Below are 55,749 nucleotides of genomic sequence, written 5' to 3' on the forward strand. Positions count from 1 at the left end.
GGCGATCGGATGTCGTTGCTGACGGTGTGGCCGGACTCGGATCCGTCCACTGTGGAGCTCAAGACGGAGGATCCGCGGGAGATCACCGACGTGCTCAAGCAGTTCGGGGTGCGGTTCTCGCGGTGGGAGCTGCGGGAGCTGCCCGAGCGGCCGTCGTCGGAGGAGGTGCTGGCGGCCTACCGGGCCGAGGTCGACGAGGTCATCGACCGCGAGGGCTACATCAAGGTGGACGCGGCGGTGATGGCGCCGTCGGCGGACCCGGAGTGGCCGGCCAAGGCCAAGGCGGCGCGGGAGAAGTTCCTGTCCGAGCACACCCACGACGATGACGAGGACCGGTTCTTCGCGCGGGGTGCCGGGGTGTTCTACCTGCACATCGGCGACCGGGTGTACGCGATGCTGTGCGAGGCGGGGGATCTGCTGAGCGTGCCCGCCAACACCACGCACTGGTTCGACATGGGCGTGGAGCCGGACTTCGTGGCGATCCGGTTCTTCCACGACGACGACGGCTGGGTGGGCGAGTTCCTCAACACCGACACGGCGGAGAAGTTCCCGTCGTTCGACGAGCTGGTCGCGTCGCGGTAGTCCGCGGCGTGCGCGGGGCGGGTGCCGGTGGGCGCCCGCCCCGCTTTTTCATGCCTGCCGCAGCTGGCGGTGGGCGTCGCTCCAGATCCCGGCGGGGTCGGCGGTGGCGTGTTCCCAGCGGGTCGAGCGGGTCCGGCCGCGAGGGTGGTAGTGGCGCATGATCGCGACGTGGTCGGGCAGGCCGACGAACCGTCGCAGCGCCTCGGTGCCGGTCCACACGGCCACTGATCCGGCGCGCCGCTGCCGGGGGATCGTCCACAGCCACACGCCGACGGCGCCGTCGAGGGCGGGCCAGGCGCGGCGCAGCCGCAGGCCGGCGCGCACGATGCCGGGCAGGTCGCGGTGGGTGTTGCTGGTGTAGTCGGTGATGGTCACCAGCACGGGCTGGTCGGTGCCGGCGTCCGGGCCGGGTGACCACCGGGTTCGCAGGAGGAGCACCACCGCACGGTACGAGCGCGCAGCGGCCTCGTTCCAGATCCGATTCCGGGTGTTTCGGCTGGGCCAATTCAGGGGTTGGTGAGGAACGCGAGCTCGGCGGCTTCCTGCGGTGGGATGAAGTGACCGACGCCGGGCAGCACCTGCACGGTCGCGTGCGGTGCGGTGGTGCGGAGCCGCTGCCGGGCGTGGCGGGAGTCGACCATGACGTCGCGTTCGCCGAGCAGCACGTGCAGGGGCATGGTCAGCCGCCGCAGGGCGGTGTCGTCGAAGACGGGCAGTTTTTCCATCCGGTACCGGTAGTTGCGGCTGACCAGCCGCACCTGGTCGACGACCGGTCCGGCGAGTTCCGGGGGCAGGGCCGACAGGCCGGGGCCGAGCGTGGTGGTCACCGAGCGGCGTCTGCCCCGTTCGCCGAGCAGGCCGAGCAGTGCGGTGGTGAGCAGGAAGCCGGTTTTCTGCCTGCCGATCCCGAGGGGGCAGGTCAGCGCGAGGCGCCGCACCCGGCCGGGGCGGCGGGTGGCGTAGTCCAGGGCGATCCAGCCGCCGAGGGAGATTCCCATGATCGGGGTCTGCTGGATGCCGAGGGCGTCCAGGACGGCGTCGAGCCACCGGGCGTGCCGGTCGGAGGCCAGCGGCGGCCGGGCCGGTGCGCTGAGGCCGGGTTCGCCGATGAGGTCGACGGCGTGGACGCGGAAGTGCTCGGCCAGGCTGCTGATCCGGTCGCTCCACTGGGTGGTGTTGGCGCCGGAGCCGTGCAGCAGGACCAGGGGTGGCGCTGTCGCCGGGCCGGAGGTGACGACGAACGTCTCGCCTTCGGGGGTCGGGATGCGGTGGTGCTGGTTGTCGACCGGCCAGTGCTGCAGCGCGTGCTGGTATTGCTCGCGCAGCAGCCTGGCTCCGGTCTCGGATCGATAGATCCCGCGCATGTGCCCGCTTCCTCATCGCTGCTCGATCAGGGACACAACGGAACCTATCACTCCTCAAACTTCCCTATCGATTGATTATGGGTACTGTTTCGTCACTTGAACCAGCCGGCGCGGAAGACCGGGGCCTCCCCGGCGACCGCGCGCCGGCACCAGTCGGCGACCGCGGCCCCCGCCTGCTCGGGGGTGAGCCGCGAGGTGTCGAGGACCGTCATCGCCCACTCCGGCCCTGGCGTGCGGCCGACCCACCGCTCCCAGCGCATCTCCTCCCAGGAATCGGTGGTGACCGCCTCCGGGACGTGCCCGGGGTCGGTGGCGTGCGCCCGCAGCCAGGCCGCGAATCCCCGGTGGAGCGGGATCAGCTCCTCGGGTTCCGCTCGCCGCGCGAGCCGGGCGAGGTGGGTTTCCTCGTCGGCGTCGAGCAGGCACGCGGCGATGTCGATCCGGTCGGCGCTCGGCGCGGCCAGCGCCTCACCGACCGGCACCGGGTCGCCGGCGAACAGCAGGTGCCTGCCTTCGGCTTCGAGGGCGATCGCGCGCCGCACCGCGGTTTCGACCTGTTGCTGGCGCCAGGCGATGGTCGGCACGGCCGGGATCGGGCCGAGCGTGAACAGCTCGGCGGTCTCGTAGGTGCTGTCGAGCTGACGGCGCTCGAACAGGTGGCGCGCGTGCAGGCGCGCGGTGGTCTTGCCGACGCCGGACGCGCCGGAGACGAGCAGCAGCATGGGTTCTCCTTCAGGTATGACTCGACAGGCGCCGAGCGCGGGGCGCGGCGCCGGGACTCGGGGGCGAGTCAGCTGAGGCGGAAGAAGAACTGCTGCATCACGCCGGGAAGGCTACGGCGCAGGCGGCCGGGACCTCCACCGATTTTCCGGTCACCCCGGCCCGATCCGCACGCGGTCGCTGTCCTGATCGGACAGAAACGACGCCACCTGCCCGCCCTGCTCGCCGACCTCGGCGCGCTCGGCGCGAGACATGCGGCGCAGCGGGGTGACGATCACCGTGCCGTCCTCGACGGTCCAGGTCGCCGAGACCCGGCCGTCGACCAGCACGACCCGGGCTCCGGCGACCGACAGGCCGCGGTGGTCGTCGTCGACGATCCGGCTGCGGTCGTGGTAGCCGAGCAGCGCGTTGTCGAACGCGGGCAGGAACCGCACCGGCGCGGGCGTGTCCGGCTCGGGGCGTGGTGCGACGGGCAGGTCGAGCAGTTCCCGGCCGCGTTCGTCGCGGAAGGAGACCAGTTCGCCGCGCAGGGCGGCGACCGCGGCGGGCAGTCCGGCCAGCCCGCACCAGGCGCGCAGGTCGGCCGAGGCGGCGGGGCCGAAGGCGGCCAGGTAGCGGCGCACCAGCGCCTGGCCGACGGGGTCGCCGCCGTCGGGGGCGGGCGGGTCGATGTCGCGGCCCAGCCACGCGGCGAGCGGGAGGTTGCGCACGCCCGCTTTGGTGCGCCACAGGCCGCGCGGCGGCAGCTGCGCCATCGGGATGAGCGCGGCGACCAGCATCTCCCCCAGCGCCCGCGGCCCGGGTTCGGGCCACCGGTCGGCGAGAGTCCGCGCGAGTTCGCTCATCGAGCGCGGTTGGCCGTCGGCCATCACCTCCCGGCCCGCGGCGGCGAGCGCGTCGAGGTCGGTTCCGGCTAGCTCCTGGCGGTAGGTGCCGAGCACGCGCTGGCGCAGCATGGGGTCGTGGCGGGCGCGCCAGGCCACGGCGTCGTCGGCGGTGACGAGGTGGACGGTGCGGCGCATCAGGTGGGTGCGCACGACGTGCCGCCCGGTCAGCAGGTCCGACAGCGCGGCCGGGGTGAATCCGCGCAGCCGCGACCACAGAGCGACGAACGGTTCCTGGGGTTCCTGCGCCTGCAGGCCGCACAGGTGCGCGACGGCGTCGAGGGCGGGCATGTCGGCGCGGTCGAGCAGCAGTTGCCGGGCCAGCGTCGCGCGGTTGAGCGTCCGGGTGTCCAGAACGGTCATCGGGCGGGGCTGGTCCTTTCCGCGTCGAGCGTCTCGCGCAGGATGTCGGCGTGCCCGGCGTGCTGCGCGGTTTCGGCGATGACGTGCGCCAGCACCCGCCGCGCGCTGTAGACCGCTCCGGGCTCGTTCCAGGGCGCTTCGGGCAGCGGCTGGGTGGCCGACAGGTCGGGCACGGCGGTGATGATCTCTTCGCTGCGGACCGCGATGCGCTCGTAGCGCTCCAGGATCGGGGCCAGGGTGTCTCCGGGCCGCATCAGGAAGTCGTTTTGGTAGTCCTGCGCCCACTGCGGGATCTCGCGGGCGGTGCCTGCTCCGAGGTCGGCCCAGGTGACGCCGTCGGGCAGGTCGTAGAGCATCGCCGAGGGGCCTTCGGCGACGAACCGCAGCCAGGTGTCCTCCATGGACGCGACGTGTTTGATCAGCCCGCCCAGGCACAGCGCGCTGACCGTGGGGCGCAGGCCGGCCTGCTCGTCGGTGAGCCCGCGGACGCTGCCGGTCAGGGCGGCGCGCGCGTCGGCGAGCTGGGCGAGCAGGTCGGCGTGCTCGGGCGAGGGTGGTGTGGTCATGGTCTCCGGTCCCTTCCGGTCGTCGTCGGGTGCGGACGCACGATCGCAGGGCAGGAGGTCAGGGCATGTCCTCGTTGCGGGGTGGGATTCGGACCGGGATCGGCCAGCGCCACGGCTCCCGGGAGTCCTGGCCCTTTTCCCGTGGTGTGCGGGTGATCCGGGCCCGCGCACCACGGGTGTGGTCAGGCGAGGTAGTTCTCCAGGGCGTCGGCGCCGGCGGGTGCCCCGCCGCAGCGGCGCAGTTCGGCCTTCATGTCGGCCAGGCGGGCGCGGATGCCCTCGTCGTGGGCGACCTCGTCGACGGCGCTGCGCAGCAGCTCGGCGGTGACCTCCTCGGTGACCAGCTTGCGGCCCAGCCCGAGTTCCTCGAGGCGGCCCGCATTGAGGGCCTGTTCGGGCATCTGCGGCACGGCCACCACGGGCACCCCGAAGTAGAGCGCTTCCATCGTGGAGTTCATGCCGGTGTGCGACAGGAACGCGTCGGCCCGGCGCAGCACGGCAGGCTGCGGGAAGGACTCGCGCACGTCGAAGTTCGCCGGGATCGGGCCGAGGTCGGCGACGTCGACGTGGCGGCCGATGGACATCGCCACGTGCCAGGGGCTGTCGGCGAAGGCCCGCAGGCACATCCGGTAGAAGTCCGCGCGGTGGTTGAACGCGGTGCCCAGCGAGATGAACAGCAGCGGCTTGCCGGGGTCGCGGGGCTGCCAGGTCTGCTCGGCGCGGCGGCCCAGCAGCGGGCCGAGGAACCGGAACCGGTCGTCGAAGGTCTCGCCCGCGAGCTGGAAGGAGCGCGACACGAACGACAGGTTCAGGTCGGCCGCGACACCGTTGACCACCTCGGGTGTGGTGGTGGATCCGTATTCGGCGGCCAGCTCCGCGAATTGCTCGTTGAAGCCGGCGAACACGGACATGTCGATATCGGCGGGCGCGGCCTGGGCCTGCAGCGAGAACTCGTCGTTGGAGGCGAAGCTCGGGTGCAGCGCGACCTGCGGGAGGTCGAGGTGTTCGGCCGCGATCCGGCCCATCAGCGACATGAAGTCATAGCAGACGGCGTCGGGTGTCTCGCGGCGGAAATGCTCGGTCAGAATCGGCAGGGCGCGGCGGGTGCTGTCGAGCATGAACTCGAACATCGTGCGGATCGCCTCGGTCGACATCGAGCCGCTGGCGGGCGGCACCGGAATGTCGTCGAAAGGCAGGTCGAGGATTTCGGCGCCGCTGTCGGCGAGATCGCCCAGGTCCTTGGCGCGGCTGGCGTAGGTGACCCGGTGTCCGCGCCGCAGCAGTTCCTCGACGAGCGGCAGGGTCGGATTGATGTGCCCGGTGGCGGGGATGCAGACGAATGCGAAGTGCTTTTTCATGGTTCCTCACGTGCGGCCGAGAACGCGTCGGTGCGTCTTCTGGTTCCGATTGTCCTGATGATCGGCCGCCGCCGACATGTGTCGAAAACAACGTGGATTTCCGCGGCGGAATAGTGACCGTGGCGGAATGTCGCAAATGACTGTCGGCACTCGGTTGCCGGGGATTGCGCGAAACGGAGCAATCACGGCCGGGTGAGCACGACCGGCCCGTTGCCGGTGATGGCCACGGTGTGTTCGACGTGCGCGGCCCGGCCGCCGTCGGCGGTGCGCACGGTCCAGCCGTCGTCGGCGTCGGCGACCGCGTCGCCTCCGGCGAGCAGCATCGGTTCGAGAGCCAGGACCATGCCCGGCCGCAGCGGGGTGCCGCGTCCGGCACGGCCTTCGTTGGGCACGAACGGCGCTTCGTGCATCTCGCGCCCGATGCCGTGACCGCCCAAGGAGGCGGGCATGCCGTAGCCGGCGCTGCGGCCCACCAGCCCGATGGCGTGGGAGATGTCACCGAGCCTGCCGCCTGGGCGCGCGGCGGCGATGCCGTCATCGAGGGCCTGCTGGGTGGTGCGGATCAGGTCGAGGTCGCCGGGGCGGGCGGTGCCGACGGTGAAGGTGATCGCGGCGTCGGCGCACCAGCCGTCGACGCGGGCGCCGCAGTCGATGCTGACGAGGTCGCCGTCGGCGAGGCGGCCGGGGCCGGGGATGCCGTGCACGACGGCGTCGTTGACCGACGCGCAGACCACGCCGGGAAACGGGGTCGGCGCCCAGTTCGGGCGGTAGCCGAGGAACAGCGGCTCCGCGCCCGCCTCGCCGATGACCGTCCGCGCGAGGTCGTCGAGCTCGCGAAGGCTGGTGCCGACCGCGGCGTGCTCGCGCGTGGCGGCCAGCGCGGCGGCCACGACGCGCCCGGCCTGGCGTATGGCGTCGAGTTCGGCGGCGGTCTTGAGTTCGATCACGGTCGCTCCCGACGTTCCGAATACTTATACCGGTATTAGTATCACGAGCATGGTGCGTGTTCCGTTGAGCCAGCACGAGCGGGAACGAGGCGAACAGCTCGGCCGGATCCTGCGCGAGGCCCGCGGCCCGCGCAGCATGGTCGAGGTCGCCGGCCGCTCGGGCCTGTCGGTGGAGACCCTGCGCAAGATCGAGAAGGGCCGGATCCCCACCCCGGCGTTCTTCACCGTCGCCGCCATCGCCGAGGCCGTCGGCCTGTCCCTGGACGACCTGCGCGCCCAGGTCGACACCACCGAGCCCCAACCGGACCAGCCACCGCTGTCGGCCTGACCCTCACCGGCGCGCCCAGGCGAGCATCCCGCGCTTGGTGACCGCCAGCGGCGTGGCGAACCGCGCCGCCGCAGCGCGGGCCGCCTGCTCGGGCAGGCCGCGGCCACGCAGGAACAACGCGACCGCGTCCCGGTCGGGCAACCGCACCAGCGGCCCGTCCCACCGCAGCACTTCGACATCGCCGAACACGCGCCGCAGCCCGGGCCGGTTCGCCGCGAACCAGCGGGCGACGGCCCGGTTCGGGTGACCGGCGATGTCCACGGGATCGTGGCGCGGCGGTTCGCCGCGGCCGGGCTGCGGCGGGTGCTCGACATCGGCGGGGGTGACGGGACGCTGGCCGGCAGCAGGGTGCGGGCGGTGGTGGTCGACCGGGCGGGACATCTGGTGCGGGCGCCGCGGCTGGCGATGCGCGGGCGCTGGCGTTCGCCGACGGTACAGCGGCGTTGTGGATGCTCTACCACCTGCCGGATCCGGTGGTGGCGCTGGCCGCACGGTCAGCCCTTCACGCAGACCACCTGCTTGAGGTGGGCGACCACCTCCACCAGATCGGACTGGGCCTCGATCACCGCGTTGATGTCCTTGTAGGCGGCCGGGATCTCGTCGACGACCCCGGCGTCCTTGCGGCACTCCACGCCCTCGGTCTGGGCGGCCAGGTCCCGCTCGGTGAACGCCTTGCGCGCCTTGGTCCGCGACATCCGCCGCCCCGCCCCGTGCGAGGCCGAGGTGAACGACTCGGCGTTGCCCAGCCCACGCACGATGTAGGACCCGGTGCCCATGCTGCCCGGGATGATGCCCAGCTCCCCGCTGCCCGCGCGGATCGCGCCCTTGCGGGTCACCAGCACGTCGACACCGTCGTAGGTCTCCTCGCTGACGTAGTTGTGGTGGCACGAGATCGGCTCGTCGAACCGCGTGCCCGGCACCGTGTCGGCCAGCGCCTTCTGCACCAGCGACACCATCACCGCCCGGTTGCGGCGCGCGTACTCCTGGGCCCAGAACAGGTCCCGCCGGTAGTGCCGCATCTGCGGGGTGTCCGCGACGAACACCGCCAGCTCCCGGTCCGGCAGGTCGGCGTTGTGCGGCAGCTTCTTGGCGATCTCGATGTGCCGCTCGGCCAGCTCCTTGCCGATGTTGCGCGACCCCGAGTGCAGCATCAGCCACACCCGCCCCGCGTCCGGCCCGCCCTGCTCCAGGCACACCTCGATGAAGTGGTTGCCGCCGCCGAGGCTGCCCATCTGTGCCAGCGCCCGCTCCCGCCGGTTCTGCACGTCGGGGTGCAGCGAGGAGAACCCGTCCCAGAACCTGTCCCATCCGCTGTCGACACCCCGCGGATCGACCGGCGTCTCGTGCATGCTGAACCCGACGGGCACCGCCGCTTCGATCCGCCGCCGCAGCCGCGACAGGTCGTCGGGCAGGTCCGTGGCGGTCAACGACGTGCGCACCGCGCTCATCCCGCACCCGATGTCCACGCCGACCGCCGACGGCGACACCGCGTCGCGCATGGCGATCACACTGCCCACGGTCGCCCCCTTGCCCAGGTGCACGTCCGGCATCACCGCCACCCCGTGCACCCACGGCAGATCGGCGATGTTGCGCAACTGCTGCATCGCCGCCTGCTCGACCTCGCGCGGATTGGCCCACATGCGGATGGGAACCCTGCTTCCCTCCACCGTGGTGAACACATCGACCTCCTGACACCGGCCACCGGAGTGGACGAACAAAAGCAACAGCCGCCCGAAAATCCCCTGCGGGGCCTCGGGCGGCTGTCCTGGAAAGACCGGAACTGCTCAGCGATCACCGAGGCGACATCGGGCACGACTCCGTGGTGCAACGGCAACCATGACGCCTCCTCACCGGTGTCCGCTGGGGCTGATGCCGACGATCATGCCCGCCACCGCGGACCCTCGACAACCGAATTACCCAACCCGCCCCCGCCCACACCCGCACCCCGTGACCGGCCGGTCGCACTGCGCTGATCAGCACCGGCACGCACGGAACTATGGCCCGGTTCACAGTCACCGCCCGGCACCGCCGCTGCGCTCGCACGATCTCGGCACCAGCCCCCGAACCCACCCCGCGAACGGACACGAAACGATCACACGTTCGCTACGATTCGTCGGCCAGGTCGGGGAAACCAGCGAACGCAAGGAGTGCAGGCGATTGTCCTCCCAGTCCCCCGGCCTGTTCCGCCGCTGGTGGTGGAAGAGCCCGCTGCCGGTCCGGCTGATCCCCGCCACCGGACTGCTCGCCGCCGTGGCCGCCACCGCCCTCAGCGCCGTCCCCCCGGCACCGCGCCCGGCCGCGCACCAGCCGCCGCCTCCCGCACCCACCTCCCCGATGCCCGCGGCACCCAGCACCACACCCCCGCCGCCACCACCGGAAACCACGGCCACCACAACCACCAGCAGCCCGATCACCACGACCCGGCCGACCCGCACCACCACCCACACGACAACCCCGACCACCCGAACCCCGGCCCCGCCACCGGTGGAAACCACAACCACCACCACGACGACCACCACCGAAGAACACGTGCCGGTCGTCGAACCCGGCAAGCGCTGCCCCCGCGAAGGCGACACCGGCCGCACCGCCGACGGAGCCGCCGCCAGCTGCCAACGCGACGACGACGGCGACCTGAGGTGGACGACCCGATGGTGAACAACGCCCTGAGCCTGCTCGAACAAGGCCCCTACGCGCCCCGCTGCCCGCACGGCCACGGCCCCCTGACCACCGTCACCGACCCCGACGCCCCCACCGGCATCGGCCTGGCCTGCCCCACCTGCGGCGCCCGCCGCGAACTGGAAACCAGCATGCTGCGCACCCTGCTCAACCCCGAAACGTCCACCACCCGCTTCGACGTCCCCCTCGCCGGCCGCACCCGGCCCGAACCCGCCCGCGAGGACCCGACCGAACGCATCCCCGTCGACGAACTGTGGAAAGCCCCCGCCCCCACCACCCGCGACGACCTCCACCAGCCACTGCCCAGCCCCCGCCCCACCCCGCGCGGACTCCGCCCCGACGGCACCATCCGCACCACCGGCTGGCTCCAACTCGGCCACCGCACCATCAGCTCCGGCCTCTGGGCCGCCCTGACCGGCCTGACCCTCGGCCTCGCCCTGATCGACCTCACCAGCTGGCTACCGCTGATCCTCACCGCCACCGGCTACGCCACCTGGCACGCCCAGACCCGCTGGATCCGGCCCGCCTCCACCGCCGTCAACCTCCACCGCACCACCGCCGACCGCCTCACCCCGGGCACCGCGATCCGCCTGCACGGCCCGATCGGACCCGTCGGCATCGTCGACGAGATCACCCCAGTCCGCCGCAACCGGATCCGCATCGACCTCGACGGCGGCACCCACCTCACCGTGCCCGACACCGCCCGCTGCCACGTCGTCGACCTGCGCAGCTAGCCCCGCCGCAACACCGTCACCATCGCGTAGTCCTTGACCGGCCCCGACACCCGCCACTCCTGCCGCCACCGATCCGCGTCCAGCACCACGAACTCACCCCGGTACTCATCAGCCCGGCACGGATGCACCACCCGCCACCGCCCCGACCGCAGATCCAGATCGTGGAACCACGACCCATCGGAGAACCACACCTGCGCACACGCCCCCGAAACCAGATACCGCAGGCACCGGAACGCCGGACCCCGGTGCGAGCCCAGCTCCAGCACCCCGTCCTCCCGGTACTCCAAACCCCCCTCGCACGGCGAGAACACCCCCACCCCGGAGAACGACCCCACCGGCGCCCCCGCCGCATCCACGATCTCCCGCTCCAGCCGCCACCGGCCCGCCAGGAAACCCGCGAGATCATCCACCCCGAACGGCACCCGCCGAACCCCCGACCACCGCATCCGACGAAGGCTGCTGCTCCTCCTTCGGCGGCAGCAACCCCGACACATCACCACCGGTGTCGTTGACCTTCACCACGAACGGCCGCGTCTCGGTGTAGCGGACCACGCTCACCGAACACGGATCCACCACGATCCGCTGGAACCCGTCCAGATGCAGCCCCAACGCATCCGCCAGCACCGACTTGATCACGTCCCCATGACTGCACGCCACCCACACCGCGTGCGGCCCGAACTCCTCCGACACCCGCCGGTCGTGCTCCCGCACCGCGGCCACCGCCCGCGCCTGCACCTGAGCCAACCCCTCACCACCCGGGAACACCGCCGCCGACGGATGCTGCTGCACCACCCGCCACAACGGCTCCTCGGTCAGCTCACCGATCTTGCGCCCGGTCCACTCCCCGTAATCCACCTCGGCCAGCCGCTCGTCGACCACCGGCTCCAACCCCAGCCCCGACACCCACGACGCGACCGTCTCCCGGCACCGCCGCAACGGCGACACCACCACCGAACTCACCGGAACCCCGTCCAACCGGCCCCCCAGACCAGCCGCCTGCGCCACCCCGGTGTCGTCCAAACCGACACCCTCCGCGCGCCCCGCCAACGTCCCGGAACCATTCGCCGCCGACCGTGCATGCCGCAGCAGGATGAGAGTCGCCACCCCGCCGAGGGTAGGCCAGCCCCGAACGAAAACGCGGCCCGGTGCACCCAAGCACCGAGCCGCGCCTCCCGCACCAACCGGATCAGGCCTGAATGGCCCCGAAACCCAGCAGCCCGAACAACACCAGACCCAACGCGATCCGATACCACACGAACAAGTACACGCTGTGCTTCTCCACGAACCGCAGCAACCACGCGATCACCGCGTAACCGATCACCCCGGCCACCACCGTCGCCACGATCATCTGCGCCCCGGACGGCTGCAACCCGTACGGCGACGGCTCGAACACGTGCGACACCTCCGACAACCCCGCCGCGAACACCGCCGGAATCGCCAGCAGGAACGAAAACCGCACCGCCGTCGGCCGATCCAGCCCCAACGCCAGACCCGCCGTGATCGTCCCACCCGACCGCGACACACCCGGGATCAACGCCAACGCCTGCGCCGAACCCATCAGCACACCATCGCGCATCGTCAACCGGTCCTGCGCCCGCCGCTGCGTCCCGAACCGCTCGGCCAACCCCATCAGGATCCCGAACACGATCAACGTCGCCCCCGTGATCCACAAACTCCGCAACGCACCCCGGATGTAGTCCTGGAACAGAAAACCCAGCACCCCGATCGGCAAACTGCCCACGATCACGTACCACGCCAACCGGTAATCCTTGGTCCGGCGCACCTCCGCGTCCACCAGACCCCGGAACCACGTCACCGCCAACCGCACGATGTCACCGAGGAAGTAGATCACCACCGCCAACTCGGTACCGATCTGCGTCACCGCCGTGAACGAAGCACCCGCATCCGACCCGAAGAACAACTTCGACACGATCGACAGATGCCCGGACGACGAAATCGGAAGGAACTCCGTGAGCCCCTGGACCACGGCGAGCACCATGGCCTGCAACCACGACAACTAAACCCACTCCAGCACGATCGAGAGAATTGGTGTGCGGCGCCCGTCCACGCGCCAGGCACCTCGCCCCTCCTGGCCCGAAATCTTGCAGCATCGCCCTCACCCGCCCGGGGACCACCCCACCGTTACGCTCCGCAGCACCCCACCCCCACCAAGTGACCCGCCGACCAACCGCGGCATACCCCCACCGCACGCCCCCACCGAATATCCTCGACCCCCGTGGAACACCGACAGCTCGGCCGCAGCGGCCTGCGCGTCTCCCGGCTCGCCCTCGGCACCATGACCTGGGGACTCCACACCGACGCCGACGAAGCCGCCGACCAACTCGTCACCTTCCACGACGCAGGCGGCACCCTCATCGACACCGCCGACGTCTACCAGGACGGCCACAGCGAACAGATCCTCGGCGACCTGCTCACCACCACCCTCGACCGCGACCACGTCGTCCTGGCCACCAAAGCCGTCGCCCGCCGCACCGACGGCCCCTTCGGCGGCGGCGCCTCCCGAGCCGCCCTGCTCACCGCCCTCCACGGCTCACTGCGCCGCCTGCGCACCGACCACATCGACCTCTGGCAACTCCACGCCTGGGACACCGACGTCCCCCTCGACGAAACCCTCGCCACCCTCGACCACGCCGTCACCACCGGCAAAGTCCGCTACACCGGCATCTCCAACTACACCGGCTGGCAACTCGCCACCGCCGCCACCCACCAGCACGCCCACCCCGCACGCACCCCCATCACCGCCCACCAGACCGAGTACTCCCTGCTCGAACGCCGACCCGAACACGAAGCCCTCCCCGCCGCCCACCACCACGGCATCGGCACCCTCGCCTGGGCACCCCTCGGACGCGGCGTCCTCACCGGCAAATACCGCCACGGAACCCCCGCCAACTCCCGCGGCGCCGACCCCCAACTCGCCGGCTACCTCGACCACCACCGCACCGAACGCGCCGCCCGCATCGTCGAAGCCGTCACCACCGCCGCCGAAGGACTCGGCACCTCACCCCTGGCCGTCGCCCTCGCCTGGGTCCGCGACCGCCCCGGCATCACCGCCCCCGTCCTCGGCGCCCGCACCACCCACCAGCTCAAAGCCGCCCTCACCGCCGAAGACATCACCCTGCCACCGGCCATCAACGCCGCCCTCGACGACGTCAGCGCACCCCAGAACCAGCACTGACCCCTACCGCACCCCCACCCCCCGATGTCAAGCTGGACGTTTCACCGAGAGATGCTGAACAGGCACCGCACCGCACCAAGGAGGACTCGTTGCGCCGTCTGGTAGCCGCCTGCTTCACCGCATCCCTCGCCCTCACCGGCTGCAGCACCGGAGGCACCAGCGACCCCCTCCAGGTCACCGACCAACTCGTCGCCGCCACCCCCGCCACCGCACCAGCCACCACCCGCGCGCCGGCAGGCACCCTCCTGCCCACCCCCGCCGCCGACCACACCGCCTACGACCCTGACACCCACACCCTCATCACCGCCGGCGGCAACACCCTCACCCTCACCAACCCCCAGAACCCCGCCCAACCCCGCACCATCACCCTCCCCAGCACCCCCACAGCACTCCACACCGACCGCGGCACCGCACTGGTCGCACTCCCCGACAGCGACCAGATCACCCGCATCGACCTCCGCACCGGCGACACCACCCCCACCACCGTCCCCGGCGGACCCACCGACGCCGCACCCCTGCCCGACGGCCGCACCGCCGTCACCCTGCGCACCACCAAATCCGTCGCCATCCTCGACGGCACCCGCACCACCACGACCACACCAGGCTTCGAAGACCCCGCCCAGCTCCTCACCCCCGGCGGCGACCTCCACCTCCTCGACCGCCTCACCACCGCCCTCACCCCCATCAACACCACCAACGGCGACAAAGGAGCCGGACTCCGCGCAGGCGACGGCGCCACCAACGCCGTCACCGACCGCTACCAGCGCATCCTCACCATCGACACCCGAGGCCAGGAACTCCTCGCCTTCTCCGTCGACCCGCTGATCATGAAACAGCGCTACCCCGTCCCCGGCGCCCCCTACGCCATCGCCTACGACCCCCAGCGCGACCTCGCCTGGGTCACCCTCACCGCGACCAACGAACTCGTCGCCTACGACATCGCAGGCGGCGAACCCCAGGAACGCCACCGGCTGCCCACGGTCCGCCAACCCAACTCGATCGCCGTCGACCCCCACAGCGGCCAGGTCTACGTGACCTCGGCAACCGGCGAAGGAACACAGGTGGTGACAGCGTGATCAACAACGCGGAAGGAACCAACGACCAGGACTGGGAGTACCGGCCGCTGCGCCTGCCACCCGGCATCACCCGGCGCAACGCAGCGACCCAGCTCAGCATCCACGCCGAGTTCTCCGGCTGGGAACTCTCCCGCGTCCTGCTCTACAGCGACGGCACCCGCAAGGTCTGGCTGCGCCGCCGCCGCACCACACCCGGAGTCCCCGAACTCCTCACCTGAGGACCAGCAGCCGCAGAACTCCCCGCGGGATCCCACCACCTCCCGCGAGGACAACCCGTGCCCTCACGGCACCCGTTCCAACCACTCCCGCGTCCCGAACTTCGACGCCACCAAATCCCGCGCCCGCGACCGCTCCCCCTCCGACACGGCACCATCGACCAACCCGTACCGCGCCCGGAACCCGTCGACCAACCGCGAGATCACCTCCTGCCGCGACAACCCCGTCTGCCGCCGCAACGGATCCACCCGCTTCTTCGCACTCGCCACACCCTTGTCCGACAACTTCTCCCCGCCGACCCGCAGCACCTCACCCAGCTTGTCGGCATCGATGTCGTAGGACATCGTCACGTGGTGCAGCACCACCCCGGGCCCCACCCGCTTCTGCGCCGCACCACCGATCTTCCCGCCATCCGACGTGATGTCGTTCAACGGCTGGTACCACACGTTCAACCCCAGCTCCCGCAACACACCCAGCACCCAGTCGTCCAGGAACGCGTACGAATCCGCCACCGACATCCCCGCCACCAACGACTCCGGCGCGTACAGCGAATACGTCACCGTGTTCCCCGGCTCCACGAACATCGCCCCACCACCGGTGATCCGCCGCACCACCTCCACACCGTGCCGCCGCGCCCCCTCGGCATCCACCTCGTTGCGCACCGACTGGAAACTCCCGATGATCACCGACGGCGCCGCCCACTCCCAGAACCGCAACGTCGGAGGACGCCGCCCCGCCGCCACCTCCTCCGCCAGCACCTGGTCCAGCGCCATGTGCATCAGCGGAACCTGCGGCCCGTCCCGCACCAACCGCCACTCGTGATCAACCCAGTCGCTCGCCCGCGTCAACGCCCTCCGCACCGCGATCGCCACCGCCTCGGCACCGAACCCCACCATCCGCACCCTCGCGTGCAATCCACTGTGGATCAACCGGGCCAGCGTCTCGACCTCCGCATCCACCGGCGCCCCCTCCAGCGCCCGGTTGATGTCCTCCAACGCCTCATCGGGCTCCAGGAAGAAATCCCCGCTCACCCGGACCCGCGCCAACCGCCCCGCCGCGGCCTCCACATCGGCCACCACCAGCTTGCCGCCCGGAACCTTGTACTCACCGTGCACCGAAATCTCCACTCACCCAGCCCGGCCCCACCGGCGCGCCCCGCACACCCGGCACGGGCAAGATGAAACACCGCGACAGCGGCGCGGAAGGAGGCCCGAGCGTGAATGCATCCCTGACCGACACCGTACTGCTCACCGGAGCCCTGCTCGCCGACGGAACCGGCGCCCCCCTGCGGCCCGCCGACGTCCTCGTCGAGAGAGGACGCATTACCGCCGTCGAAGCCCCCGGCGCCCTACCCCGCACCACCCCCGAACGCGACCTCACCGGACTCGTCCTCGCACCCGGGTTCATCGACGTCCACTCCCACGCCGACAACGCACCGCTGCTCACCGACCACGACACCACCAAGATCCACCAAGGCGTCACCACCGAAGTCGTCGGCAACTGCGGCTTCAGCCTCGCCCCCGCGAGCCCCGCCCACACCGGCACGCTGGCCGCCTTCCTCCAGCGGATCTTCCCCCCGCTCGACATCGGCTGGTCCGGCTTCCACGACCTGTTCGCCCGCACCGACAGCGCAGGCCACGTCACCAACCAGTGCCCGCTCGTCGGCCACGGCACCCTCCGCATCGCCGCGATGGGCATGACCGACGCCGCACCCGACGACCAGGCCATGAACGCCATGCGCACCGCGCTCGAAGAAGGCATGACCGCGGGCGCCTTCGGCCTCTCCAGCGGGCTGATCTACCCACCCGCCGTCTTCTCCACCACCGGCGAACTCACCCGCCTCGCCCAGGTCCTCGGCGGCGACGGCCTCTACGCGACCCACATGCGCGACGAAGGCGCCCACCTGCTCGACGCCATCGACGAAGCCCTGCACATCGGCGCCACCGCCGGACGCACGCACCTCTCGCACCTCAAAGCCGCGGGCCCCGAGAACTGGGGCAAGGTCCGCCCGGCGCTCACCAGGATCGAGCAGGCCCGGGAAGCGGGCCACACCGTCGCCCAGGACGTCTACCCGTACACGGCGTCGTCCACGATGCTCACCGCGACCCTGCCCGACCGCTTCCTCGCCGACGAGGCCGACGTCATCCTCGACCGCCTCACCACCGCGGAAGGCAGAGCCGAACTCGCCGACGCCAACCGGGACCGCGACTGGACCAGGATCCTGGTCGCCACCACCGCCAGCCACCGCTTCGAAGGCCGCACGATCGCCGAACTCGCCGCCGAACAGGACATCCCGCCCATCGACGCGCTGATCGGCGTGCTGGTCGGCGAACAGCTGCGCGCGGCCATGATCTCGTTCTCGATGCACGAGGACGACCTCGCCGACGCGCTCGCCGACCAGCACACCATGATCGGCTCCGACGGGCTCCCGCCCGGCACCGGGGGCAAACCGCATCCCAGGCTCTACGGCACGTTCCCCCGCGTGCTCGGCCGGTACTGCCGGGACCGCGGCGTGCTCTCCCTCCCGGAAGCCGTGCGCAGAATGACCTCGCTGCCCGCCCAGTCCTTCCGCATCCCGCAGCGCGGCCTCGTCGCCCCGGGCTACGTCGCCGACCTCGTCGCCTTCGACGCGACCACCGTGACCGACGTCGGCGACTACCACGACCCCGTCCACCAGCCGACCGGAATCCCGTGGGTCGCCCAGGCCGGCCACACCGTCGTCGACCAGGGCGAGTACCTCGGCACCCGCCGAGGCCAACGCCTCACCCCGGCGACCTGACCCCGTTGTCCTGGCGGTCTTTGGTGGTTGGGTTCGAGGTATTTATTTTGATCAACGCTGAAATAATAGATGCAGTAGTAATCAAATCTGACTGAACTCCACCGGGCTCGTCCTCCTCGCGGGGCACCAGAAAATGCGATCTGCCGACCGACGCCGCAATATCGGCGAATACTCCCCGCCCCGAGAGGAGCCGCTGTGGATCGCTCCGACTCACGCCCCGTCGCCCCGCTCCCCCGTCAGCCCGAAGAGGACCAGTGGCAGCAGCTGGAGCCCGTCTCCCCCGGCCCGCGCCGGACCTTCGGCGCCCCGGAGATCGACGACTTCGACGAGAGCCATCTCGTCCGCGGATACGACTGATCCCCGAGCCGGCCGCACGCCCAGACCACGAGCGCGCAGACGGCGAAAACCGCGCCGAGGATGCTCGACCCGGTCCACCCGGCGCCGGCGAACGCCGTGGTCGTCGCGGTCGCGCCGAGCGCGGAGCCGAGCGAGTAGAAGATCATGTAGCCGCCGATGACACTGCTCGTGCGTTGCGGATGGGGCATGGTCAGCAGGTGCTGGTTGCTCACGTGCACGGCTTGCACGGCGAAATCGAGCACGATCACGCCGATGATCACGAGCCACAGCGACCAGGGCGCCTGCCCGATCGCCAGCCATGAGACAGCGAGCAGCGCGAGCGCTCCGCCCGTTACGGCGCTGGTGAACCCCGCATCGGCCCAGCGTCCCGCCCGAGCCGCGCCGAGTGCGCCCGCCAGGCCGGCGACACCGAACAGGCCGATCTCCGCCGTACTCAGGTGCCACGGCTCGGCCGCGAGCGGCAGCGCCAGGCCGCTCCACAGCGTGCCAAAGGAAGCGAACAGGAAGAACGCGATCAGCCCGCGCGTGACGAACAGGCGCTCGCGGAACAATCCGCCCAGCGACGTCAGCACCTGCCGGTATGTGGCGTGCTCCGCGCGCGTGTCGGGCGGCAGTGTCTTTAAGACAAGGAATGCCAGCACTACAAGGAGCACCGCAAGCACGATGTACACGCTGCGCCAGCCCCACATCGCAGCCAGGCCGCCAGCCGCGACGCGCGCTCCGAGGATGCCGACTACGACGCCGGAGGTCACCGCACCGAGGTTGCGGCCGCGCTCCTCTGGCTCGGACAGGGCCGCGGCGTAGGCGACCGTCGTCTGGACGACGACCGCGAACAGGCCCGCGACCACCAGCCCGGCGAACAGCGCCCACGCCTGAGCCGCCGTCGCGGCCAGCCCCGCACCTACCGCGGTCAGCAGGAGGTGCCCCGCCACCAGCTTGCGCCGATCCACCATGTCGCCCAGGGGAACCAGTACGGCCAGCCCGGCCAGATAGCCGAGCTGCCCGGCGGCGACGACCCATCCCAGGTGTGCGTCCGGCATGCCCAGATCGCTCCTGATCTGGGCGAGAACCGGTTGCGCGGCATAAATGCTCGCGACGGCGACCGCGCAGATCGCGGCGAACAACATCCTCCGGCTGACGGGCAACCCCATCCGCCCCCTTCGATTAGTAGCAAATTGCAACTGATCTGACGGTACGGCAGAATGGTTTCAATCAGCAACTCTCAGGGGGTGCGATGACCCAGCCCGCAGTCCGCGCCGAGGACGTGACCTGGACCGACCAGTCCTGCCCGGTGGCGCGGACCCTCGACCTGATCGGGGACCGCTGGAGCCTGCTCATCGTCCGCGACGCCATGGACGGCGCGCGCGCTTTCACCGACTTCCAGCAGCGCACCGGGATCGCCCGCAACATCCTCACCGACCGGCTCCGCCGGCTGGTCGACCGCGGCATCCTCGATCGGCAGACCGCGCCCTCGGGCAGGCGGCAGCTCTACACGCTCACCCCGGCCGGGCGCGACCTGTTCACCGTCGTCGTCGCGCTGCGGCAGTGGGGCGAACGGCACGCCTTCGCCCCCGGCGAGACCCACTCCGTCCTCGTCGACGAGCACGGCGTTCCGCTGCCGCAGCTCCAGCCGACCGACAGGGACGGAAACCCGGCCGAGGTCGGGACAACCTCGGTGCGGAAGACCGACTGACCGCTCTCCTTGCCGGTTTGGCCTCGGCGCCCTAAGCGTTAATTTCAGTCGACACTGAAGCAATAGATGTAATAGAGGTGTGCGGACAGCTCAGGATTCGGGACAGTCCGACACTGAGTGCCGACGGAGTCAGCGCGGCAGCGAGCGCAGGGCGTTCTGCAGCTGGTCCAGCACCGCGTCCGGCGACGCCTTGGTCTTCACGACGCCGACCACCACCTGCTCCTCGCCGCCACCGTCCCATGTGGACGACAGTGCCTCCTGCACCAGCCGCGTGCCCGCGCGCAGGGCCGCCCTGGCGTCGAGCTCTCCCCCGCTCTTGAGCCATTCCCGCAGGACGTGGTTGTGCACGGCGACGATCGCGGCGGCGACCACCGCGGCCCGGAGATCACCGTTGTCCTCTCCGGCGAAGCGGGCGCGCAGGTACCGCGCGAACACCCGCTGGTAGCGGTCGATGCTGGCGATCTCCTTGTCCCGCAAGGAAGGCACCTGCCGGGTCAGGGCGAACCGGCGCAGCGAGACCTCGGGCTCGGTCAGGTACATGTCCAGCACCATCTCGGCGGTGCGGCTGACCACGACCAGCGGCTGCTCGGCGTCGTCGGCCGACTCCAGCAGCTCGACCACCTCGGCCAGCTGCTCGTCGTGCCCGGGGAACACGACGTCCTCCTTGGACCGGAAGTACCGGAAGAAGGTCCGCCTGCCCACCCCGGCGGCGTCGGCGATCTGGTCCACGGTGGTCGCTTCGAAGCCCTGCGCCGCGAACAGGTCCATGGCCGCCAGCGCCAGCGCGCTGCGGACCCGCCGCCTGCCGTGGGGAGTGCGGCCCGCGCGCGGCCTGGGTTCCGAAGTGGCTGCCTGGGACATGCGCGGAATGCTACAGGGCCCGATTGCTCGTGGCACTGAGTGCCGTTACGATGCGGTGGGCAGTGCGCGCCCTCGTCGGCAGCGCCTGGCTTCACATTCATCGAGCCGGCGGAGGACGCCGGGGACGGGAGAGGCGCGCGGTGGACCAGAACTTCGAGACCTACCGGTTGGCCGACGAGCACGACGCCCTGCGCGAGGCGGTGCGCGCGATGGCGGAGAAGGAGATCGCGCCGCACGCCGCCGAGGTCGACGAACAGGAGCGCTACCCCAGCGAGGCGCTCGAAGCGCTGGTCAAGTCCGGTTTCGCGGCGGTGCACGTGCCCGAGGCCTACGGTGGCGAGGGCGCGGACTCGGTGGCGACCTGCATCGTCATCGAGGAGGTCGCGCGGGTGTGCGCCTCCTCCTCGCTGATCCCGGCGGTGAACAAGCTCGGGACCATGCCGATCATCCTGTCCGGTTCCGAGGAGCTCAAGCACAAGGTGCTGTCCTCCCTCGCGGCCGGCGAGGCCACCGCCTCCTACGCGCTCTCGGAGCGCGAGGCCGGCTCGGACGCGGCGTCGATGAAGACCCGGGCCCGGCTCGACGGCGACCACTGGGTGCTCAACGGCAGCAAGTGCTGGATCACCAACGGCGGCGTGTCCAGCTGGTACACCGTGATGGCGGTGACCGACCCGGACAAGGGCGCCAACGGCATCAGCGCCTTCGTCGTGCACGCCGACGACCCCGGTTTCGTCGTGGGCCCCAAGGAGAAGAAGCTCGGCATCAAGGGCTCCCCCACCGTCGAGCTGTACTTCGAGAACTGCACCATCCCGGCCGACCGGATCATCGGCGAGCCCGGCACCGGGTTCAAGACCGCGCTGCGCACCCTCGACCACACCCGCCCGACGATCGGCGCGCAGGCCGTGGGCATCGCCCAGGGCGCGCTCGACGCGGCGCTGGACTACGTCAAGGAGCGCAAGCAGTTCGGCAAGGCGATCTCGGACTTCCAGGGCGTGCAGTTCATGCTCGCCGACATGGCGATGAAGATCGAGGCCGCCCGGCACATGGTCTACATCTCGGCGGCCCGCGCCGAGCGGGGCGAGCCGAACCTGGGCTTCATCTCGGCCGCGGCCAAGTGCTTCGCCTCCGACGTCGCCATGGAGGTCACCACCGACGCCGTGCAGCTGTTCGGCGGCGCGGGCTACACCCGCGACTTCCCGGTCGAGCGGATGATGCGCGACGCCAAGATCACCCAGATCTACGAGGGCACGAACCAGATCCAGCGGATGGTCATGGCCCGCTCGCTGCTCAAGGGCTGACCCCACCGCCCCGCTGAGGCCCTCGCGACCGGCGTCGCGGGGGCCTCAGCCGTTCTGCTGGTCGGCCGTGCGGGGTACGCCCACACTGGTGAGTGGCCATCGACCGGAAGGAGTCGGAGATGGACATCGCTCGTGATCTGTTCGCGTTCGTGGGGCGGCTCGGCATCGGCATCATCTTCGTCGCGCACGGACTGCAGAAGCTCACCACGATGGGGATCAGCGGGGTCGCGCAGGGCTTCGAAACGGCGGGCATCCCGCTACCCGTGATCTCGGCCTGGTACAACGTGCTCGTCGAGCTGATCGGCGGCGTCCTGTTGATCATCGGGCTGGCGTTGCCGCTGGTCGGCGTCCTGCTCGCGATCAACATGGCGGGCGCGCTGGTGTTCGTGCACCTGGCGGGCGGGCTGTTCCTGCCGACCGGGTTCGAGTACGTGCTCGCGCTCGGCGTCGCGGCGCTGGCCATCGGGTTCAACGGCGGGCGCTGGGCCGTCGACAAGCTGATCTTCGGCCGCCGGGCCCCCGCCGGGGTCTAGCCCGCGCGCCGCCTGCCCAGGTAGTTGCCGGACTCGGCGTAGAGGCTGCTCAGCAGCCACGCGCCCACGCCGATGTCGTCGCCGACGCCGATCAGCGGCAGGAACTCCGGCACGAAGTCGATCGGCGACACCAGGTAGACGACCGCCAGCAGCCACAGCAGCGTCTGGTACCGGGGCACCCCCGCGCCGCCCCGCCAGGACTCCGCGATCATCGCCGGAACCGCCCGGATCCGCTGCACCGGACCTCCGGTCGCGCCTTCGCCGGAGCGCCGCAACGGTGCCAGCCGACGCCGCACCCGGGCGACCAGCCCGGCCACGGCGATCCCGATCCCGGCCGCGATGAGCCCGGGTGGCAGCAGCCACCAGCCTCCCGCCGGATCGCCCAGCCCCGCCAGGTAGGCCACGACTCCAGCGGCGACGAGCAGCACCCCGAAAACGATCATCTTCCGACCTCCGAACACCGGTCCGCACAGCCAGGTTCCCACGAGCGGCGGGGGACGTTTCGTGGCACGGTCGTCACCGGCGGTCAGGTGGGATGGGGGCGCACGTGGTCGAACAGGCCGAGGCCCGGGTCCGAGGGCAGTCGCTGGCCAGGGCCAGCGGGACGATGGCGGTGGCGACCGCGGTCAGCCGGGTCAGCGGGCTCGGGGCGAAGATCGCGCTGGTCGCGGTGCTCGGCCTGGGCGTGGTCAACGACTCCTACACGGTGGCCAACACGCTGCCGACCGTCGTCAACGAACTCCTGCTCGGCGGCGTGCTGACCAGCGTCGCTGTTCCGCTGCTGGTGCGCGCGCAGCAGGAAGGCAGGAGACAGGGCGAGTCCTACGCGCAGTGGATGATCACCATGGGCCTGGTGCTGCTGGCCGCGGCCACCGCGCTCGCCGTCGCCGCCGCGCCGCTGCTGACGCAGCTGTACCTGGGCTCGGACACCCGGGCGAACTCCGCCCTGACCACCGCCTTCGCCTACCTCCTGCTGCCGGGGATCGTCTTCTACGGCCTGTCGGCGCTGCTGGCGGCGGTGCTAAACGTCCGGGAGCGGTTCGGCGCCCCGGCCTGGGCTCCGGTGGCCAACAACGTCGTAGTCATCGCGACGGTGGTCGTCTACGCCGTGCTCCCCGGCGAGATCTCGACCGATCCGGTGCGCATGGGCGAGCCGAAGCTGCTGGTCCTGGGCATCGGGACCGCGCTGGGCATCGCCGTGCAGAGCTCGATCATGGTGGTGTCGTTGCGCCGCACCGGGTTCCGGTTCCGCTGGCGGTGGGGCTGGGACCACCGGCTGTCGGAGTTCGGGGAGCTGGCGTTCTGGGTCGTGCTCTACACCGCGGTCAGCCAGGTCGGGATGGTGGTGATCACCCGGGTCACCGGCCAGGGCACCGAGGGCAGCGTCGCGACGTTCAACTACGCCTGGCTGCTGTCGCAGGTCCCCTACGGCGTGCTCGGGGTCTCGCTGCTCACCGCGCTGATGCCGCGGCTCAGCCGGGCAGCGGCGGCCGGGCGTTCCGGGGAGTTCGTCGCGGACCTCTCGCTGGGCGTGCGGACCAGCGCCGTCATGCTGATGCCCGTCAGCGCGCTGATGGTGGTCGCGGGCGGCGCGATCGGGGTGTCGCTGTTCTCCGTCGGCGCCGGTGACGTGGCCGCGGCCGACCGGCTGGGCGTCACGCTCGGCGTGCTCGCCCTGGGGATCGTGCCGTTCGCGGTGACGATGCTCCAGCTGCGGGCGTTCTACGCGATGAAGGACGCCCGCACCCCGACCTGGATCAACGTGATCATGGTCGGGTTCCGCAGCGTCCTGTGCTACGTCTTCCTGCTCACGGTCGGGCCGGACCGGCTCGTGGTCGCCGTCGCGCTGGCGATGTCGCTGAGCTTCGTCGTCGGCGCGGTCGTCGGCCAGATCTGGTTGCACTTCCGGGTCGGGCGGCTCGGATCCCGGCGGACGGCCGGCAGCGTCCTGCGGTCGCTCGCCGCCTCGGCCGCCGGGTGCGGCTGCGCGGTCGCGGCCGTCGCCGGTCTCGACCCGGTGCTCGCGTCGATGGGACCGGTCGCCGGGGCGTGGCTGACCCTGGCGGTGAGCACGGTGATCGTGCCGGTGGTCGGCTTCGGGTTGCTGGCGCTGTTCCGCGCGCCCGAGCTCGCTCCGGCGCTGGAGCGCCTACGCCGCCGTTGAGGTCACTTGCGGACGCGCAGGTTCGGCCGGGTGCGCTCCGCGCGCAGCGCGTCGAGTTCGGGGACCTCGGGAACCGGCGCCAGCCGCTCGCCGACCGCCCACTCCAGCAGCAGATCGGCCAGCACCGGGTTGCGGGCCAGTACCGGACCGTGCAGGTAGGTGCAGACGACCCGGCCGGTGACCGCTCCCTCGGCCGAGTCATGGCCGTTGCCGATGCCCCGCACCACCCGGCCCAGCGGCTTCGAACCGCTGCCGAGCACCGTGCGGCCGAGGTGGTTCTCGAACCCGGTCAGCACTCCCACCTCATCCAGCGTGGAGTGCGTGGTGACTTCGCCGATCGCGCGCCGCTCCCCCGGCGTCGTCACGGCGTCGACGAGCCCGAGGCCGTCGTGCCGCGCGCCGTCTCCGGTCGTGAACGCCGTGCCCAGCACCTGGAGACCGCCGCAGATCCCCAGCACCGGCGCCCCGCGCTGCACCGCGCGCTGCAATCCGTTGCCACGGCTGAGGAATCGCACCGCCGCCTGCTGCGCGACGTCCTCTCCCCCACCGAGCACGTAGAGGTCGCAGGACGCGGGAAGCGGGTCCGAAGAGGACAGCACCGTGACCGTCTCGCAGGGAATTCCCCGCCAGGCCAGCCGCTTCTCCAGCACCAGCACGTTCCCCCGGTCGCCGTAGGTGCCGAGCAGGTCCGGCAGCACCAGCGCGATCCGCAGCGCCTCGGTCGTCATGGCCGCACGCTCCTCGCGAACAGGTCCCGGAACGCCGTGTAGTTGGCGATCACGTCCGGGATCTCGCCGTCCGAGGCCGACACCGCGGCCTCCACGCTGCCCGCGACCTCGCACCGCACGCCCGCGTACCGCAGGCGCACCGCCAGGTCGAGCGCGCGATCGCCGGTGACTGCCACGGTCCGGCCGCGCAGCGACTCGAAGTCGACGTCCCAGAGCCAGGACACGTCGTAGCCGTCGGCCTCTCGGCTGTTGACCGACAGCACCAGCGGCCGGTCGTGCGCCGAGACCAGGTCGAGCATCTCCAGCCAGCTCGCGGGGTTCTTGGCCAGCAGCAGCCGGACCGGGTGCCCGTCGAGCCGGACCGTGCTGTACCGGCCGCTGGCCTGGCTGACGCGCTCGATCCGCTCCAGCGCGGCCTCGCCGTCGCAGCCCAGCTCCAGCGCCGCCGCCAGCGCGAACGCGGCGTTGATCCGGTTGACGTGGCCGGGCAGGGCGAGGGTCACCGGGTGCAGGGCACCGTCGGGTCCGCGCAGCCCCTCCGCAGTGACGGTCCAGTCCGCCTCCGGGCGGAACAGCCCGCACGCGCACGTCCACGGCAGGTCGCCGTCGCCGAGGCAGGCGCCGCAGCGCGGGCAGTTGACCGCGTCGTCCTTCCAGCGCGCTCCCCCGGACACCCAGGTCACGTGCGGGTGGTCGAAGGCGGCGGAGACGACGTTCGGGTCGTCGCGGTTGGCCACCACGCGGGTGCGCGGGGCCTGCGCGAGCGCGCGCCGGAGGCTGGCCTCGACGGTGCGGATCTCGCCGACCCGGTCGAGCTGGTCGCGGCTGAGGTTGAGCAGCACCGCCACCGCGGGCTCGATCCGCTCGGTGACCTGCGCCAGGTGCAGCTCGTCGACCTCCAGCGCCGCGAACGGTGCGTCGAGCCCGGTCATCAGTGCCGCGACGTGGCCGTCGAGCATGTTCGCGCCGGTCGCGTTGCTGACCGCCGGGGCCTGCGACCGCAGCGCCTCGGCGACCATCTGCGTGGTCGTGGTCTTGCCGTTGGTGCCGGTGATCATGACGATCCGCCTGCCGACCGCGAGCCGTTGCAGCGCCCGGGGCTGCAACGCCAGCGCCAGCCGGCCACCGATCATGCCGCCGCTGCCCGCGCCCAGCCGCCGGGACAGCGCCGCGGCCAGCCTGCCCGCGTCGACCGCCAGCGCCGTGCGCGGATCGTGCCGGTGCAGCCGCGCCGGGCGCGGCGGGCCGACCTGCCAACGCTGGCCGCCCTGGGTTCGCGCACCGGAACGGTGCCTGCCGTGCGTGGTCTCGGTCATCCAGCCCTCCCCGTTGGCGGATCAACCGTCGGTGCGGCGGGTGACCAGCACCGCCACCTCGCCCGCGATCTGGTCCCGCGCGCACCGCCCGGCCCACAGTGTGGCGCTGACCGGCGAAGACGGCGCGGCCAGCGGCACGAAATCGAGCCGACACGCTGACTGCCACACCTTCGAATGTCATTTCCCGGCTTTCGGGTATCTCGCGATCGACGGAATGTGGTCGCAAATACCCCGATAACCCGCCGCATTCGTATCGAGACGGTGCGTTGATCGCAGCTCATGGCGATGAGGTCAGGCGGAGCCGGAGAGCGACCTCACAGCAGGGAGCACCCTTTCGGGTTCAAAGAATCAGTACGCACGGCGATCACGGCCGGACTGACTAGGCTCAGGGGTAATCCCGACTGGCTTTCACGTCCGAGGGAGGCACCGTGACCGAAGCACTCGTACTGCTGATGATGTCGGGCATCGCCGCGGTGGGCGTCGGCTGGACGGTGTGGGACATCCGCAGCGACCTCCGCAGGCAGCGCATCGAGTAGGGCCGCCAACGACAAGGAACCCCGCCGGAGAGAGGCTGGCGGGGTTCCTTGCGGCGCCCGGTCGCTGCGGACCGGACGAGTCAGCGGAGGTCGAGCTGCTGGCCCGGGAAGATCAGGTTCGGGTTCGGCACGACGTCGGCGTTGTTCTGGTGGATCGACTGCCAGCTCACGCCGAACTTGGCACCGATCGAGCCCAGGGTGTCGCCCGCCTGGACCGTGTACTTTCCGGCGGTCGCACCGCTGTCGACCTTCGGCGTGACCTTCTTGGTCTCGGTCTTGCGGGTCTGGGTCTTGGTCGTCTGGGTCTTCGACGAACCCGAGACGTCCTGGTGCTGCAGACCGCCGCGGGTCAGACCGGCCTTCTTCGAGCACACCGGCCACGCGCCCGGGCCCTGCGCCTGCAGGACTCGCTCGGCGACGGCGATCTGCTGCTCGCGGCTCGCGTCCGCGGCGTTGGAGGCGTACGAGGTGCCGCCGTAGGCGGCCCAGGTCGAGGCGCTGAACTGCAGGCCGCCGTAGTAGCCGTTGCCGGTGTTGATGTGCCAGTTACCGGTGCTCTCGCACTGCGCGACGGCGTCCCAAGTGGACTCCGGAGCGGCGTTGGCGGGCATCGCCACGGCGAACGGGGCGGCGACCACGGCGCCGGTCAGGGCGACGCGGGCGACCTTGCGGCCGGTGGAGGTGCGGTGCTTGCCTCGGTAGCGAGCCATGTTGATCTCCAGCCCCGCCTCCAGGGCCGCGCGGTCGCGGGTCCACGGACGCGCGGGCCGCGACCCGCGCGCCTCCGCGACCGGCGGTGGCGTCCTGTCCCTGCCCGGTACCTGTTCTTCGGGGACGGGATGCCCGCGGGGCAGGGTGCGGCGCTGCGGGCATCCGGTTTTCGCTCGTCGGTTCGGGGCCGACCGGCGACACGCTACGTAGCGAAGTCACGAGCACAAAACCATGAACAGGTGGCCATCGTCATAGAAACACGACGAAGATCCGCGCGATGCCGGAGTTTCCGCAGCTCAGCTCTTGATCAACAACGGCCGGACCTGGCCGGGACTGATCACCCTCGGTGAGATGTGAGCCACGATCTCACTCGGACGTGTAATACGCTCCGCAACCGGCCGAATTCGATCAGTTCATCCGGCGGCCGGCCGGGAACCCTCGGATTCGCCGTTGCGCCAGTAGCCCATGAACGTCACCGACTCCCGGTCGAAGTCGCGCTCGGAGATCAGGTGCCTGCGGATGGTGGTGACCATCGCGCGCTCCCCCGCCACCCAGCAGTACGACTCGCTCGACAGCCGCGCCGCCCGGATGGCGTCGGTCATCAGCACCCCCGGCCGCTCGCAACCGCTGCGGGCGAGCCAGTGGACCTCGGCGTCGGCATCGGTCTCCAGCACCTGCTCGTCGCTGGGATCCGGGATCTCGACGTAGACGTCGGCGGCCACCCCGGCGGGCAGGGTCTCCAGGATGCTGCCGATCGCGGGCAGGGCGGTCTCGTCACCGACGATCAGCGTCCGGTCGCCCAGCGCGTCCATCCGGTATTCCACGCCCCCGAACCGCGCGCCGTGCGCGTGCTCGGCGTCGGGCGCGTAGACGGCGAGCCGGTCGCCCACGCGGGCGGTGCGGGCGAAGGAGGTTCCCGGCCCGGCGTCGCCGTGCAGGACGAAGTCGATGTCGAACTCGCAGCTCTCCGGCCGGTGCGCGCGGACGGTGTAGCTGCGGAAGTGCGGCCGGCTCTCGTTCGGCAGCTCCCGCAGCCGCTGGTACGGGCGGTCGCCCTCGGGCAGTTCGAGCTCCTGGCCCGGCAGCGGCAGGATCAGCTTGACCCGCTGGTCCAGCCCGCCGCAGGCCATCCCCGCCAGTTCCGGACCGCCGAAGGTGATCCGGGTCAGGTTCCCGCCCACTCTTCGCACGCCGCGCACCTCGGTCCGGAAGAGCCGGAAGGCCGCGGCGGCGGCCTGGCGCAGCGGGGTCGGGATGCTCATGCACAGCTCCGGATCAGCGGTGTCAGGTGGTTCTCGGTCCAGCGCCGGGACTCACCCGGACCAACACAGCTGAGGCTATCCTAAGTTGACCATGACGCAAGTGATCCACTCGATCGAGTGGCCCGCGTCACACCGGACCCGAACACCTGAGTTCGCTGCTGCCCTGAAGCTGACACGACCGCACCGGCGCCCACTTGACCGCTACTTCGAAGCCGATTCACCCCTTGCCGCTGAGCCGATTCCCCCGGTTACCACCGACAGCATTGATTTCACTCGACACTGAAGCAATAGTGACTATTGCCCCAGTGTCGAGCCGCTCCCCTACTCCGTGCGCAGCCCCTCCGGATGCATCATCCGGCCCAGCATGGGCAACGTCAGCCCGGTCACGACCAGCACCGACGCCAGCGCGATGCCGATCAGCGCCAGCAGGCCGACCGGGTCGAAGACGACCGTCGTCCGCGAGGTCAGCAACGCCACCAGCACACCCATGACCAGCCCGACCACCGTGGCCACCACGATCGCCGCGAGCATCGGCAGCAGGTTCTGCAGCAGCACCGACCAGCCCAGCGTCGACCGCCGGAGTCCGACCGCCGCCAGCACCGCCGTCGGCCTGCGCCGCTGCTGGATCTGCTCGGCCGCCGAGACGAACAGGCTGCACGCGATGAGCGCGAAGGTGACCATCGCTCCGAGCAGCAGCCCGTACCGGATCATCTCGAAGAGCTCGTCGTCGCCCTGGTTCTGGCCCGGGGTCGAGACCGAGGCGTCGACGAGCCGTTCGGCCGCGATGTTGCGGATGTGCTCGATCGAGTCGGCCGGGGCCGCGGGATCGAGCGGGAACTCGAACCAGCTGGTCCGCATCGCCTGCGGGATTCCTTCGGCCGCCCGCGGCGTCAGCAGCAGGGAGGCGCTGCCGCGTGCGCCGTCGGCGGTACCGGGACTGATCAGCCGCAGCGACGCGGGCGCCGTCCAGGCCGGACCGGGCCCGTACTCCGGCAACCGGGTGTCCTGGACCGTGCCCTGCTCCCCAGGGCGAACGGGCGGGTAGGGCATGCCCACCGCGCGCTCGTCGCGCGCGAACGCGTCACCGTCCTGGCAGCTCATGGCCCCGAGGTGGGATGCCAGGACGGCGCAGTCGGCGATCACCACGGACCGGTACACGTCGGCCCCCGTCTCCAGCGTCGCCATCTGGCGCACGCCGACCGGGCCGACGCCCGGTACGGACGCCAGCGACCCGGCCGCCTCCTCCGGCGTCCCGTTCCGGAGATCCCCCATGACCGACGCGAGGCGGTCCGGCCGGACGTCCCGGCTGTTCTCGGCCTCGATCGTTCCCGTCACGGTCTGCAGGCTGATCACACCGGTGAGCACGACCGCCACGGCGGCCACCGAGCGGGCCGCGGTGCCGGTGTTGAGCTGGATGCTGCGCACGGCCAGCTGCCCGGCCAGCGAACCGGCGCGCAGCCGCGACACCACGCGCTCGACCACCCACGGCAGCAGGATCGGAACCCCGATCAGCACCAGCACCACGGACACGACGAAGACGACCTCACCGTCGAGCGGGCCCGCACCACCCGAACCGAGCAGACCGATCAGGCCGACGGCCAGCGGCACGCAGCGGAGGAGCAGCCTGCGGGGCCGGGCGGCCGTCCGCCGCACCACGCTCAGCGGCGAGACGATTGTGTTGCGCATCGCCGCGATCGCCGTGACCACGGCGACGACCGGCACCCCCGCCGTCACGGCCAGCGCGTACCACCACACGGGGTAGACGTCGGACGGGTAGACGGCGAATCCCGCCACCTGGACAGACCCGACCAGCAACCTCCCCACGCCGAACAGCACCCAGCCGAGCACCACGCCCGCCAGGGCTCCGGCCAGCGCCTCACCGGACGCGATCCGCCGCACCTGCCTGGCCCCGGCTCCGACCAGCCGGAGCGCGGCGAGCCGCCGCTCCCGGGCGGCCTCGGCCAGCCTCGCGGTCGCAGCGACGAACACGACCACCGGCACCAGCAGCGCGCTCACCCCCAGCGCCAGCACGAACCACGGCTGCCCGCCCAGCGCCTTGTCCGGCTGCGAGCCCTCGCCGAAGTGGTGGTGCACGGCCAGGACCGACGACCCAATCAGCCCGTCGGCCCCTGCCACGTAGTAGAGCTCGTTCTGGGACGTGAGTCCTTCCGGGCCGATGGTGCCGACGATCTCGCCCGGCACCCGGGGCTTGAGCAACTCTCCCTCTGGGCTGCCCAGCAGGTCCGCCAACGCCGGCGAGACCACCACCTCCCCCGGCGCCGGATTCCGTTGCACCCCAGGGGGAACCGGCGCGTCGGCGCGTTGCGGATCGACCCGGACGCCCGACACCGGCTCGCCGCGGAAGAACGTCGAGTCCGACTGGACCAGCACCGCTGCACCCGCGAGCTGCGAGCCGGTCGCGTAGTTCGGCTGGCGCGCTTCGGTCCGCAGGTCCCGAGCCGCGTACATGTTCTGCACGGACGAGGCCAGCAGCAGCACGGCCACGCCGAGACCGATCCCGACCGCGGTGAGCACGAGCCTGCCCCACGGCGTGCCCCCGCCGCCGACGGCGAGCCGCAGGCCGAAGGCCAGGTCCCGGATCCAGTTGCGCATCACACCAGCTCCCCGGACTTCGTCCGGCCGTCGCGGATCACGACCTCCCGGTCGGCGTAGGCGGCGACCCGCGCCTCGTGGGTCACCAGCACGACCGCCGACCCGGCCTCCCGCGCGGCTTCGGACAGCAGCTTCATCACGTGCTCACCGCCCGCGGAGTCCAGCGCGCCGGTCGGCTCGTCGGCGAAGAGCACCGACGGGTCGCCCACCAGCGCGCGGGCCAGCGCCGCCCGCTGGCCCTGACCGCCGGAGATCTGCCCCGGCCGCTGCTCGGCGAGCTCGGAGATCTCCAACCGCTCCATCCACTCCCTGGCCTTCTCGTCGGCCCGGCGGCGGCCGACCCCGGACAGCCGCAGCGGGACGGCCACGTTCTCCCGCACGGTCAGCTCCGGAACCAGCTGGCCGAACTGGAAGACGAACCCGAACTCCCCGCGCCGCAGCGCGCTGCGCTCCTCGTCCGAGGCCGCCGAGATGACGCGCCTGCGGTAGCGCACCTCGCCGGACTCGGGCACCAGGATTCCTGCCAGGCAGTGCAGCAGCGTGGACTTGCCCGACCCCGACGAGCCGATCACCGCGACCATCTCGCCCGGCGCCACCGACAGGCCCGCTCCGCGCAGCGCCGGGGTCGAACCGAACGACAGGGCAAGGTCGCGTGCTTCGAGCAGCGGTTCGGTTCCCGCGGGCGGGTCGGTGCTGCGGTCAGCGGTCATGGGCGAACCTCCTTGGTGAGTTGGCCGAGCCGGGACACCGCGAGTTCGAGCCAGCGCAGATCGGCGTCCAGGTGGAACAGGGCGTAGTCGTGGACGAGCTGGTCGGCTGGCGCCGACTCCGTCTTGCGGCGGGTGAGCTCCCGCATCCGCCGCAGGTGCGCGGCGCGCTGCGCGTCGAGCACCTCGGTGGCGTCCCGGCCGGACTGCACCGCCAGGATCACCTTGGTGTAGAGGGTGTTGTGCAGGTCTGCGACCGGTTTCTCCGGCGTGGCCAGCCACTGCTCGACCTTGCGCACGCCGGCCTCGGTGATCGCGTACCGCTTGCGCTCGGGCCCCTCCCCGGCCTCGACGCCCTCGACGGCGACGAGCCCGTCCCGGAGCAGCCGGGACAGCGTCGAGTAGACCTGCCCGTACGCGAGCGCCCTGCTGTGCCCGAAGCGCTCGTCGTGGGCGCGTTTGAGGTCGTACCCGTGGCGTGGGCCGCTTTCCAGCAGACCCAGCAAGGTGTGACCGATGGACATGCGCGCCACTGTACACACGGTCTATACACTCGATGAATACATCCGGTGAATAGCCTCCTGGCCAGCGGTTTCGACGCCGTCGTGAACTGATCGGATCCAGGTGTTGCGAATTACCTACTCGCGAGTAGCATTACTTCGAAGTAAGTACTGTTCGAGGCCCGGAGGACGCCGAATGAGCGGGAAGAACCTGAGCGAACGCCGCTCGGGACGTGACGCGATCGGGTACGCGCTGGCGGCGCTGAACCGCTTCGCCGGCAATCCCATCGTTGACAGGCTCGGGCTGCGCAAGCCCGCCGAGCGGGTGATGTACGAGACCACCAAGGCGGGGTTCCGCACGCTCGGTGCCGCGGGCCGCTCGTTCCAGGCGGTGCAGCGCTACGGCAAGCCCGCCCGGCTGCCCGCCGCGCCGAAGCAGGACCTGTTCGACCTCACCCCCACCGACGAGCAGCAGATGATCCAGGAGACGGTGCGGGAGTTCGCGGCCGAGCGGCTGCGCCCGGCCGCCGCCGACGCCGACGCCAAGTGCGCGCCGCCGGACGGCCTGCTGCGGCAGGCCAGCGAACTGGGTGTGACGCTGGTCGGCATCCCCGACGAGGCCGGCGGGATCGGCAGCGAGCGGTCCGCGGTGACCGGGGTGCTGGTGGCCGAGGCGATGGCGCACGGCGACATGGGGCTCGCGGTGTCGTGCCTGGCCCCGTCCGCGGTGAGCACCGCGCTCGTCGCGTGGGGCGACGAGGAGCAGCAGTCCCGCTACCTGCCCGCCTTCACCGGCGACGACGCCCCGGCCGCGGCGCTGTCGCTGCTGGAGCCGCGCCCGCTGTTCGACCCGTTCGAGCTGCGAACCCGCGCTCGCCGTTCCGGCGGCGGGTTCGTGCTCGACGGCCTCAAGTCGATGGTGCCCCGCGCGGCCGAGGCCGAGCTGTTCGTGATCGCCGCCGAACTCGACGGCAGGCCGCGGCTGTTCCTGGTGGAGTCCGACACCGCGGGGCTGAGCATCGAGGCCGAGCCCGCGATGGGGCTGCGCGGCGCGAGCATGGGCCGGGTGGTGCTCGAAGGCGTGCAGCTGCCGCCGACCGCGCTGCTGGGCGAGGCGGAGTCCTATGTGGAGTGCGTGCGCTCGGCGCGGATCGCGTGGTGCGCGCTGGCGGTCGGCACGGCGCAGGCGGTGCTGGACTACGTGATCCCCTACGTCAACGAGCGGGTCGCGTTCGGCGAGCCGGTCAGCCACCGCCAGGGCGTGGCGTTCCGGGTCGCCGACATCGGCACCGAGCTGGAGGGCATGCGGCTGGCCACCTACCGCGCGGCCAGCCGGGCCGAGCAGGGGCGGTCGCACGCGCGGGAGACCGCGCTGGCGCACCGGCTGTGCGTGGACAAGGGCATGGCCATCGGCAGCGACGGCGTGCAGCTGCTCGGCGGGCACGGGTTCGTCAAGGAACACCCCGTCGAACGCTGGTACCGCGACCTCCGCGCCATCGGTGTCGCCGAGGGGACTGTGCTGGTCTGACGCCCCAGATGGGGCGTCAGATGCGCTTCGCGCCATCCGCCGCCAGGCGGATCCTCTCCCCTTCCTCCCCCACCCCCACAGCCACAGCCCGAGGAGCTGTCTTGATCAACCTGGAAGTGCCGAAGAAGTTCGCCGCGCTGGTGAACCAGGCACGGCAGTCCGCGGCCGAGGTCTTCCGGCCGAACTCCCGCAAGTACGACCACGCCGAGCACAGCTACCCGCAGGAGCTGGACCTGCTCGCCGCCCTCCTCGACGGCCTCAACGACGCCGGGCAGGGCGCCTCCGGCGGCGCGGGCGGGGTGCGCCGCAGCAAGGACACCGGAGGCGGTGTCCGCAACGGCGGCAACATGTCCACCGCTCTCGGCACGATCGAGCTGTGCTGGGGCGATGTCGGCCTGCTGCTGTCATTACCCCGCCAGGGCCTGGGCAACGCCGCGATCGCCTCGGTGGCCAACGACGAGCAGCTCAAGCGGTTCGCGGGCAAGTGGGCCGCGATGGCGATCACCGAGCCCGACTGCGGTTCGGACTCGGCGGCGATCCGCACCACCGCCGAACTCGACGGCGACCACTACGTGCTCAACGGCACCAAGATCTTCGTGACCTCGGGCGAGCGCGCCGACGCCGTCGTCGTGTGGGCCACGCTGGACCGGTCGAAGGGGCGCGGGGCGATCAAGTCCTTCGTCGTGGAGAAGGGAACCCCCGGCTTCGAACTGGTGCGGCTGGAGCACAAGCTGGGCATCCGGGCCTCCGACACCGCCGAGTTCCGGCTGGAGAACGTCCGCGTTCCCAGGGAGAACCTGCTGGGCAGCCCGGAGATCAACACCGAGCAGGGCTTCGCCGGGGTCATGCAGACCTTCGACAACACCCGGCCGCTGGTCGCCGCGATGGCCGTCGGCGTGGCCAAGGCCGCGCTGGAGGAGGCCCGCGAACTGCTCGTCGAGTCCGGGATCGAGCCGGACTACGACCGGCCGCCGCACCGCCAGCCCGCCGCAGCGGCGACGTTCCTCGGGCTGGAGGCCGACTGGGAGGCCGCGTACCTGCTGACGCTGCAGGCCGCGTGGATGGCCGACAACAGCAAGCCGAACTCGCTGCAGGCGTCCATGGCGAAGGCAAAGGCGGGCCGCACCGGGACCGACGTGGCGCTGCGCTGCGTCGAGCTGTGCGGCACCCTCGGCTACTCCGAGCACAGCCTGCTGGAGAAGTGGGCCCGCGACGCCAAGATCCTCGACATCTTCGAGGGCACGCAGCAGATCCAGCAGCTGGTCATCGCCCGGCGGCTGCTGGGCAAGTCCTCGAAGGAACTGCGCTAGCTGGCCGCGCGGCCCGGGTCCTCCCCCGGGCCGCGCCGGTCCTCCAGCTCGTCGTCGGTCGGGTCCCCGGACTCGGTTTCCCGGTGGCCTCGGTCCTTCGGCAGGTCGGTTCCGCTGAAACCGCGGAGGAATTCGAGCGCCGCCTCCGGATCTCGCAGCAGGTCGCCGCGCTTGTCCAGCACTGGTCCGCGCTGTGGTCGACGCGCCCGTGCACGTCCGAGGCGAGCGACGATGCTCAGCCAGGTCAACGCCCCTGCACCCAACGCCGTCAGCACGACGCCGACGACCAGCAGCAGAGCTCTCAGGATCTCCGCCAGCCACGGCAGGGACCGGCGCCGGAAGAAGACCGCGTGACTGTACGTGCAGCCACCCCACGCCGTAAAAGAGCGGCCCCGATCAGACCCGCTCCCGCTGCGGGACGACGGTGTACCGGGGATCACGAGCGGATTCCTTGCCAGCGTGGAAGATTCCGTACCGCGTCAGCGCCGCCGCGGCGGTGAGGCACAGCCCGGACGCGGCCGTGATCGTGCGGCTGCGCCCGGCCAGCAGCGCCCCGGCCGCCCCGGCCCACGTCAATCCCTTGGCAACCTTGAGAATCCGCCCCGGCCTCCCCTGCCGGTACACCTCGCCGACGAGTTCGTCGCGCCCGTGCATCCGCTGCTCCGCGGCCAGCTCCAGCGCCGCCCCGGCCGCCGCCATCCGGCGCGCGGGACCGGATTCGGCGCGCGGTGTCGTCAGCATCCCGATCGCGCCCGCGCTCGACACGGCGCTACCGGCGAAGACGAACGGGAGCTCCCGGTACATCCCGTGCCAGGCCGGAACCGCGGTGTCGGCGAGCAGCACGGCCGTGTAGGTCGTCATCGCGGGCGCGAGGACACCGGCCGCGGACGCGCTCAGCCGCCCCAGCGGCGTCAGCATGCCGGTCAGCTCGCTGGCCGCGCCGGCCCCGGCCAGCGCCGAGAACGGTGCGAGGATCCAGGAACCCACGCTGAGCGGGGACGTCGGTTTGAACACGCGCAGCATGTTCAGGAACCGCGCCGGCCGCCCGAGGTCGTGGATCAGCGTGCCCACGCTCGCCGTCGCCCCAGCCGCTGCCGCGATCCGCCCGTTTCGCGCCAGCAGCGGGCGGCCGGTGCGGTCCGCGAGCAACGCCATCACCGAGGACGCCCCGGCCATACCGCCGAGGTAGAGGTACGCGGGCACGTCCGGCGACTTCCACGTGGGCTCCTTGAGCACGGGTTTGCCGTAGTACGAGCGGAAATCCGTCACCGCTTCCTCCCCGCGAAGCACCCGGCGATCACCGCCGCGGCCGTCGCGGCGGCGACCGCGGCGTGCCGCCACATCGACGGGAGGTCCCTGGTCGTGACGACCGGATCCGGTGGCAGCCCGTAGACCTCGGGTTCGTCCAGCAGCAGGAAGAACGCGCCGTCACCACCCACCCCGTCCTCGGGGTCGTGACCGTAGAGCCGGGCATCGGTGACGCCCTGGCCGTGCAGCTCCTCGACGCGCGCCGCCGCGCGCTCTCGGAGCTCGTCGAGCGGCCCGTACTGGATCGACTCGGTCGGGCAGGCCGTGGCGCAGGCGGGCATCAGCCCGGCGCCGAGCCGGTCGTAGCACATCGTGCACTTGAACGCGCCGCCGTTGTCCGGACGGATGTCGATCACTCCGTACGGGCACGCGGGAACGCAGTATCCGCACCCGTTGCACACGTCGTCCTGCACGAGGACGGTTCCGTACTCGGTGCGCATCAGCGCCCCCGTGGGGCAGACGTCGAGGCACGCGGCATGCGTGCAGTGCTTGCACACGTCCGAGGACATCAGCCAGCGCACCGAGTCGTCCGGCGGCCCCGTCCCGGGCATCCCGAGATCCACAGTGGACTGTTCGATGAAGGCGACGTGCCGCCAGGTGCTCGCGCCGAGCGCACCGGTGTTGTCGTAGGACATCCCGGTGAGGTCGAGTCCGTCCTCGGGCAGCAGGTTCCACTCCTTGCACGCGACCTCGCACGCCTTGCACCCGATGCACACGCTGGTGTCGGTGAAGAACCCGACCCGCTCGGGGTGGTCGTCCGGGTAGCCCGCGTCCCCGGACGGGTCCGCGAGCGGCCCGCTGAGCCGGTTGCCGGTCACGACATCACTTCCCTCGTCCCTCGCCGGTCCGCCACGGATCGTCGGCGTGCTCGGTGCCGGTGTCCGCGGTGATCCCCGCCTGCCTGCGGTAGTCCTCGACGAACCGCAGCAGCTCCGGTCCGCGCGGCCGCCGTCCCGGGCGGATGTCGCAGGTGCCCGCCTTGGTCTCCATGATGTGCACGTTCGGGTCCAGCGCCACGTTGACCAGCTCGTTGGCCGCGTCCCCGGAGGTCAGCCCGTTGGGACCCCAGTGCCAGGGGATGCCGATCTGGTGGATCGTCCGGTCGCCGTGGCGCAGCGGGCGCAGGCGGGAGGTGACCAGCACCCGGCCCTCGATGGCGCTGCGCGCGGTGACCACGGTGGCCCAGCCCAGGTGGGTCAGCCCCCGCTCGGCGGCCAGCTCCGGCGAGACCTCCAGGAACATCGCCGGGGCCAGCTCGGACAGGTGCGACAGCCACCGGCTCATGCCGCCCGCGGTGTGGTGCTCGGTGAGCCGGAACGTGGTGAAGACGTAAGGGAAAACGGCGCTGCCGGGTTCCTGGCCGCTGGGCTGGTAGCGGTTCTCCGGGCGCGAGTACACCTGCCGCGCCGGGTTGCGCTGCTGCGTGCCGTGCAGGCGGTTCTCCAGCGGGGACTCCTGCGGCTCGTAATGCGCGGGCAGGGGTCCGTCGACCAGACCGGCCGGGACGTAGAGCCAGCCGCGGCCGTCGCTCTGCATGATGAACGGCTCGGCGCCGCCGATGCCCGCCGGACCGGTGGCGCCTTCGGCCGGCACGTAGTCGGGACGCTTGGACTTGTCGAAGTCGGGCACGTCGTGCCCGGTCCACTCGCCGTGCTCCTCGTCCCACCAGACGTACGCCTTGCGCTCGCTCCACGGCCCGCCCTGCGGATCGGCCGAGGCGCGGTTGTAGATCAGCCGCCGGTTCGCGGGCCAGGCCCAGCCCCACTCCGGCGCGACCCAGGTCTGCTCGCGGCCCGGGCGCCGCCGGGCGGACTGGTTGACGTCGTCGGCGAAGACACCGCAGTAGATCCAGCATCCGCAGCGGGTCGACCCGTCGGTCTTCAACTGCGTGTAGGACGACAGCGGCGCGCCGTCGGCGTCCGACCCGTTGATCTCGCGCAGCACCGCCTCCGCGCTGGGCTCGGCGATCGCGCCCTCGGTCGGATAGTCCCAGGTCAGCTCCAGCAGGGCGCGGTCGCGCTCACGCTGCGATCCGCTCAGCTTCTCCCGCAGGCGCCGGCCAAGGTGGTAGTAGAACCACAGATCGCTGCGCTGGTCGCCCGCGGGCTCGACCGCCTTGTGGTGCCATTGCAGCAGCCGCTGGGTGTTGGTGAACGTGCCGTCCTTCTCGGTGTGCGCCGCGGCGGGCAGGAAGAACACCTCGGTTCCGACGTCCTCAGTGGACATCTCACCGGTCTCGATCTCGGGGCCGTCCTTCCAGAAGGTCGCGGTCTCGACGAGGTTGAGGTCGCGCACCACGAGCCACTTCAGGTTCGCCAGGCCCATCCGCTGCTGCCGCGCGTTCGCCGTGCCCACCGCGGGGTTCTCGCCGATGACGAAGTAGCCCTCGACGTTGCCCTCGATCTGGTCGATCACGGTCTGGAACGTGCCGTGGTCGCCGGTCAGCCGGGGCAGGCGGTCGAAGCAGAAGTCGTTGTCGGCGGTGGCGTGCTCGCCCCACCACGACCTGAGCAGGCTGACCAGGTACGAGCGCATGTTCGCCCAGTAGCCGCAGGCGTACTCGTCCTGGGCGACGAAGGATTCCAGGTCGACGTCGGTGTGCGCGTGCGGCATCGGGATGTAGCCGGGCAGCAGGTTGAACAGCGTCGGGATGTCGGTCGATCCCTGGATGCTGGCGTGACCGCGCAGGGCCAGGATTCCCCCGCCGGGGCGGCCGATGTTGCCCAGCAGCAGCTGGAGGATCGAAGCCGTGCGGATGTACTGCACGCCGACGGTGTGGTGCGTCCAGCCCACCGCGTAGGCGAAGGCGGTCGTGCGCTCGCGCCCGGAGTTGGCGACCAGCGTCTCGGCCAGCCGCAGGAACTCCTCGCGCGGAACTCCGCAGACCTCGGCCACCATCTCGGGCGTGTACCGCGCGAAGTGGCGCTTGAGGATCTGGAAGACGCAGCGCGGGTGCTGCAACGTCGGGTCGGTCTCGGGACGGCCGTGGTAGACGGGCCCGCCCGAACCGGTGCGTTCGGGCCGGCTCGTCTCGCGCTCGCGGCCGTGCATCTTCGACGGCGCGTCCTCCGGGCCGTGCCCACCGATCGACGGCACGGCGCTGCTGCCCTCGTACTGCCACGTCGCCGTGTCGTAAGCGCCCACCTCGGCGTCGAACCCCGAGAACACCCCGTGCAGGTCCTCGGTGTCGAGGAAGTCCTCCCCCACGATCATCGCGGCGTTGGTGTAGGCGACGACGTAGTCGTGGAAGTAGGCGTCGTTGTCCAGCACGTGGTGGATCAGCCCGCCGAGGAACGCGATGTCACTGCCGGCGCGGATCGGGACGTGCTTGTGCGCCATCGCGGACGTGCGGGTGAACCGCGGGTCGACGTGGATGACCGTGGCCCCCCGCCGCTTGGCCTCCATCACCCACTGGAACCCGACCGGGTGCGCTTCGGCCATGTTGGAGCCCTGGATGACGATGCAGTCGGCGTTGGCGAGGTCCTGCTGGAAGGTGGTGGCGCCACCCCGCCCGAAGGAGGTCCCCAGACCGGGAACCGTGGAGGAGTGTCAAATCCGGGCCTGGTTCTCGACCTGGACCGCGCCCAGGGCGGTGTAGAGCTTCTTCATGAGGTAGTTCTCCTCGTTGTCGAGGGTCGCTCCTCCGAGGCTCGCGATGCCCATGGTGCGCCGCAGCCGGCGGCCGTGGCCGTCGGTCTCCTGCCAGGTCCGGTCCCGGGTCTCCAGCACCCGGTCGGCGATCATGTCGAGCGCGGTGTCGAGGTCGAGGTCCTCCCACTCGGTGCCATGAGGCCGGCGGTAGCGGATCTTCGTCTGGCGAAGCGGCGAGGTCACCAGCTCCCGGCTGGCCGACCCCTTCGGGCACAACCGCCCCCGGCTGACCGGCGAATCCGGATCCCCTTCGATCTGCGTGACGACGCCGTCGCGAACGAACACCCGCTGCCCGCAACCGACCGCGCAGTACGGGCATACGGACCGCGCGACGCTGTCGGCCTCCTCGGTCCGCGACCGCGTCGCGTCCGTGCGCGCCGACCTCGCGGCCGACCCCCGCCCCAGGCGGTCCGGCCCGGCAACCTGCCGCAACACCGGCCAGCGCAGCCACTCGACCATCGACGTCTCCTCGCACGGGTCTTTCCAGGGGAACACCCGGGCGGGTGGGGTGCAAACCGGGGTGGGGGGTTGGACGCAGGATCAGGTGCTCAGCTCACCGGATATTCCTGACCGAGCAAAACAGCCTTGGTGATGAACAAGATCAGAGCGACTAGCGGCACCAGCAGCCAAGCCCACCCGAGCTTCCGAATGGCAACGACCAGGCCGAGCTGGACGGCCAGGACCACGGCCCCGAGCCCGGTGCCGGTCTGTGCGGCGAGGTGGAGCACGTCGATCGCGCCGCGGTCCCAGTCGCCTTGGGGTTCGAAGCCGTAGGTGAACACCAGGAACGGTACGAGCAGCAGGTCGGTGATCACCGCGACGACAACAGAAACGACGCTGCGGTCTTGTCGGCGCTGGTCGGTCTCGGTCATTTGAGGGACTCCTGCGCTTTGGGGAGGTTCTTCATGAATCCCTCGCCGTAGTTCTTGGCCTGCTTTTCGTCCCAGTAGGGGCCGCCGTTGTAGCGCGCGGCGAGTTCCTGGTACTGCGCCGGTGTCAGTGTTTCCTTGTCGTGGAAGTCGGTTTCCTGTTTCAGGTCGGATAGGTGCGAGGCGGCGATGAAGATGTTCTTCTTCGGGTCGTTCAGCGCCTCGACGACCTCGCTGCGCTGTGCCTCGGACATGGTCTCGGGATCGTAGCCCAGGGTTTCCGCAGCTCGGCGGACCTGGATCGCCACCGGGCCCATCGAAGTGGCGTTGGACCGGCCGTCGTCGTTCGGGTCGAGGTGCGGGTTGCCGATCTCCTCGGACCTGCGGACGCCGTACACCTCGCGGTCGGTCCAGTAGGCTTCCCCGCCGACTTCCTGCCAGGCGATTCCCGCCACCATGTCCGGTGGCAGGCCGTACTTCTGAGCGGCTGCCTTGATCACTTCGCGGTTGTCCCGGATCCACGACTGGCGGTACTCGTCGTCTCTCTCCCACAGCTGGTACCAGGGGATCGAGACGTTCCCGCCGGGCAGCTTCGAGGTCGCCGCGTTGATCTCGGCCAGGGCCGGCGAAACCTCGGCGGGCGATCCGCCGGGACCGTAGCCGGGCTTGGCGCCGGAGCCCGGTGTGCGCACGTGCGGATCGTTCGCGGCGTCCTTCGCTTCCTGGTCGATCGCATCGATGCCCTCGATGATCGCGGCTGCCTCCTGGGAGTTCGACCGGAAGTCGGGAAGGGCCGCGTGTGCCCGCGCCAAACCGGTCAGGCATGCCTGCCGCGCCGTCTCCTCCGTGCGCTTCGCGGAGGTGAACTTGTTGTTCGTCGCGTCGTAGAGGCGCTGCGCGTCGGCCTTGATGGAGTCCACGTCCATCCCCAGCTCGGCGATCCAGTCGAAGAATCCGCCGGTGGTGCTGATGTCCTCCCACTTCCGCATCGGTTCGGCCGCCTTCGCTGTCTCGGTCCACGCGTCGGCGACGGACTCGATGAGTTCCGCCAGCTTCTCCTCGGTTCCCTTGCCCTCCTCGACGAGCCTCTTGGCCCGTTCCAGCTCCGGCCAGTACTTGGCGAGGGCTTCCGAGGCGAGGCGGAACCCGTCCTGGAGGTCGCCGACGAGGCCGTCGGCGTCGGCGAGCCGAGCGTCGTACTTGTCGCGGCCCTGCCCCTCCCAGACGGTGTCGTCCTTGGCTCGCTTCAACCCCGGCTTCACCGAATCCAGCAGGTCGACCATGCGCCGGAACTCCCGTGCGTTGAGCTCGACGAGGTCAGGGGTGGAGCGGTCGATGAACTTGACGTCCTCGTAGTAGGTCACGCCCGCTCACCGCCGTTCCGGGGGCACGTACTGGCCCTGGCCGAGGAGCCGGTCGAGGTCGTCGGCGACACCCTGGTCGACCGAGACGAGCTGTTGGCCGGTGGCCTTCAGCTTGGTTGCCAGCGCTCCCAGCAGTGCGATGAGATCCTGGTACTGGTCGTGGGCGAAGCGGGAGAACTCCTCGACCTTCACGCCGACATCGCGATGCGCTCGCGGGGCCTTCGCCGCCGTGGCGTTGTCGCTGTCGAGCCGTCCTTCCTTCAACAGCCCGGCGAGTTCGGCCAGCAGGTGCGAGCTGCCGTCCACAGAGGACGGTTCCACTCGGAAGTTCATCGGGGCCCCCAAAGTCCGCACTGGTACTGCGCAGCTGTGGTCCGCGGATTCCGGTTTCACGCGGTGGCCATGATCCCGCGCACTCCGACGCGAATTGGGCCGTCACGGAAGTTGTTCACCCGGACGGTGGCCTGAAATCGGCGAGAACAGCCCGTTCGGATCGGGGGCTATGCGGCCGGATGGGTTACCGGCGACGTCAAGCGAGAACCCGCCCGGACATGGCCGCGCGGGCAGTGGAATCTGTCACGGCGGCCGCTCAACGGGACTGCGGTTCGCGCTGTCTGCCCAGGGTATGGGCCGTTCCCGGGACGCACGACGTGCTGATCAATCTATTCCGGTGATCAATCGCATCGAATACGAGTGTTGACCTGGACGATCCACCCCGGCCAACACTGAATCCATGGCAAGTTGTCCCCCGCTCATCACGACTGATGAAGCCGAACTGCTGCGGGCCTTCGGCATGCGAGCTTTGGTCGTCGGGCTCCTCCTGGCCACTACCGGCGAAACCACGCTCGCCCTGGTTGCTTTCCTCGCGGGCGCCGTGCTCCTCCATCGCTCATCGAGCCTCAGCCCGTCAGGTGCTGGAGCAGGGCTCGGGCGGCCGGGTTGACCGGTTCCGGTAGCCGACCCACCAGATGAATCGGCCTGCTCAGGCTCGGCTGCTCGATCCGGGCGTACGGAAGCCCGGAACGCTCGGCGACCGGCTCGGGCACGATGCTCACGCCGAGACCGGCCGCTACCAGCTCGACCAGCCGAGCCCCACCACCGTGGCCATCTCACCTCGCGCGGCGACTACTCGCGAACCGCAGCCACTACGGGTGCAAGGACAGCCCCTTGCACACCTTGTCGACGGTGTTCCGGCGGGCGTGCATCGCGATTCCGACCAGATCGAGATCCTCCGTCTCGACGGCCGCCACGACTGCGCGGTTGTCCGCGTCGTTGCCGGTGCGGAACATGTCCTCGGTGTAGACGGTGAGCCGGACGTCGCGTGCGATCGCGCGCTCGTGGGTGCGTTTCAGCTCCTCGGCGCCTGCCGCGAAGACCAGGACCGGCTGGCCGAACAGCGGCAGGTACGTGACGCCCGAGGCGTCCGCGTAGTCCTGTCCGATCAGCTCCGGGGCGCTTGCGGCGATGCCGCCCGCCAGGAACGCCGTGACGTTGAGCTTCTGCCACTCCGGCAGGTCCTTGCGGATCACCACCGCGATCTTGGTGTCGGTTGCCATGCCCGGGATCGTCCCCGGACGGCCGTGGCCGGGTCTTGAACGGAGGTGCGGGGGTGAGAATGGGGGTATGCCGTCGTCCGACTGGACCGCCTACTGGCGCTCCACCCGCCGCCCGCTGGAGGTCATGCACGCCCACTTCCAGCGGCACGCCTACGACCGGCACAGCCACGAGACCTACTCGTTCGGCGTGACCGAGGCGGGCGCGCAGTCCTTCCGCTGCCGGGGCGCCGAGCACACCAGCACCGCGGGCATGGTTCTCGCGCTCAACCCGGACGAACCGCACGACGGGCACGCGGGCGCGGACGGGGGATTCACCTACAAGATCGTGCACATCGGGCCGGACCTGGTCGCCGACGTGCTCTCCGACGCGGCGCAGAGGCCGGTCGGCCTGCCGCTGTTCGCCGAGCCGGTGATCCACGATCCCGCGCTGGCCGACGCGCTGCGCGGCCTGGACACCGCGCTCCTGCACGGCGACTCCGCTCTCGCGCAGGACGAGGCGGTCGAGCGGACCGTCCACGCCCTCGCCCGCCGCGCCGCCGCGAACCCGGTGTCGCCCGCGCATCCGATCGCCGTCGACAGCGGTGTCCGCCGGGTGCGTGATCTGCTGGAAGCGCACTTCGCCGACGACCTGGGCGTCGCGCGGCTCGCGGAGGTCGCGGGGCGGAGCCGGTTCGCCCTGAACCGGGCGTTCTCCGCCGCCTACGGCCTGATGCCCAGCGAGTACCAGCGCCAGCTCCGGCTGCGGCACGCACGCAGGCTCATCGCCGCCGGATCGACGCTCGCCGAGGCCGCCACGGCGGTCGGTTTCGCCGACCAGAGCCACCTGAACCGCTGGTTCCGGCGGCACTACGGCATCACCCCCGGCGCGTTCCAGCGGGCGGCACCGCTCAGCGCGCGATGACCAGGTGTTGCCCGCGCGGGACCAGTTCGCCGACCACCGGCGCGCCCGGGATCTCCCCCGCCACCAGCAGCCCGCCCGAGGTCTGGGCGTCGGCCAGCAGCAGCGCCTCGGACTTCGGGATCGCCGACAGGTCGCTGTGCGGCCGGACCCAGTCGAGGTTGCGCCTGGTGCCGCCGCTGACGTAACCGTCGCGCAGCGCTTCGCGAGCGCCGTCGAGGTACGGCACCGCCGCGGAGTCCACCACGGCCGAGACACCGCTCGCCCTGGCCAGCTTGAGGAGGTGCCCCAGCAGGCCGAATCCGGTGACATCGGTCGCGCACCGGATCCCAGCGGCGACCGCGGCGGCGCAAGCCCGCGCGTTGAGCGTCGTCATCGCCTCGACCGCCTGCGGGAACACCTCGCCAGTAGCCTTGTGCCGGGAGTTGAGCACCCCGATCCCCAGCGGTTTGGTCAGCGACAGCGGCTGCCCGGCACGACCGGAATCGTTGCGCAGCAAGGACTCCGGTGCACCCAGGCCGGTCACCGCCATGCCGTACTTGGGCTCCGGGTCGTCGACGCTGTGCCCGCCCGCCACCGGGCACCCGGCGTCCCGGCCGACGTCGGCGCCGCCGCGCAGCACCTCCCGCGCCAGTTCCACCGGGAGCACCTCGCGCGGCCAGCACAGCAGGTTCACCGCGACGACCGGCCGTCCGCCCATCGCGTAGATGTCCGACAGCGCGTTCGCCGCGGCGATCCGGCCCCAGTCGTAGGGATCGTCGACCACCGGTGTGAAGAAGTCGACGGTGCTGAGCACCGCGCGGTCGCCGTCCAGGCGGACCGCCGCCGCGTCGTCCCCGCCGTCGAGCCCGACCAGCAGCGAGGCGTCGGGGGCGGCCAGCCCAGACACCATCGCCTCCAGTTCACCGGGAGGGATCTTGCACGCGCAGCCGCCGCCGTGTGCGTACTGCGTGAGCCGATGCGTCGCGGGCGCTTCGAGATCCATGCCCCGACGCTATTCCCGCGGCGTCACGGTCGCATCGTCAGCCGTACAGCGCCTTGCCGTAGTCCGGCCCGTAGTAGCGCTCCAGCTCCTCGATCGGGTCGTCCGGTCGTTCCAGGAGCTTGGCGATGACCGCCCGCGACGGGACTCCGCCCTCGTCCCAGCTCTCCGGCTTCCACAGGCCGGAGCGCAGGAACGCCTTGGAGCAGTGGTGGAACACCTCGTCGATCTCGACCACCATCGCCAGCACCGGGCGGTGGCCCTTGACGACCATCCGGTCGAAGAACGGCGCGTCGCGCACCAGCCGCGCGCGGCCGTTGATGCGCAGCGTGTCGCCGCGTCCCGGCAGGAAGTAGATCAGGCCCACGTGCGGGTTCACCAGCACGTTGCGGAATCCGTCGGCCCGGCGGTTGCCGGGGCGTTCCGGGACGGCGATCGTCCTGTCGTCCAGCACCAGGGTGAATCCCGGCGGGTCGCCCTTGGGCGAGGCATCGCAGGCGCCGTCGGCGTCGGCGGTAGCCACCACGCAGAACGGTGAGGCCGCGAGCCACTGCCGGTCCACCTCGTGCAGCGCCTTGCGCGCCTTGTTCGCCGTCCGCGGCAGCGGGGTCCCGATCACCTCCCGCAGCTCCGCCTCCGAAGTGATCTCCACCAGGTTTCCGGTTTCCACCGGGCACCGCCTCCTCTCGACCACCGGGGAGCCTACGCCGCCTATGCTCGGCGGCGGAGGCGTAAGGGTGCCTGGTGGCCCCCGCGGTCTTCAAAACCGACGTGGCCGAGCACCTCGGCCAGGCGGGTTCGATTCCCGTCCGCCTCCGCCACCAACCACCTCACTCGAAGCTGGCCAGGTAGCTCGCGGCCATGTCCTTGTCCCCGTGCCCGGCCGCGGCCGCCCGCCGGAACCGCTCCAGCCCCGCCACCGCCAGGTCTGCCTTGACGCCCGCCTGCTCGGCTGCCTCGACGATCAGCCGGGAGTCCTTCTCGGCGTTGGTGACCGCGAAGCTGGTCGTGTAGTCGTCGGCGAGGATCGCCGCGCCCTTGGCCTGCAGGTACGGGTTGTCCGTCGGGCCGCCGGTGACGACTTCGAGGAAGTCCTGCGGATCGACGCCGAGGCCCCTGGCGATGGCCAGCGCCTCCGCCGCGCCGTGGGTGAGCACGAACGCCCAGCTCATCAGCGCGAGCTTGAGCCGGGAGCTGGCCGCGCCCGCGCCGTCGTCGGCCACCCACACGGTCTTGCGGCCGATCACGTCGAACACCGGGGCGACCGCGTCCCGCACCGACTCGGGGCCGGAGGCCATCACGACCAGCTGGCCCTGCTCGGCGGGCTGGCGGGTGCCCTGCACGGGGGCGTCGATGAACACCAGGCCGTGTTCGGCGGCGAAGTCGGCAAGCGGCGCGACGGCGTCGACGCCGACCGTGCTCAGCTGCGCCCACACCGTCCCCTCGGCCAGGCCGGGCGCGGCGGCCCGCACGGCCTCCAGGACGCGCGGGCCGTCGTTGAGCGCGGTCAGCACGAATCCCGCTCCGCGCACCGCGTCGGCCGGGGTGTCGGCGACGACCGCGCCGTCCTCTGTCAGCGGCTCGGCCTTGGAGCGGGTGCGGTTCCACACCCGGACGTCGAAGCCAGCACGGGCGAGGTTACGGGCGACGGCGGCGCCGATGATCCCGGTGCCCAGCACCGCCACGGTCCGATCGGTTGGCATGACAGTTCCTCTCCTTGTTCCTGCTATTTCCCGGCTCCCTGCGATTTCCGGGTCCTGCACTTCCCGGACGGTCACCCCGCGAGCGCGCGGTCCTGCCGTCCAAGCCTGACGTCGACGCAGACGACCGCCAGCGCGCCGGCCGCGAACAGGGCTCCCACCCAGGCCGGCGCGGCGAAGCCGAAGCCCGCGTTGATGACGAGTCCGCCCGCCCACGGGCCGATGGTGTTGCCGACGTTGAACGCCGAGGTGTTGGTGGTGGTCGCCAGCGTCGGCGCGTCGGCGGCCTCGATCATCACCAGCGCCTGGAGCGCGGGGTTGATCGCGAAGGCCGCGACGCCCAGCAGCACCAGCGTGATCGCGGCGGTGATCCGGTCGCCGGAGGTGATGGTGAGCCCGCCGAGCACGATGGTGAGCCCGGCCAGGCCGACGACGAGGTTCGGCCGCAGGTGGGCGTCGGCGAACCGGCCGCCGATCGCGGTGCCCGCCAGGCAGCCCAGCCCGAACAGCAGTTGCAGCACCGGCACCATCGCCGGGCCGAACCCGCTGACCTCGGTCAGCAGCGGTGCGAGGTAGCTGACCAGCGCGAACAGCCCGGCCTGGCTCAGCGCGGTCACCGCCAGCGCGGTCCAGACGCGCGGGTTGGCGAAGGAGGCGAACTCGGCGCGGACGCCGGTCCCGCGCGGCCGGGGCTGCGCGGGCACCAGGACCAGCACGCCGATCAGCCCGGCCAGCGCCAGGGCGTCGATCACCCAGAAGCTCGCGCGCCAGCCCCACTGCTGGCCGAGGAAGGTGCCGATCGGCACGCCCAGCACGTTGGCCAGCGTCAGCCCGCCGAACATGATCGCCAGCGCCCGGCCCCGGCGTTCGGGACCGGCCAGGCCGACCGCGACGACCGAGCCGATGCCGAAGAAGGCGCCCTGCGCCAGCGCGGTGACCACCCGGGCGAACATCAGCACCGGGTAGGTCGGGGCGAGCGCGCCGAGCGTCTGGCCGAGCAGGAACAGCCCGAGCAGCAGGAGGAGCGCGGCCTTGCGGCGGACCCGCAGCAGAGCCAGCGTGAGCAGTGGCCCGCCGACGACGACGCCCAGGGCGTAGCCGGAGATCAGCAGTCCGGCCGTGGGGACCGAGACCTGGAAGTCGGCCGCGAGCAGCGGCAGCAGACCGGAGATCACGAACTCGGTCGTTCCGACGCAGAAAACGGTCAGACCCAGCACGAAGATCGCGAGGGGCATGGCACGGGCTCCTTGGGGGCGTACGGCTTCGAGCAGAATCGACACTAGCAAACGGTTATGCTGGTGTCGCGTTAACCTGCGGAGAGGAGGTCCGATGCCGCCACCGTCCGGAATTCGCTGGTCAGAGCACCACCACGTGCCCGATGACCTGGCCGTGCTGTTCGACTTCCTCAACACCAACGACGAGCGCGACTTCGGCGATTTCGTCCCGCACGACGAGCTGACCTCGACCGATGCTCTGGCGGACTGGCTGGCGGGCCGGGACCTCGTGATCTCCGGCACGCCCGCCACGGCCGACGACTTCCGGATCGCGTTGCAGCTGCGCGAGGCGCTGCGGGTCTGCGCGCTCAGCAACCGCACCGGCGAACCCGCGCCGGACATCGCGCGGCTCGGCCCGGAGCTCCCCCTGCACGCCGGGATCGAGCCCGGCGGCGCGATCACGCTGCGCGCCGCGCGGTCCGGCGTGCGCGGCGCGCTGGCCGCGCTGCTCGCCGACGCGGTCCGGGCCAGCACGGACGGGAGGTGGGCGCGGGTCAAGATGTGCGCGTCCGACGACTGCCGGAACGTCTTCTACGACCACTCCAAGCCGCGCAACGCCCGGTGGTGCTCCAGCAAGGACTGCGGCAACCGGGCGAAGACCCGGTCGTACCGCCTGCGCAGGCAGAGCTCGGTCAGAGATCGATGACGAGCCGGTCCTGGGCCCGGGACACGCACAACGTCATGTGGTCGCCGCGCTCGTCGTCGGTCAGCACTTGGTCGCGGTGGTCGACTTCCCCGGACAGCACCCGGACCTTGCACGTGCCGCAGAAACCCTGCCGGCACGAATAGGCCGTCTGCGGCAGGACTTCCCGCACGACGTCCAAAGCGGACCTGTCCGCGGGGACGTCGAGCACCCGGCCCGTGCGCGCCAGCTCCACCCGGAACGGCTCCCCGCCGACGACCGGAGGCGGCGCGAACCGCTCCCAGTGGACCTGGCGGTTCTCGGCGTCGATGCGGACGCCGGTGATCATCGGCGTCGGCCCGCAGCAGTAGACCGGCACGTCACCGGAGACGTGTTCCAGCAGCTCGGCCCCTGACGCGGGGATTCCGTACTCGGTGTCCGGGCGCACCCACACCCGGTCGTCGTCGAGCTCCTCCAGGAACGGCATCGACTCCAGCGACCGGCCGGTGTAGATCAGCCGCCAGTCCGCGCCGCGAGCGGCGGCAGTGCGCACCATCGGCAGGATCGGCGTGATCCCGATGCCGCCCGCGATGAACAGGTAGCGGTCCGCGGTGACGAACGGGAAGGCGTTGCGCGGACCGCGAAGCGTCAGCGGTGTTCCCTCGCCGACCTCCTCGTGGATCTCTCCGGAGCCGGAGCCGCCCGGGATCAGCCGGACCGCGATGCGGTAGCAGCGGTCGGCGGGGTCACCGGACAGCGAGTACTGGCGGATCCGCCCCGACGGCAGGACGACGTCGAGGTGCGCGCCCGGCTGCCAGGCGGGCAGCCGGCCACCGTCGGCGGCGGCGAGCCGCAGGCTCACCACGCCCTCGGCTTCCGCGCGGACCTGTTCGACCACCACCCGCAGGTCCCGGTCGACCGGCACCACCGGTGGCCGCCTGCCGCGTCGGCCGAACCGCTCCACCGCCGCCGCTCCCCTGGCCAGCAGCCACAGGAACCGGTCGGTGCCCCGCCCGGTGTCCAGCCGCGGCGGGATCCCGTCGAAGAGCCCGGTCGCCATCAGTGCTCGGCGGCCCTGGCGGCGGGCGACTGGGCCAGGTAGGCGATCGCCTGGCTGGTCGAGCCGTGCTGCGAGGGGTGGTAGGAGCGGCGGAAGAACGCGGGCAGCGCGCGCAGCATCTGCCAGTAGCTCGGGGTCAGGCCGAGCTTGCCGGTGCGCAGCAGGTCGCGCCAGCGCGCCTTGCGGCTGCCGCGCAGCACCGGGTCGTGGCGCATCAGGTACCGCACTCCCCTGGCCCACAGCACCGTCAGCGCCACGACCGCGATGACCATCGCCCGCGCCCGGCGCCCGTACCGGCCGTCGACGTGCATGTAGAGGTCGTAGGCGACCGAGCGGTGCTCGACCTCCTCGGCGCCGTGCCAGCGAAGCAGGTCGAGCATCGTCGGGTCCGCGCCCACCTCGTCGAGCTCCTCGGCGTCCAGGATCCACTGCCCCAGGAACGCGGTGAAGTGCTCGATCGCCGCCACCAGCGCCAGCCGCTCGACGAGCCACTCCTCCCGCCGCTCGCCCTCGTACGGGCGGTCGCCGAGAACCTTGCGGAACACCCAGGTGACCTGCTCGACGTAGCGGGTGGTGTCCAGCCCGTGGGCGTCGAAGTGGTCGACCACGCCCTGGTGCGACTCGGCGTGCATCGCCTCCTGGCCGATGAAGCCGCGCACGTCCTCCAGCAGGTGGTCGTCCTTGATCAGCGGCAGCGCCTGCTTGAACACCTCGACGAACCAGCGTTCGCCCTCGGGCAGCAGCAGGTGCAGCACGTTGATCATGTGGGTGGCGAACGGCTCGCCGGGAACCCAGTGCATCGGCAGCCTGGCCCAGTCGAACTCGACGTCGCGGGCGTGCAGCACGACCCGGTCCGGCTCGCCGGGGTCGGAGTGCTCCCGGGACATCCGTGCTCCCGTCATTTCCTGGGCTCCCTTCGGCTACCTGGGGGTGGGATCGATGCGGGCCGCGGCGCGCAGCAGGCCCGGCGTGAGCCGGGACAGCACGAGCGCGGCCTTGGCCTCGGGGGTGACCGGGGCGACGGCGGTGTTGCGCGCCATCGCGCGGACGATGTCCTCGGCCGCCCGCTGCGGCGTGAACGCCCGCCGGACGTAGAGGCTCTTCGCCGCGCGGCGGCTCCGGTTCTGGTCCTGCTCGTCCTGGCCCACGAACCGGGCGGTCGAGGTGATGTTGGTGTCGACCAGCCCGGGGCAGACCGCGGTGACCGCGATCCCAGCCGACGCCAGTTCCCCGCGCAGGCACTGGCTCAGCGCCAGCACCGCCGCCTTCGTCGTCGAGTAGGCGGGCAGCGCCCGCGACGGGACGTAGGCCGCGGCGGAGGCGATGTTGACGATCTGCCCGCCCTCGCCGCGTTCGGCCATCTGCGCGGCGAACGCCCGGCAGCCGTGGATCACGCCCCACAGGTTGACGTCGATGACCCGCTCCCAGTCGGCTCGCGTGGTCTCGGTGAACGGACCCGCCACGCCTATTCCGGCGTTGTTGATCACGATGTCGGGCACGCCGGTCCGCTCGCGCACGTCGGCGGCGAAGCGCTCCACCGCGTCCCCGTCGGACACGTCGACCTGGTGTGCGGTCGCGACCCCGCCCCGCTGCCGGACAAGCTCGGCGGTGCCGGTCGCGGCCCTGCCGTTCACGTCGGCCGCGACGATCTCCGCGCCCAGCCCGGCCAGTTCCAGCGCGGTCGCCCGGCCGATGCCGCTGCCCGCGCCGGTGATCACCACCAGCTTGCCGCCGAACCGCCCCGCGTCCATCCGCGCGCCGCGCAGCGACCGCGTCTCGGTGCCGGACTCGACGTGCTCGACGAGTTCGGACGCGCAGCGGGCCACCACCTCCGGCCTGGTCCTGGGCAGCCAGTGCCCGCCGGGGAGCCGCCGGAACCGCAGGTCGCCCGTCCACTGCCGGGCGGCGGTCTGCAGCGGGGTGCTGACGAACGGGTCACCGGCGGGCGCGAGCACCTGCACCGGCACGCTCGTGCGCCGGACTCCCGGGCTTCCCAGCCGGTTGAGCATGTTCGCCCGGTACAGCGCGAGCCCGCGCACGCCGTCGGAGACCGCGGGGCGGACCGGTTCCCCGGCAGCGGGATCGAAGCGCTCCACATTGGACAGCAGTTTGGTCATCGCACCGGTGCGCCAGGCCAGCTCCGGGAGCACGGGCAGCTGGAAGAAGCCGATGTAGCCGGAGAACGCGAGCTGAGTGAGGACCTGGCGCAGGTTGCGCGGCGTGGGCCTGCGCCACTTCGCGCGCATCCAGCTGCCCGCGTGGTCCAGGCACGGTCCGGAGATCGACGTGAACGAGGCGAAGCGGGAGCGCAGCTGCTCCTCGGTGACGGCGTGCCACGCCTGGATCGAGCCCCAGTCGTGGGCCAGCAGGTGCACCGGCTGGTCCGGGCTGACCGCGTCGAGCACCGCGACCAGGTCGGCGACCAGCCGGTCCAGCCGGTACGCGGAGCGGGCGCGCGGCGCGCTGGACTCCCCCGCGCCCCGGACGTCGTAGGTGACGACCCGGTACCGGTCGGACAGCTCGGCGACGACGCCGTCCCAGACCGCGTGGTTGTCCGGATAGCCGTGCACGGCCACCACCGTCGGCTTGGAGGGATCGCCCTTCTCCCACACGGCAAGGGAAATCCCGTCATCGGTGGTCACCGTTCGCCGCATGCCGCGCACCTTCCGGATCGACTGTGTTGCGAGCCATCGAGAATACTGACATTAACAACCGTCATTGTCACTATCGTTGTTGACGAGAGGCCGTCCGCGTCCGCACGGCCTATAGTGCGCGCCATGGCGGACCCGCGACGACGCGTGCCGGCCACCGACGGCGTCCTCGGCACCCCGCAGGTGCGGGCCGCCGTCTCCCGGCTCGGCCGCGACCTGGTCAAGCGCGTGGTGCACTCGGCCCAGCAACGGGCCCGCACCGGCGAGATCGCACCGGAACAGGTCGTGGAAACGGCCCTGTCCGCGTTGCCGGAGGCCGCCACCGGCATGCGCGAAGTGCTCAACGCGACTGGCGTCCTGCTGCACACCAACCTCGGCCGCGCCCCGCTGTCGGACGCGGCGGTCGAGGCGCTGCGTGGCGCGGCAGGCACGACCAACGTCGAACTCGACCTCGGCACCGGCCGCCGCGGTCCGCGCGGTGCGTCGGTGGTCGAAGCCCTGCTCGATGCCGTGCCCGCGGCCGAGGCCGCGCACGTGGTCAACAACGGCGCCGCGGCCCTGGCCCTCGCGGCGACCGCGCTCGCGCAGGGCCGGGAAATCGTGCTGTCGCGCGGGGAAATGGTCGAGATCGGCGACGGCTTCCGCATCCCCGAGCTGCTCTGCTCCACCGGAGCCCGCCTGCGCGAGGTGGGCACCACCAACCGCGTCCGGCCGGCCGACTACGCCGACGCGGTGGGGCCGGACACCGGGTTCCTGCTCAAGGTCCACCCGTCGAACTTCGTCATCACCGGATTCGCCGCGTCCGTCCCGGTTTCCGAGCTGAGCGGTCTCGCGCCGCCGCTCGTGGCCGACATCGGTTCCGGTCTGCTGCACCCGCACCCCGCGCTGCCGGACGAGCCGGACGCCACCACGACGCTCGCCGACGGGGCGGACCTGGTCATCGCCAGCGCCGACAAGCTGCTCGGCGGTCCGCAGGCCGGCCTGCTGCTCGGGAGGGCCGACATCGTGCAGCGCCTGCGGCGGCACCCGCTGGCCCGCGCGCTGCGTTGCGGGAAGCTGACCCTGGCGGCGCTCGAAGCGACGTTGCGCGGCCCGAGAACGCCGGTCGCAGAAGCGCTCCGCCAGGACCAGGCGACCTTGTTGCGGCGAGCCGAACGCATCGCCGCAGAGCTCACCGGCGCGGGTGTTCTCGCCCGCGCCCGGCCGTCGACGGCCACTGTGGGCGGTGGCGGTGCCCCCGGGGTCGAACTGCCCAGCGCCGCGGTCGCGCTCCCGCACGGGTTCGCCGGGCGGTTGCGGGCCGGGCGGCCCGCGGTGCTGGCGCGGATCGAACGCGGTGAGTGCCTGCTCGACCTCGCGGCCCTGCCCGCCGACCGCGACCGGACGCTGGTCGCCGCCGTGGGAGCAGTGGCCTGATGCACGTCATCGCCACCGCCGGGCACGTCGACCACGGCAAGTCGACGCTGGTCCGGGCGCTGACCGGGATGGAACCCGACCGCTGGGAGCAGGAGCGCCGACGCGGGCTGACCATCGACCTGGGCTTCGCCTGGACCACCCTCGACGACGGCTGCACCACGGCGTTCGTCGACGTTCCCGGGCACCAGCGGTTCGTGCCGAACATGCTCGCCGGGATCGGCCCGGTGCCGGCGGTGCTGTTCGTCGTGGCAGCCGACGAGGGCTGGATGCCGCAGTCGACCGAGCACCTCGACGCCCTCGACGCGCTCGGCGTCGGCCACGGCCTGCTCGCCATCACCCGCTGCGATCTGGCCGATCCGAGGGAAGCGGCGGCCCAGGCGCGCCGGCGGCTCGCAGGCACCTCGCTCGCCGACATCCCGGCGGTGTTCGTCAGCGGCCGGACCGGGGACGGGGTCGGCGAGCTGCGGACAGCGATCCGCGACCTCGTGCGGC

The 55,749-nt window shown here is 71.4% G+C and carries 58 protein-coding genes and 1 tRNA gene (1 of these 59 running past the window's edge); 19 read left to right on the plus strand and 40 right to left on the minus strand.

Translation table 11 applies throughout. The features are described 5' to 3' along the window. Window positions 1-9 precede the first annotated feature (9 nt). Entirely contained in the window at window positions 10-582 is a 573-nt protein-coding gene (locus ABD691_RS15335; RefSeq protein WP_344680351.1) for a 1,2-dihydroxy-3-keto-5-methylthiopentene dioxygenase, read from the plus strand. 48 nt (window positions 583-630) lie between these two features. Here ABD691_RS15335 and ABD691_RS15340 read toward each other — a convergent pair whose 3' ends face one another. From ABD691_RS15340 to map, 7 genes are all read right to left on the minus strand, one after another. Further along, complete coding sequence (locus tag ABD691_RS15340) at window positions 631-1,020, minus strand: hypothetical protein (protein ID WP_344680352.1); 390 nt, start codon at window positions 1,018-1,020, stop codon at window positions 631-633. Between the two features lie 68 nt (window positions 1,021-1,088). Then, window positions 1,089-1,946 (minus strand): alpha/beta fold hydrolase, encoded by an 858-nt coding sequence (locus ABD691_RS15345; RefSeq protein WP_344680353.1) that lies wholly within the window; start codon window positions 1,944-1,946, stop codon window positions 1,089-1,091. A 92-nt stretch (window positions 1,947-2,038) separates the two neighbouring features. After that, window positions 2,039-2,668 carry a DEAD/DEAH box helicase family protein gene (locus ABD691_RS15350; protein WP_344680354.1) on the minus strand — a complete coding sequence of 210 codons (630 nt, stop codon included), beginning with the start codon at window positions 2,666-2,668 and terminating at the stop codon, window positions 2,039-2,041. 150 nt (window positions 2,669-2,818) lie between these two features. Continuing rightward, window positions 2,819-3,913 carry a winged helix DNA-binding domain-containing protein gene (locus tag ABD691_RS15355; protein ID WP_344680355.1) on the minus strand — a complete coding sequence of 365 codons (1,095 nt, stop codon included), beginning with the start codon at window positions 3,911-3,913 and terminating at the stop codon, window positions 2,819-2,821. Further along, window positions 3,910-4,479 carry a DinB family protein gene (locus tag ABD691_RS15360; protein ID WP_344680356.1) on the minus strand — a complete coding sequence of 190 codons (570 nt, stop codon included), beginning with the start codon at window positions 4,477-4,479 and terminating at the stop codon, window positions 3,910-3,912. The genes ABD691_RS15355 and ABD691_RS15360 overlap by 4 nt, the downstream gene beginning before the upstream one ends. 182 nt (window positions 4,480-4,661) lie before the next feature. Then, window positions 4,662-5,837: a macrolide family glycosyltransferase gene (locus ABD691_RS15365; RefSeq protein WP_344680357.1), complete on the minus strand. Its 1,176-nt coding sequence runs from the start codon at window positions 5,835-5,837 to the stop codon at window positions 4,662-4,664. Window positions 5,838-6,019: 182 nt separating this feature from the next. Next, window positions 6,020-6,784, minus strand: a complete 765-nt coding sequence (gene map / locus ABD691_RS15370) for a type I methionyl aminopeptidase (RefSeq protein ID WP_344680358.1) — start codon at window positions 6,782-6,784, stop codon at window positions 6,020-6,022. Between the two features lie 49 nt (window positions 6,785-6,833). Here map and ABD691_RS15375 point away from each other — a divergent pair, with 49 nt between their 5' ends. Beyond that, window positions 6,834-7,112, plus strand: a complete 279-nt coding sequence (locus tag ABD691_RS15375) for a helix-turn-helix domain-containing protein (RefSeq protein WP_344680359.1) — start codon at window positions 6,834-6,836, stop codon at window positions 7,110-7,112. Window positions 7,113-7,115: 3 nt separating this feature from the next. On the opposite strand, the gene ABD691_RS15380 is transcribed toward ABD691_RS15375, so the two are convergent. Further along, window positions 7,116-7,493 (minus strand): hypothetical protein, encoded by a 378-nt coding sequence (locus tag ABD691_RS15380; RefSeq protein WP_344680360.1) that lies wholly within the window; start codon window positions 7,491-7,493, stop codon window positions 7,116-7,118. A 113-nt stretch (window positions 7,494-7,606) separates the two neighbouring features. Continuing rightward, window positions 7,607-8,791, minus strand: coding sequence for an RtcB family protein (locus ABD691_RS15385; RefSeq protein WP_344680361.1), 1,185 nt, complete (start codon window positions 8,789-8,791; stop codon window positions 7,607-7,609). A 478-nt stretch (window positions 8,792-9,269) separates the two neighbouring features. On the opposite strand from ABD691_RS15385, the gene ABD691_RS15390 reads away from it, so the two are divergent. Continuing rightward, complete coding sequence (locus tag ABD691_RS15390; protein ID WP_344680362.1) at window positions 9,270-9,767, plus strand: hypothetical protein; 498 nt, start codon at window positions 9,270-9,272, stop codon at window positions 9,765-9,767. Then, window positions 9,761-10,522 (plus strand): hypothetical protein, encoded by a 762-nt coding sequence (locus tag ABD691_RS15395; protein ID WP_344680363.1) that lies wholly within the window; start codon window positions 9,761-9,763, stop codon window positions 10,520-10,522. The genes ABD691_RS15390 and ABD691_RS15395 overlap by 7 nt, the downstream gene beginning before the upstream one ends. On the opposite strand, the gene ABD691_RS15400 is transcribed toward ABD691_RS15395, so the two are convergent. From ABD691_RS15400 to ABD691_RS15410, 3 genes are all read right to left on the minus strand, one after another. Beyond that, the gene (locus ABD691_RS15400; protein ID WP_344680364.1) at window positions 10,519-10,932 is read right to left on the minus strand and encodes a DUF6314 family protein; all 414 of its coding nucleotides are present in this window, start codon (window positions 10,930-10,932) and stop codon (window positions 10,519-10,521) included. The genes ABD691_RS15395 and ABD691_RS15400 overlap by 4 nt on opposite strands. Further along, complete coding sequence (locus ABD691_RS15405) at window positions 10,925-11,626, minus strand: MSMEG_4193 family putative phosphomutase (RefSeq protein WP_344680365.1); 702 nt, start codon at window positions 11,624-11,626, stop codon at window positions 10,925-10,927. Before ABD691_RS15405 ends, ABD691_RS15400 begins: the two co-directional genes overlap by 8 nt. 82 nt (window positions 11,627-11,708) lie before the next feature. Further along, window positions 11,709-12,539: an undecaprenyl-diphosphate phosphatase gene (locus ABD691_RS15410; protein WP_344680366.1), complete on the minus strand. Its 831-nt coding sequence runs from the start codon at window positions 12,537-12,539 to the stop codon at window positions 11,709-11,711. 219 nt (window positions 12,540-12,758) lie between these two features. Between ABD691_RS15410 and ABD691_RS15415 the strand changes: the two genes are divergently transcribed. From ABD691_RS15415 to ABD691_RS15425, 3 genes are all read left to right on the plus strand, one after another. Continuing rightward, window positions 12,759-13,718, plus strand: coding sequence for an aldo/keto reductase (locus tag ABD691_RS15415; protein ID WP_344680367.1), 960 nt, complete (start codon window positions 12,759-12,761; stop codon window positions 13,716-13,718). Between the two features lie 89 nt (window positions 13,719-13,807). Beyond that, on the plus strand, window positions 13,808-14,794 hold the full coding sequence (locus tag ABD691_RS15420; protein WP_344680368.1) for a YncE family protein: 987 nt from the start codon (window positions 13,808-13,810) through the stop codon (window positions 14,792-14,794). After that, window positions 14,791-15,012, plus strand: coding sequence for a DUF5703 family protein (locus ABD691_RS15425; RefSeq protein ID WP_344680369.1), 222 nt, complete (start codon window positions 14,791-14,793; stop codon window positions 15,010-15,012). The genes ABD691_RS15420 and ABD691_RS15425 overlap by 4 nt, the downstream gene beginning before the upstream one ends. A 63-nt stretch (window positions 15,013-15,075) precedes the next feature. Here the strand turns inward: ABD691_RS15425 and lplAB are convergent, their stop codons facing one another. Continuing rightward, complete coding sequence (gene lplAB / locus ABD691_RS15430; RefSeq protein WP_344680370.1) at window positions 15,076-16,125, minus strand: lipoate-protein ligase LplAB; 1,050 nt, start codon at window positions 16,123-16,125, stop codon at window positions 15,076-15,078. A gap of 101 nt (window positions 16,126-16,226) precedes the next feature. Between lplAB and ABD691_RS15435 the strand changes: the two genes are divergently transcribed. After that, a complete protein-coding gene (locus ABD691_RS15435; RefSeq protein WP_344680371.1) occupies window positions 16,227-17,789 on the plus strand; it encodes an N-acyl-D-amino-acid deacylase family protein in 1,563 nt (520 codons plus the stop codon). A gap of 236 nt (window positions 17,790-18,025) precedes the next feature. Here the strand turns inward: ABD691_RS15435 and ABD691_RS15440 are convergent, their stop codons facing one another. Next, complete coding sequence (locus ABD691_RS15440; protein WP_344680372.1) at window positions 18,026-19,297, minus strand: MFS transporter; 1,272 nt, start codon at window positions 19,295-19,297, stop codon at window positions 18,026-18,028. 83 nt (window positions 19,298-19,380) lie between these two features. Here ABD691_RS15440 and ABD691_RS15445 point away from each other — a divergent pair, with 83 nt between their 5' ends. Continuing rightward, complete coding sequence (locus ABD691_RS15445; RefSeq protein WP_344680373.1) at window positions 19,381-19,839, plus strand: winged helix-turn-helix transcriptional regulator; 459 nt, start codon at window positions 19,381-19,383, stop codon at window positions 19,837-19,839. A 129-nt stretch (window positions 19,840-19,968) separates the two neighbouring features. On the opposite strand, the gene ABD691_RS15450 is transcribed toward ABD691_RS15445, so the two are convergent. Next, window positions 19,969-20,700, minus strand: coding sequence for a TetR family transcriptional regulator (locus ABD691_RS15450; protein ID WP_344680374.1), 732 nt, complete (start codon window positions 20,698-20,700; stop codon window positions 19,969-19,971). 140 nt (window positions 20,701-20,840) lie between these two features. Between ABD691_RS15450 and ABD691_RS15455 the strand changes: the two genes are divergently transcribed. Next, the gene (locus ABD691_RS15455) at window positions 20,841-21,998 is read left to right on the plus strand and encodes an acyl-CoA dehydrogenase (RefSeq protein ID WP_344680375.1); all 1,158 of its coding nucleotides are present in this window, start codon (window positions 20,841-20,843) and stop codon (window positions 21,996-21,998) included. A 119-nt stretch (window positions 21,999-22,117) separates the two neighbouring features. Beyond that, on the plus strand, window positions 22,118-22,531 hold the full coding sequence (locus ABD691_RS15460; protein ID WP_344680376.1) for a DoxX family protein: 414 nt from the start codon (window positions 22,118-22,120) through the stop codon (window positions 22,529-22,531). Here ABD691_RS15460 and ABD691_RS15465 read toward each other — a convergent pair. Further along, the gene (locus ABD691_RS15465) at window positions 22,528-22,974 is read right to left on the minus strand and encodes a YkvA family protein (protein WP_344680377.1); all 447 of its coding nucleotides are present in this window, start codon (window positions 22,972-22,974) and stop codon (window positions 22,528-22,530) included. The genes ABD691_RS15460 and ABD691_RS15465 overlap by 4 nt on opposite strands. Before the next feature lie 92 nt (window positions 22,975-23,066). Between ABD691_RS15465 and murJ the strand changes: the two genes are divergently transcribed. Further along, on the plus strand, window positions 23,067-24,695 hold the full coding sequence (gene murJ / locus ABD691_RS15470; protein ID WP_344680378.1) for a murein biosynthesis integral membrane protein MurJ: 1,629 nt from the start codon (window positions 23,067-23,069) through the stop codon (window positions 24,693-24,695). Window positions 24,696-24,697: 2 nt separating this feature from the next. On the opposite strand, the gene ABD691_RS15475 is transcribed toward murJ, so the two are convergent. The 8 genes from ABD691_RS15475 to ABD691_RS15510 all read right to left on the minus strand — a co-directional run bounded on the left by ABD691_RS15475 (window position 24,698) and on the right by ABD691_RS15510 (window position 33,092). Further along, complete coding sequence (locus ABD691_RS15475) at window positions 24,698-25,423, minus strand: type 1 glutamine amidotransferase (protein ID WP_344680379.1); 726 nt, start codon at window positions 25,421-25,423, stop codon at window positions 24,698-24,700. Beyond that, on the minus strand, window positions 25,420-26,739 hold the full coding sequence (locus tag ABD691_RS15480; protein WP_344680380.1) for a Mur ligase family protein: 1,320 nt from the start codon (window positions 26,737-26,739) through the stop codon (window positions 25,420-25,422). The genes ABD691_RS15475 and ABD691_RS15480 overlap by 4 nt, the downstream gene beginning before the upstream one ends. A gap of 21 nt (window positions 26,740-26,760) precedes the next feature. Next, window positions 26,761-26,907 (minus strand): hypothetical protein, encoded by a 147-nt coding sequence (locus tag ABD691_RS15485; protein WP_344680381.1) that lies wholly within the window; start codon window positions 26,905-26,907, stop codon window positions 26,761-26,763. Window positions 26,908-27,355: 448 nt separating this feature from the next. Further along, window positions 27,356-27,985 (minus strand): transglycosylase family protein, encoded by a 630-nt coding sequence (locus tag ABD691_RS15490; RefSeq protein ID WP_344680382.1) that lies wholly within the window; start codon window positions 27,983-27,985, stop codon window positions 27,356-27,358. 414 nt (window positions 27,986-28,399) lie between these two features. Beyond that, entirely contained in the window at window positions 28,400-29,248 is an 849-nt protein-coding gene (locus ABD691_RS15495; RefSeq protein WP_344680383.1) for a siderophore-interacting protein, read from the minus strand. 321 nt (window positions 29,249-29,569) lie between these two features. Next, the gene (locus tag ABD691_RS15500) at window positions 29,570-31,861 is read right to left on the minus strand and encodes an FtsX-like permease family protein (protein ID WP_344680384.1); all 2,292 of its coding nucleotides are present in this window, start codon (window positions 31,859-31,861) and stop codon (window positions 29,570-29,572) included. Beyond that, on the minus strand, window positions 31,861-32,571 hold the full coding sequence (locus tag ABD691_RS15505) for an ABC transporter ATP-binding protein (RefSeq protein ID WP_344680385.1): 711 nt from the start codon (window positions 32,569-32,571) through the stop codon (window positions 31,861-31,863). Before ABD691_RS15505 ends, ABD691_RS15500 begins: the two co-directional genes overlap by 1 nt. Next, the gene (locus tag ABD691_RS15510) at window positions 32,568-33,092 is read right to left on the minus strand and encodes a PadR family transcriptional regulator (RefSeq protein WP_344680386.1); all 525 of its coding nucleotides are present in this window, start codon (window positions 33,090-33,092) and stop codon (window positions 32,568-32,570) included. Before ABD691_RS15510 ends, ABD691_RS15505 begins: the two co-directional genes overlap by 4 nt. A 172-nt stretch (window positions 33,093-33,264) precedes the next feature. Between ABD691_RS15510 and ABD691_RS15515 the strand changes: the two genes are divergently transcribed. Beyond that, window positions 33,265-34,596 carry an acyl-CoA dehydrogenase family protein gene (locus ABD691_RS15515; RefSeq protein ID WP_344680387.1) on the plus strand — a complete coding sequence of 444 codons (1,332 nt, stop codon included), beginning with the start codon at window positions 33,265-33,267 and terminating at the stop codon, window positions 34,594-34,596. Window positions 34,597-34,697: 101 nt separating this feature from the next. Continuing rightward, the gene (locus ABD691_RS15520) at window positions 34,698-35,906 is read left to right on the plus strand and encodes an acyl-CoA dehydrogenase family protein (RefSeq protein ID WP_344680388.1); all 1,209 of its coding nucleotides are present in this window, start codon (window positions 34,698-34,700) and stop codon (window positions 35,904-35,906) included. On the opposite strand, the gene ABD691_RS15525 is transcribed toward ABD691_RS15520, so the two are convergent. From ABD691_RS15525 to ABD691_RS15565, 9 genes are all read right to left on the minus strand, one after another. Beyond that, window positions 35,903-36,088, minus strand: a complete 186-nt coding sequence (locus tag ABD691_RS15525) for a hypothetical protein (RefSeq protein ID WP_344680389.1) — start codon at window positions 36,086-36,088, stop codon at window positions 35,903-35,905. The two genes, ABD691_RS15520 and ABD691_RS15525, sit on opposite strands and share 4 nt — an antisense overlap. A 214-nt stretch (window positions 36,089-36,302) precedes the next feature. Then, window positions 36,303-37,175, minus strand: a complete 873-nt coding sequence (gene nrfD, locus ABD691_RS15530; protein WP_344680390.1) for an NrfD/PsrC family molybdoenzyme membrane anchor subunit — start codon at window positions 37,173-37,175, stop codon at window positions 36,303-36,305. Next, window positions 37,172-38,032 (minus strand): 4Fe-4S dicluster domain-containing protein, encoded by an 861-nt coding sequence (locus ABD691_RS15535; RefSeq protein ID WP_344680391.1) that lies wholly within the window; start codon window positions 38,030-38,032, stop codon window positions 37,172-37,174. The genes nrfD and ABD691_RS15535 overlap by 4 nt, the downstream gene beginning before the upstream one ends. Before the next feature lie 4 nt (window positions 38,033-38,036). Continuing rightward, window positions 38,037-41,324: a formate dehydrogenase gene (fdh, locus tag ABD691_RS15540; protein ID WP_344680392.1), complete on the minus strand. Its 3,288-nt coding sequence runs from the start codon at window positions 41,322-41,324 to the stop codon at window positions 38,037-38,039. Window positions 41,325-41,413: 89 nt separating this feature from the next. Next, a complete protein-coding gene (locus ABD691_RS15545) occupies window positions 41,414-41,737 on the minus strand; it encodes a hypothetical protein (RefSeq protein ID WP_344680393.1) in 324 nt (107 codons plus the stop codon). Continuing rightward, window positions 41,734-43,098, minus strand: coding sequence for a hypothetical protein (locus tag ABD691_RS15550; protein ID WP_344680394.1), 1,365 nt, complete (start codon window positions 43,096-43,098; stop codon window positions 41,734-41,736). Before ABD691_RS15550 ends, ABD691_RS15545 begins: the two co-directional genes overlap by 4 nt. 6 nt (window positions 43,099-43,104) lie before the next feature. Next, the gene (locus ABD691_RS15555) at window positions 43,105-43,431 is read right to left on the minus strand and encodes a hypothetical protein (RefSeq protein WP_344680395.1); all 327 of its coding nucleotides are present in this window, start codon (window positions 43,429-43,431) and stop codon (window positions 43,105-43,107) included. Window positions 43,432-43,997: 566 nt separating this feature from the next. Continuing rightward, on the minus strand, window positions 43,998-44,183 hold the full coding sequence (locus ABD691_RS15560; RefSeq protein WP_344681292.1) for a LysR family transcriptional regulator substrate-binding protein: 186 nt from the start codon (window positions 44,181-44,183) through the stop codon (window positions 43,998-44,000). Window positions 44,184-44,243: 60 nt separating this feature from the next. Further along, window positions 44,244-44,654, minus strand: a complete 411-nt coding sequence (locus ABD691_RS15565; protein ID WP_344680396.1) for a DUF2000 family protein — start codon at window positions 44,652-44,654, stop codon at window positions 44,244-44,246. A gap of 67 nt (window positions 44,655-44,721) precedes the next feature. Between ABD691_RS15565 and ABD691_RS15570 the strand changes: the two genes are divergently transcribed. Then, window positions 44,722-45,555, plus strand: coding sequence for an AraC family transcriptional regulator (locus ABD691_RS15570; protein WP_344680397.1), 834 nt, complete (start codon window positions 44,722-44,724; stop codon window positions 45,553-45,555). Here the strand turns inward: ABD691_RS15570 and selD are convergent. Both selD and ABD691_RS15580 read right to left on the minus strand, forming a co-directional pair. After that, window positions 45,542-46,537, minus strand: a complete 996-nt coding sequence (gene selD, locus ABD691_RS15575) for a selenide, water dikinase SelD (protein WP_344680398.1) — start codon at window positions 46,535-46,537, stop codon at window positions 45,542-45,544. The two genes, ABD691_RS15570 and selD, sit on opposite strands and share 14 nt — an antisense overlap. A gap of 37 nt (window positions 46,538-46,574) precedes the next feature. Further along, window positions 46,575-47,204: a pyridoxamine 5'-phosphate oxidase family protein gene (locus ABD691_RS15580; RefSeq protein ID WP_344680399.1), complete on the minus strand. Its 630-nt coding sequence runs from the start codon at window positions 47,202-47,204 to the stop codon at window positions 46,575-46,577. A gap of 55 nt (window positions 47,205-47,259) precedes the next feature. Here ABD691_RS15580 and ABD691_RS15585 point away from each other — a divergent pair. Beyond that, window positions 47,260-47,355: transfer RNA gene (locus tag ABD691_RS15585), tRNA-Sec, on the plus strand. A 9-nt stretch (window positions 47,356-47,364) separates the two neighbouring features. On the opposite strand, the gene ABD691_RS15590 is transcribed toward ABD691_RS15585, so the two are convergent. Beyond that, window positions 47,365-48,237, minus strand: coding sequence for an NAD(P)-dependent oxidoreductase (locus ABD691_RS15590; RefSeq protein WP_344680400.1), 873 nt, complete (start codon window positions 48,235-48,237; stop codon window positions 47,365-47,367). Between the two features lie 71 nt (window positions 48,238-48,308). Further along, window positions 48,309-49,469 (minus strand): Cmx/CmrA family chloramphenicol efflux MFS transporter, encoded by a 1,161-nt coding sequence (locus tag ABD691_RS15595; protein WP_344680401.1) that lies wholly within the window; start codon window positions 49,467-49,469, stop codon window positions 48,309-48,311. Window positions 49,470-49,563: 94 nt separating this feature from the next. On the opposite strand from ABD691_RS15595, the gene ABD691_RS15600 reads away from it, so the two are divergent. Next, the gene (locus ABD691_RS15600) at window positions 49,564-50,154 is read left to right on the plus strand and encodes a CGNR zinc finger domain-containing protein (RefSeq protein WP_344680402.1); all 591 of its coding nucleotides are present in this window, start codon (window positions 49,564-49,566) and stop codon (window positions 50,152-50,154) included. Here ABD691_RS15600 and ABD691_RS15605 read toward each other — a convergent pair. From ABD691_RS15605 to ABD691_RS15615, 3 genes are read right to left on the minus strand one after another with little or no spacing between them, the layout of a single operon-like run. Continuing rightward, complete coding sequence (locus ABD691_RS15605; protein WP_344680403.1) at window positions 50,141-51,190, minus strand: PDR/VanB family oxidoreductase; 1,050 nt, start codon at window positions 51,188-51,190, stop codon at window positions 50,141-50,143. The two genes, ABD691_RS15600 and ABD691_RS15605, sit on opposite strands and share 14 nt — an antisense overlap. Further along, window positions 51,190-52,092: a metal-dependent hydrolase gene (locus tag ABD691_RS15610; protein ID WP_425565087.1), complete on the minus strand. Its 903-nt coding sequence runs from the start codon at window positions 52,090-52,092 to the stop codon at window positions 51,190-51,192. Before ABD691_RS15610 ends, ABD691_RS15605 begins: the two co-directional genes overlap by 1 nt. Before the next feature lie 18 nt (window positions 52,093-52,110). Further along, complete coding sequence (locus ABD691_RS15615) at window positions 52,111-53,844, minus strand: SDR family oxidoreductase (protein ID WP_344680404.1); 1,734 nt, start codon at window positions 53,842-53,844, stop codon at window positions 52,111-52,113. A 123-nt stretch (window positions 53,845-53,967) separates the two neighbouring features. On the opposite strand from ABD691_RS15615, the gene selA reads away from it, so the two are divergent. Together selA and selB are read left to right on the plus strand one after the other, a co-directional pair. Further along, window positions 53,968-55,257, plus strand: a complete 1,290-nt coding sequence (gene selA / locus ABD691_RS15620; protein WP_344680405.1) for an L-seryl-tRNA(Sec) selenium transferase — start codon at window positions 53,968-53,970, stop codon at window positions 55,255-55,257. After that, window positions 55,257-55,749, plus strand: the start of a protein-coding gene (gene selB, locus ABD691_RS15625; RefSeq protein ID WP_344680406.1) for a selenocysteine-specific translation elongation factor. Its footprint extends 1,262 nt past the window's final position; the window shows 493 of its 1,755 coding nt (coding positions 1-493); it begins with the start codon at window positions 55,257-55,259; the stop codon falls past the right edge of the window. The genes selA and selB overlap by 1 nt, the downstream gene beginning before the upstream one ends.

It is taken from the genome of Saccharopolyspora taberi, from assembly GCF_039534165.1.
Taxonomy (GTDB): domain Bacteria; phylum Actinomycetota; class Actinomycetes; order Mycobacteriales; family Pseudonocardiaceae; genus Saccharopolyspora_D; species Saccharopolyspora_D taberi.

Coding starts and splice junctions, on each gene's coding strand:
- ABD691_RS15590 (WP_344680400.1), bottom strand. CDS start 48,237: ATGCCAACCGATCGGACCGTGGCGGTGCTGGGCACCGGGATCATCGGC.
- ABD691_RS15500 (WP_344680384.1), bottom strand. CDS start 31,861: ATGCGCAACTGGATCCGGGACCTGGCCTTCGGCCTGCGGCTCGCCGTC.
- ABD691_RS15335 (WP_344680351.1), top strand. CDS start 10: ATGTCGTTGCTGACGGTGTGGCCGGACTCGGATCCGTCCACTGTGGAG.
- ABD691_RS15445 (WP_344680373.1), top strand. CDS start 19,381: ATGACCCAGCCCGCAGTCCGCGCCGAGGACGTGACCTGGACCGACCAG.
- ABD691_RS15610 (WP_425565087.1), bottom strand. CDS start 52,092: ATGACGGGAGCACGGATGTCCCGGGAGCACTCCGACCCCGGCGAGCCG.
- ABD691_RS15495 (WP_344680383.1), bottom strand. CDS start 29,248: ATGAGCATCCCGACCCCGCTGCGCCAGGCCGCCGCCGCGGCCTTCCGG.
- ABD691_RS15570 (WP_344680397.1), top strand. CDS start 44,722: ATGCCGTCGTCCGACTGGACCGCCTACTGGCGCTCCACCCGCCGCCCG.
- ABD691_RS15365 (WP_344680357.1), bottom strand. CDS start 5,837: ATGAAAAAGCACTTCGCATTCGTCTGCATCCCCGCCACCGGGCACATC.
- ABD691_RS15545 (WP_344680393.1), bottom strand. CDS start 41,737: ATGACCGAGACCGACCAGCGCCGACAAGACCGCAGCGTCGTTTCTGTT.
- ABD691_RS15505 (WP_344680385.1), bottom strand. CDS start 32,571: ATGACCGCTGACCGCAGCACCGACCCGCCCGCGGGAACCGAACCGCTG.
- ABD691_RS15380 (WP_344680360.1), bottom strand. CDS start 7,493: ATGTCCCGCCCGGTCGACCACCACCGCCCGCACCCTGCTGCCGGCCAG.
- ABD691_RS15460 (WP_344680376.1), top strand. CDS start 22,118: ATGGACATCGCTCGTGATCTGTTCGCGTTCGTGGGGCGGCTCGGCATC.
- selD (WP_344680398.1), bottom strand. CDS start 46,537: ATGGATCTCGAAGCGCCCGCGACGCATCGGCTCACGCAGTACGCACAC.
- ABD691_RS15490 (WP_344680382.1), bottom strand. CDS start 27,985: ATGGCTCGCTACCGAGGCAAGCACCGCACCTCCACCGGCCGCAAGGTC.
- ABD691_RS15480 (WP_344680380.1), bottom strand. CDS start 26,739: ATGACCGAGACCACGCACGGCAGGCACCGTTCCGGTGCGCGAACCCAG.
- ABD691_RS15450 (WP_344680374.1), bottom strand. CDS start 20,700: ATGTCCCAGGCAGCCACTTCGGAACCCAGGCCGCGCGCGGGCCGCACT.
- ABD691_RS15475 (WP_344680379.1), bottom strand. CDS start 25,423: ATGACGACCGAGGCGCTGCGGATCGCGCTGGTGCTGCCGGACCTGCTC.
- ABD691_RS15600 (WP_344680402.1), top strand. CDS start 49,564: ATGCCGCCACCGTCCGGAATTCGCTGGTCAGAGCACCACCACGTGCCC.
- ABD691_RS15355 (WP_344680355.1), bottom strand. CDS start 3,913: ATGACCGTTCTGGACACCCGGACGCTCAACCGCGCGACGCTGGCCCGG.
- ABD691_RS15350 (WP_344680354.1), bottom strand. CDS start 2,668: ATGCTGCTGCTCGTCTCCGGCGCGTCCGGCGTCGGCAAGACCACCGCG.
- ABD691_RS15595 (WP_344680401.1), bottom strand. CDS start 49,469: ATGCCCCTCGCGATCTTCGTGCTGGGTCTGACCGTTTTCTGCGTCGGA.
- ABD691_RS15440 (WP_344680372.1), bottom strand. CDS start 19,297: ATGGGGTTGCCCGTCAGCCGGAGGATGTTGTTCGCCGCGATCTGCGCG.
- selA (WP_344680405.1), top strand. CDS start 53,968: ATGGCGGACCCGCGACGACGCGTGCCGGCCACCGACGGCGTCCTCGGC.
- ABD691_RS15605 (WP_344680403.1), bottom strand. CDS start 51,190: ATGGCGACCGGGCTCTTCGACGGGATCCCGCCGCGGCTGGACACCGGG.
- ABD691_RS15515 (WP_344680387.1), top strand. CDS start 33,265: ATGAGCGGGAAGAACCTGAGCGAACGCCGCTCGGGACGTGACGCGATC.
- ABD691_RS15360 (WP_344680356.1), bottom strand. CDS start 4,479: ATGACCACACCACCCTCGCCCGAGCACGCCGACCTGCTCGCCCAGCTC.
- ABD691_RS15565 (WP_344680396.1), bottom strand. CDS start 44,654: ATGGCAACCGACACCAAGATCGCGGTGGTGATCCGCAAGGACCTGCCG.
- ABD691_RS15465 (WP_344680377.1), bottom strand. CDS start 22,974: ATGATCGTTTTCGGGGTGCTGCTCGTCGCCGCTGGAGTCGTGGCCTAC.
- ABD691_RS15615 (WP_344680404.1), bottom strand. CDS start 53,844: ATGCGGCGAACGGTGACCACCGATGACGGGATTTCCCTTGCCGTGTGG.
- ABD691_RS15345 (WP_344680353.1), bottom strand. CDS start 1,946: ATGCGCGGGATCTATCGATCCGAGACCGGAGCCAGGCTGCTGCGCGAG.
- murJ (WP_344680378.1), top strand. CDS start 23,067: ATGGGGGCGCACGTGGTCGAACAGGCCGAGGCCCGGGTCCGAGGGCAG.
- ABD691_RS15510 (WP_344680386.1), bottom strand. CDS start 33,092: ATGTCCATCGGTCACACCTTGCTGGGTCTGCTGGAAAGCGGCCCACGC.
- ABD691_RS15375 (WP_344680359.1), top strand. CDS start 6,834: ATGGTGCGTGTTCCGTTGAGCCAGCACGAGCGGGAACGAGGCGAACAG.
- ABD691_RS15555 (WP_344680395.1), bottom strand. CDS start 43,431: ATGAACTTCCGAGTGGAACCGTCCTCTGTGGACGGCAGCTCGCACCTG.
- ABD691_RS15395 (WP_344680363.1), top strand. CDS start 9,761: ATGGTGAACAACGCCCTGAGCCTGCTCGAACAAGGCCCCTACGCGCCC.